Source organism: Amycolatopsis sp. NPDC051758, assembly GCF_044453095.1.
GTDB lineage: Bacteria > Actinomycetota > Actinomycetes > Mycobacteriales > Pseudonocardiaceae > Amycolatopsis.
The window spans coordinates 934,967-990,200 of sequence record NZ_JBITCJ010000002.1 but is presented as its reverse complement, the minus strand read 5'-3'; the positions used below and the strand labels follow the sequence as shown (position 1 = coordinate 990,200).

The following is a 55,234-nucleotide window of genomic DNA, read 5'->3' as shown; positions in this document are numbered from 1 at the left end:
ACGGCGAAGCCGTATCTTGAAAACCCGCGACTAGGTGGTGATGGACGCGACGGCATCCGTCCCATAGTTCCGGGCGTACCCGTTCTCAACCCCGACCAGGATCTCGGCGACCTCGAAGTACCGGTCCCAGAAAGGAGTTTCCCGCAGGGCATCGATCAGGAGCTGGTACGCGTGATGGTCGACAGCCTCCCAAACCCACACATCGGTCACCCGCGCCGAATAGAACTCGGTGTCGTAGAAGCGTGACCGGACGCCCTTCGTCCTTTCCTCGATCGCCGGGACGACTTCGGTGCGAAAGGCTTCGATCCGCTCCTCGACGGTCAGGGCCAGCCACTCGGGCATCGTCTTGACCAGCATGAAGGCCGTCAACGTCGTCTTCACGCGTACGCACCCGCTTCGATGTCCTCGACCAGGCTCGGCCCGGACGGCGTCCAGCCCAGCAGTTCGCGGGTGACGGCGTTCGACGCGGACATGTCCAGGCCGAAGAACCGGCCGATGAACCCGAAGTGCTCAACGGCGTTCTCGGGGGCGACCGAGACCACCGGGACGTCGAGCGTGCGCCCGATGGCCTCGGCGATTTCCCTGGTGGTGACGGCTTCTTCCGCGACGGCGTGCAGCCGCGACCCGGCCGGCGCGCGCTCGAGGCCGATGCGGATGAGCTGTGCCGCGGCGGGGCGGTGGACCGCGGACCACGCCGTGGTGCCGTCGCCGAGGTAGGCCGACACGCCGTGCTTGCGCGCTGCCGCCATGATCGACGCCAGGAACCCGGGGTCGCCGATGCCGTGCACAGACGGTGCGAAGCGGACGCTCGCCACCCGGACGCCCTTGCCGGCGTACTCGAAGGCGAGGTTCTCCCCGCCGCCGCGCATCGAGTCCGGGCCGACGGCGGGGGAGACGTCGGTCTCGACCGCGGGCCGGCCCTGGACCAGGCCGGCCATCGCGGCGGCGAGGAGGAAGGGGTGGTCGGTGCCGGCGAGCGCGCCGGCGAGAGTCTCGATCGCGGCCCGCTCGGTCCGGTTGTTCTCCGCCGGGTTCGCCCAGTCGTGCTTGTTGGCGAGGTGGACCACCCCCTGGGCGTCGAGGGCGCCGTCGCGGAGACCGTCGAGGTCGTCGAGATCTCCGCGCCGGACCCGGGCGCCCTTCTTGCCGAGGGCGAGGGCGGCGGCGTCCGAGCGGGCGAGGCCGGTGACCTCGTGGCCGGCGCCGAGCAGCTCGTCGACGACCGCCGAGCCGATCCAGCCGGTCGCGCCGGTGACGAACACGTGCATGGTGCTGCTCCTTCTTCGGGGAACTCGTTACGAGTACGAAGTTAGGAGCCGCGTTGGTGTCCGTGCCACGCAACATCGGTAATCCATAGTTGCGTCAGGCGCAAGTTGTGGCCGTCCCGGCTCCGGTCCCCGTGCCCTGGAAGCCGAACTCCGTCGACTGGCCGGGGGACAGGGCGCCGTTGAACCCGGCGTTGGTGAACCGGACGGTGCCGGTGTCGCCGCTGCGCCCGGCGTTCCACGTCGACGTGATCGCGGCGCCCGCGGGCAGGGTCGCGGTGACCGTCCAGCCGGAGACCGGCGCGGCGCCCGCCGTGACGCGGACCGTCGTGACGAACCCGCCCGTCCACTGGTTCACCGACACCGACGCCGTGCAGGTTCCTCCCGAAGGAGGCGTGGTGGGTGTGGTGGTGCTGCCCGGCCCGTCGCCGAGGACGGGTGTGGTCCAGTCGCGCCACTCCGCCAGGTTGCCCGCCTTCTTGGCCGAGATCCGGAAGGTCCCGGTCGCGCTACCCGTCTTCAGCAGGAACTTCTGGATGTTCTGCTGCAGCGGCGTCCGCCACTCCGGCCGGGACGCGCAGTGGGTGCCGTCCTGGACGTCGGACCAGTAGGTGATGTTGTCCCCGGCGCCGAGCGCCTTGTAGACCTCCGCGCCGGCCAGTGCGGCGACACTGCCGGACCGCGCGCCCAGCCAGTCGATGTGCGGGTTCTCCATGACGAACAGCCCGCGCGGCGCGACCATGGCGACCAGCTCGTGGGTGTCGACCGGCAGCGCGGCCGGATTGCCGGTGTACGCGCTGAAGGCGTCCCCGAACCACGGCTGCTCCCCGTAGGCGTTGCTCAGCGGCTGGGACCCGCTTTCCCCGGGAATGCCACGGAGGATCGGCACGCCGGCCGTGCCGGACTCGATCGGCATGGTCAGGGCGATGCGCTGGTCGAACGCGCCGATCGCAAAAGCGCCCTTCCCATACCGCGAACACCCGGTGACGCCGAGCGCGTCCGGCTTGAGGATCCGCCCGCCCGCCTGCTCGACGACGTCGATGATCCGGCTCACGCCCCACGCCCAGGCGGCCAGCAGCCCGGTGCTGCTCGACGAGCCGTAAATGCTGTAGAACGCGCCCTGTTTGTTGTTCCGCGGGGTGCCTTCCTTGCCGACGGCGAGCGGGTCGTAGGTGATGACGGCGGCTCCGGCGGCCTTGATGGTCGCGGTGTCCGCGCCGAATCCGCCCACGACCACGACGGCCGGGAACGGCCCGGTGCCGCTCGGCAGTTCGACACCCGCGGAGAAACTCGCGCTCCGGCCGTTTTCCCCGGCGTTCACGGTGATACCGGTGTTCGAAACCGTGCCCGTGACGCTGGCCGGCTTTGCCGGCTTCTCACCGTAGATCGAGCGCTCCGCGAGCTTCTTGATCTCCTGTCGCCGGCACCGCCAGTCGGACCGGCTGGTGATGCGTGCGCCGTCGATCTTCTTGAAGGGGTCGGGAAGTTTGGCGGTGGCGGGCCACGAGCCGGGCACGGTGACGGCACAGTCGGCGCCGTCGTCCTCGACCGCCGCGGCGGCGCCGGAGGCGACCGTGACCACGCCGCCGAGGGTGAGCACGGTCGCCGCCAGCAGTACGAGGGCAGCGCGGATCCGGGTGTGCACACGCACCGGGTTCTCCCTTCCGGGGAAACGGAATACCAAAACGGTAGGTCCGTTTCGCTTTCCCCGTCAAGAAGTGCCCGTCGACCGAAACTTTCGAATTGCGGGTTATTCCGAAAGTTTCGGATTTGTGTGTTCGGCGTCGACCCGGGTGGTGACGCCGGTTTCGACGATCGTGCGGGTCGCCTCCACCGACGCGTACGTCCACAGGATGCGCATCGGCTCGGTGGCCGACGCGTTGCGGAACCGGTGCGGGGTGCCCGCGTCGACGTACGTCGTGTCGAACTGCTCGAGGTGGTGCTCGGCGCCGTCGATCTCCACGATCGCCGAACCCTCGAGGATCACCACGCTCTCCGGGCAGTTGTGCGTGTGGAGCGGGATGCCCGCGCCGCCCTCGAAGTGCGTGGTGCCGTTCAGGAACACCTTCGCGCCGACCGCGCATGTCACCAGGGGGACGGTGCTCGCGCCACCGCCGCGGTTGTGCGCCGGCAGCGACGACGGGCGCAGCACCGCCGGCGGGAACGACGTCGACCCCGGGCCGCGCCACACGGTCTTCGTGTTGGTGAACTCGCGGATCCCCTCGGCCCCGAGCTCGCGGCCGTACCCGGACTTCTTGATGCCGCCGAACGGCAGGCGCGGGTCGGACGCGACCATGCCGTTGACGAACACGGCACCCGCCTCGAGGCGGCGCACGAGCGCGGCGGCGCGGTCGAGGTCGCGGGTCCACAACGCCGCGCCGAGGCCGAACTCCGTGCGGTTGGCCAGCTCGATCGCTTCGTCCGGGCCGGCGACTCGGGTGATCGCGGCGACCGGTCCGAAGGTCTCCTCGTCGAACGCCGCCATGCCCGGGGTCACGTGGTCGAGCACCGTCGGCGGGTAGAAGAACCCGGGCCCGTCGGCGGGCTTCCCGCCCAGCAGCAGGGAAGCGCCCGCGTCGACGCTCCGGCCGACCTGGTCGTGCAGCGTCTCGCGCAGGTTCTCCCGCGCCAGCGGGCCGACCTCCAAGGCGGCGGCCGCGGCGGTGAACTCCCGGACGAACTCGTCGGCGACGGCTTCTTCGACGATGAACCGCTTGGCGTTGACGCAGCTCTGCCCGCCGTTGACGAACCGGGCCTTGACGGCGGTCGCCGCGGCGGCGGGCACGTCGGCGTCGGCCAGCACGACGAACGGGTCCGACCCGCCCAGCTCCAGCACCTGCTTCTTCAGCGCCGCCCCGGCCTGCGCGGCGATGATCGCCCCGACCTCGGTCGAGCCGGTGAAGGTGACCGCCGCGATCCGGTCGTCCGCGATGAGCCCGGCGACTGCGCCGGACTCCACGAGCAGCACCTGGACCAGGCCCTCGGGCGTGCCGGCGGCTCGCATGACGTCCGCGATGGCCAGCGCGCACTGCGGCACGTTGCCCGCGTGCTTGAGGACGATCCCGTTGCCCGCGGCGAGCGCGGGCGCGGCGAAGCGGAAGAACTGCCAGAACGGGTAGTTCCACGGCATCACGGCCAGCACGACGCCGAGCGGGTCGTGCACGACCACGCTGTCGGGCGGGATCGGCCGGTCGGCGAGGTAGGTGCCCGCCTGCCCGGCGTAGTGCTCGCACGTCACCGCGCACTTCTCGATCTCGGCTTCGGCCTCGGTGAGCGGCTTGCCCATCTCCGCGGTGACCAGCCGGGCGTACTCGTCCTTGCCGGCACGCAGAACGCGGGCCAGCTCCCGCAACAGCCCCACCCGCTCGGTGACGTCGAGAGTGCGCCAGCGCGCCTGGGCGCCGGCGGCCGCGTCGAGCGCAGTCTCGACGTCCACAGTGGACTGCGGGGTGAAGCGGGCCAGTTCGGTGCCGCTGGCCGGGTCGACGGAGAGGATCATCGGGCTCCAGTCTTCGTGAGGGCGTGGCTGACGGCTTCGGCGAACTCGGCCGTGCCGAGCGTGCCGCCGAGGTCGCGGGTGCGGGTCCCGGGGTCGTCGAGCACGGTGTCGACGGCCGCGGTGATCAGGGCCGCGGCCTCGGTCAGCCCGGGGTTGTCGTCGCGGCGGCCGCGCCAGTCGAGCAGCATCGCCGCGGAGAGGATGAGCGACGTCGGGTTCGCCACCCCGAGCCCGGCGATGTCGGGCGCGGAACCGTGCTGCGCCTGCCCGACGCACAGGGTGTGCCCGGCGTTGATCGACCCGCCCAGGCCGAGGCCGCCGGAGAGCTCGGACGCTTCGTCGGACAGGATGTCGCCGAACATGTTGGTGGTGACCAGGACGTCGAACCGCTCCGGGGTGCGGATCAGCAGCGCCGCGGTCGCGTCGACGATCAGCTCTTCCAGTTCCACGTCCGGGTACCGCGAAGCGACCTTGCGGACCTCACGCAGGAACAGCCCGTCGGACAGCTTCAGCACGTTGGCCTTGTGCACCGCGGTCACCTTGCGGCGGCGGCCGCGTGCCAGCTCGAACGCGGCGACGGCCACCCGCTCGGCCGCCTTCGCGCTGACCTTGCGGACCGACAGCGCCAGATCGGGGTCGGGCATGAACTCGCCGGTGCCCGCGTGCATGTTGCGGTCGGCGTAGAAGCCTTCGGTGTTCTCCCGCACGATGACCAGGTCCATCGGGGCGCGCAGGAGGCTCAGCTCCGCCCGGGAGCGGCAGGGCCGGATGTTGGCGAACAGCTCGAACACCGTCCGCAGCTCGGCCGACGGGTTGATGCCGCCCTCGGCGCGCGGCGGGTACTCGTAGTGCGACACCGGCCCGAGCAGGACGCCGTCCACCTGCGGGATCCGGGTCATCACCGCGGCGGGCAGGGTGGTCCCGGACTCGGCCAGCGAGGCGAGCCCGATGGCGCGCGTCTCGAACTCCAGGCCCAGGCCGAGCAGGTCGTCGGCGGCGGTGAGCACGTCGAGGGTGGCGGTGGTGATCTCGGGCCCGATGCCGTCGCCGGGCAGGACGAGGATCTTCATGGGTGGTGCCCTTCGGGGTCGGGGAGCAGCGCGGCCAGGTGGGGCCGCATCCGCTCGGCGATCAGGCGGTAGCCCTCGGCGCCGGGGTGCAGGCCGTCGGCCAGCAGCCCGGCGTCGGCCGGGCCGAGGATCGCCGGGCCGGGCACCACGGGCAGGCCGGCCGCGGCGGCCGCGACCTCGGCCCGCACGTCCGCGAGGGTGAGCCCGAGCGCGTTCGGCCGGTTCTCGCGCTCGGGGGCGTGCAGGGGAGTGGTGAGCAGGATCGGGGTGTCCGGGTGGCCGTCCCGGATCGTGCGGACGAACCCCTCCAGCGCGGGCCCGAGCGAGCGTGCGGAGAAGGACGCCGCGCCGTGGATGTTGACCCCGACGCACAGGCTGATCACGTCGGCTTCGGTGTCGCGGATGTGCCGGGCCACCACCGGGTCGAGGTGGCATTCGCCGGCAAAACCCAGGCAGCGCACGGACCAGCCGAGTGTCGTCGCGGCCAGGGCGGGCCAGGTCTCGGACGGGCCGGCGGCCAGCCGGCACTGGGTGATCGAGCTGCCGTAGACGATCCAGCGCGGACCTTCCGGCAGCGGCGTCATTTCTCCGTCGAGGCCGAGTTCGCCGAGACTGACGTGGCTCGACTGCGGCAGCCAGATCCGCACGCGCTTCCGCCCGGCGGGGAGATCCACGCCGACCGTGCGCGAGCGGCTCACCAGCTTGTCGTCGACCACCACGTCGACCTCGCCGGTCCCGGCGATCCAGACGTCCCAGTCCAGGCGGCGGGCGTCGGTCTCGAACTCCAGCCGCACCCCGGCAGGCATCCGCGCGACGTCGTCGAGCCGCGGGTGCAGGCCCGCCGCGGGCAGCCGGCGGGGGACGAGCCGGCCGTCCTCGGTGACGAGTTCCGCTTGCCCGCGCAGGAATTCCCGGTACCTCACGCGCTCAGTTCTTCGGCGAGCTGCTTGACGGCGTGCCGCAGGTCTTCTTCCTCGATCACCAGCGGCGGGGCGAGCCGGATGGTCGAGCCGTGGGCGTCCTTGGCCAGCACACCCCGGTTCAGCAGGCCTTCGCAGACGTCGCGGCCGCTGCGGCCGACCACGTCGATGCCGGCCCAGAGGCCGAGCGTGCGCACCTCCCGGACGTTGGGCAGGCCGGTGAGCAGTCCGGCGAAGATCTCGCCCAGTTCCGTGGCCCGGCGCTGCGGTTCGCCGCTCGCGAGCTTACGGACGACGGCGGTGCCGATCGCGCAGGCGAGCGGGTTGCCGCCGAAGGTGCTGCCGTGCTGGCCCGGCTGCAGGACACCGAGCACCTCGCGCCGCGAGACCACCGCCGACAGCGGGATCAAGCCGCCGCCGAGCGCCTTGCCCAGCAGGTAGACGTCCGGCACCACACCGAAGTGCTCACAGGCGAAGGTGCGCCCGGTCCGGCCGAGCCCCGACTGGATCTCGTCGGCGATCATCAGCACGTTGTTCGTGGTGCAGGTTTCGCGGACCGCGGCGAGGTAACCCCCGGGCGGCAGCAGGACACCCGCTTCCCCCTGCACCGGCTCGATCAGCACCGCGACGGTGTCTTCGGTGACGGCCGCACGCAGCGCCTCGGCGTCGCCGAACGGGACGGTGTCGAAGCCGGGCGTGAACGGGCCGAAGTCGGCCGTGGCGACGGGGTCGTCGGAGAAGCTGACGATGGTCGTGGTGCGGCCGTGGAAGTTGCCGCCCGCCACCACGATCCGGGCGCGACCGGCGGGCACGCCCTTGACCGTGTAGCCCCACTTCCGTGCCACCTTGATCGCCGTCTCGACGGCTTCGGCGCCGGTGTTCATCGGCAGCACCAGGTCCATGCCCGCCAGCTCGGCTAGCTCCGCGCTGAACGTCGAGAGCTTGTCGTGGTGGAACGCGCGGCTGGTGAGCGTCAGGCGGTCGAGCTGCTCGTGCGCCACGGCGAGGAGCTCCTTGTCGCCGTGGCCGAAGTTCAGCGCGCTGTACCCGGCGAGCAGGTCGAGGAGGCGCCGGCCTTCGACGTCGGTGACCCAGGCGCCGTGGCCTTCGGCCAGCACGACCGGCAGCGGGTGGTAGTTGCGGGCCGTGCTGGCCTCGACGCGGCTGATTTCGTCGGTCGTCGTGCTCACGGGCTCTCTTTCCGGGTGGGTTTGCGGGGCCGGCGGGAGGTGCCGGTCTGGCTGAGCTCCGACCGCAGCTCGGTCAGCAGCTCGGCCCGTTCGGTGGCGCGGGCTTCGTCCTGGGCGCGCACGCCGAGCACGAGGGCGTCGGTGAGCACCTGGGACGGCAGGCTTTCGCCGGTGGAGCCGGTCGCGCTGGGCGCCGCGGACAGGGCGACGTGCACACGGTCGGCGTAGACGGGCACGAGGGAGTCGGAGACCAGCACGGCCCGGGCGCCGACGGCGGCGGCGTGGTCGAGCACGATCTCCAGCTCCGCGAGCAGCCGGCTGGGGGAGTACAGCACAACGACGTCCCCCCGCTCGAGCTCCAGGAGGTCGTCGGCCAGCCGGAAGCCGGTGGCGCCGCTGACCCGGGCGCGCCGGCCGATCCGGCGCAGCCGCAGGGCCAGGTAGGCGGCGACGGTCTCGGACGGCCCGATGCCGAACGCGAGCACCTCGCGGGCGCCGGCCAGCGTGGCGACCGCCGTGTCGAAGGCCGGTTCGGTGGTGAGCCGCCAGGTGCCGGCGAGCCGTTCGGCCGCCTCGGTGAACACCTGGGCGAGCAGGGCGGCGGTGGCCGAGCCCTCGACGCCCGGGAGGCCGGTCGGCGGCGCCGGGCGGGTGGCCCGCACCACCTCCCGGGTGAGGCTGTGCCGCAGTTCGAGCAGGCCGGCGTAACCCAGCGACTTGGCTGTCCGGACGACGGTCGCGTCGCTGGTCCCGGCGGCCGCCGCGATCTGCTCGGCGGTGGCGAAGACCGCGTCGGAGGTGTGGGTGCGCAGGTACTCCGCGACCTTCCGCTCCGCCTTGGTCATCATCGCCAGCCGGCCGGCGATCCGGTCCTGCAGGGACGGCTCGCCGTGCTCTGTAGTTTCCATGTCAGTCGTTGACTTCCTTGTAGGAATGACTACATAGTAGCGCAAGAATCATTTGCTGCAAGGTCTGTAGTCGCCACTACATCGCGGAGGCTTGCTCTTGACCACCATCCCGCTGCTGGAGCTCAGCGGCTCTCCCACCGAACGCGGCCGCGCGCACGGCGAAGCGGCGCGCGCGGAGATCGCCCGCTCGATCGACCACTACCGCCGGTCGTTCGCCGTCAAGCCCGGCCTGGCCTGGGCCGACGTGCTCGCCCGGGTGGGGCCGTGGCGGAAGCTCGTCGGCACGCACGCCCCGCACCTGCTGGACGAGATGGACGGCATCGCCGCCGGCGCCGGGGTGCACCCGGACGAGGTGCTCGCGCTCAACGCGCGTGGCGAAATCGCCCGCAACCACGCCAGCCGCTTCACCGAAATGGAGCCCGACGGCTGTTCGTCGTTCGCGCTGCTGCCCGAAGCCACCGGCGACGGCCACGTCTACTGCGGGCAGAACTGGGACTGGCGGGCCGAAACCGAAACCACGACGGTGCTGATCCGGATCGTGCAGCCGCCGAAGCCCACCGTGATCATGCAGGTCGAGGCGGGCCAGGTCGGCCGGCACGGGGTCAACTCGGCGGGGATCGCGCTCAACGCCAACGGCCTCGACGGCGCGTTCGGCGCCCCCGCCGGCCTGCCGCAACCCGTGCTGCGCCGCCTGATCCTGGACAGCCCGACCCTGCGTGACGCGCTGCGCGTGCCGTACACACTCCCGCAGCACATCGCCACGAACCTGCTGTTCACCCACCGCGACGGGTTTGCCGTCGACCTCGAGACCACCCCGCTCGACCACCGCTGGGGATACCCGGCGGACGGCGTGCTGGTGCACGGGAACCACTACCGGTACGGCATTCCGCCCGCGCTGGCCGGGACGTACCGGCCGGCCGCGGTGGACTCCCTGTACCGCGTCCCGATCATCGAACGCGGTCTCGCCGGCGCGAAGGACGCTTCGGATTCCGAGAGTGTGCGCAAGGTCGTGCAGTCCACCATGAGTGACCATTTCGGACATCCGCACGGGGTCTGCGCCCACGTCCGGGAGAACGATTCCGCCGTGACCCGGTACAAGACCACGATGTCCAGCCTGGTCGACCTCACCGCGGGGGAGTACCGCGTGCTGCGCGGCAATCCGTGTGAAGGCGGCTACGAGCTCCTGCCGTGGCACATCGCCGACGGGCCCGGCGGGGTGTGAGCCGTATCTTGGTGCGGTGAGCGAGGACACCTGGGCCGCTCTGGCCGACCAGTTCGCCGACGGCGCCTACGCGACGGTGAAGGGACGCGTGCGCACTTACGTGCTGCACCGGCAGCTGCTGGAGCACTTGCCGCCGCCGCCCGCAACGGTGCTCGACGTCGGTGGCGGCGCGGGCCACCAGTCGTTCCCCCTGGCCCGCGCCGGCTACGACGTGACGCTGCTCGACCCGTCGGAGGCAATGCTGGACAAGGCCCGGCAGCGGTTGTCGGACGACATCCGGCCGCGGGTGACGTTTGTGCACGCCTCGGGTGAGCACGCCGAGGAAGCGGTGCAGGGCCGTCGTTTCGACGCCGTGTTGTGCCACGGGGTGCTCGGCTACCTCGACCGGCCGGAGCCGCTGGTCGACCAGCTGTGCCGGTGCGCCGCTCCCGGTGGGGTGGTCTCGATCATGACGGGCAACGCGCACACGATGGCGGTGCGCCCGGCGCTGGAGCAGCGGTGGGACGACGCGCTGGCGGCGTTCGAGGCCACGACCGAGGTCGGGGTGCTGGGTGTGCCGACCCGCGCCGACACGGTGGAGGATCTCAGTGATCTCCTGTCGGACCGGGGCGTGGAACCCCTGGACTGGTACGGGGTCTGGTTGTTCGTGGACTGGCTCGAGTTCGGCGGTGCCTCCCTGGACGTGTCCGATGCGGAGCGGGTGGCGGCGGTCGAACTGGAAGCCGGCCGCCGCGATCCCTACCGCCGGCTCAGCCGCGTTTTCCACCTCCTGGGGCGCAAGGGTCAGCGGCCGATCTCGGCGCTTTCCAGCACCGCCAGCGCATCCGGCACCAGCACCGCGGCCGAGTAGTAGGCGGACACCAAGTACGAGATGATGGCCTGCTCGGACACCCCCATGAACCGCACGTTCAGCCCCGGCTGGTACTCGTCCGGCAGTCCGGTCTGGTGCAACCCGACCACGCCCTGGGCCTGCTCGCCGGTGCGCATCAGCAGGATCGAGCTGGTGCGGGTCTCGGTGACGGGGATCTTGTTGCACGGCAGGATCGGCACCCCGCGCCACGCCGGAACGTGGTGCCCGCCCAGGTCGACGGCGTCGGGGTAGACCCCGGCCTTGGTGCATTCGCGCCCGAACGCGGCGATCGTCTTCGGGTGGGCGAGGAAGAACCCGGGGTCCTTCCAGACCAGGGCGAGGAGTTCGTCGAGGTCGTCCGGGGTCGGGGGACCGGTGCGGGTGGGGATGCGCTGGGCGAAGTCGGCGTTGTGCAGCAGCCCGAAGTCGGTGTTGTTGATCAGCTCGTGTTCCTGGCGCTCCCGCAACGCCTCGACCGTCAGCCGTAGCTGCTGCTCGATCTGGTTCATCGGCTGGTTGTAGAGATCCGCGACTCGCGAGTGGACCCGCAGCACCGTCTGGGCGACCGACAGTTCGTACTCACGCGGCGAGGCTTCGTAGTCGACGAACGTGCCCGGCAGGGCCGGTTCCCCGTCATGCCCCGACGCGAGCGAAATCTCCGCTTCGCCGTGGTCGTTGCGCGCGCTCGACCCGCCGGCGACAAAGGCGTCCAGATGCGCCTGGAGGCTCTCCGAGCGTGACAGCACATCCTCGAAGACCTGCCTCGGCAGGGAAAGAACGGTGCAGGACGTGACGGCCTTGGCGGTGAACTCCCAGATCCCGTCGTCACGGACGAGGGTGTTTTCCCCGAAGTAGCCACCGTCGGCGAGCGTGCCCAGGACCGTCTGGTCGCCGTAGGCGCCGACACCGACCTTGGTGATCTTGCCGTGGGCGATGAGGAACACCTGGTCGGCCTGGCTGCCGAACTCGACCAGGGTGTCGCCGGGCTCGTACTCGTGCTGGCCGAACCGGGACGCCAGTTCGGCGAGAACTTCTTCGTCGTCGAACCCGCGCAGCGGCGCCAGCTCGCCCAGCTCCGGCGGGATCACCCGCACTTCGGAGCCGCTGGTGGTGAACGTGACCCGGCCGTCGCCGACCGAGTAGGCCAGGCGCCGGTTGACGCGGTAGGCGCCACCGGAGACCTCCACCCACGACAGCAGTTTGAGCAGCCATCGGGAGGAGATGCCCTGCATCTGCGGGACGGACTTGGTTGTGGTCGCCAGCGTCCGGGCCGCGGCGCGCCCCAGGCTGAGGGGTGCCTGTTCGGATTCCACCGGGTCGGTGACAGTCACAGCGAGAACCACCCAATCATGCGTTTCGGTCGGAACGGGTCACTGGTAACGGGGATTGGTGGCGTGCCAGGTGAAGCCGCCGCCCATCCAGGAACGGACACCCACGAGGAACCGCTGCAGCTCCGGGGAGGGCACGGCCAGCAGCTCCCGGTGGCCGTCCTCGAACTCGTGGACGATCTTGTTGTGCAGCTCGACGGTGGCCTCGACCGCCTCTTCGACCGGGCAGCCCCGGTCCGCGGCGATCTGCAGGACCATGTTGCACACCGGCTTCTCGTCGGCCGCGTCCTTGGCCACCGAATGGAGGTCGTTGACCAGCACCGACGCCGTCCCGGCGCGCATCATCGCTTCCCGCACGCGCGGGTCGTAGTAGAACGGCGCGGCCAGCTCGTACCCGCCGACGGCGTCGATGAGGGTCATCGACGTGTAGAAGCTGTCGTGCTGGCGGGCCGCCAGGTACTCCCACGCGGGTGGGTAGCGGCCGGTGTGGCGCCACGCCGCGTAGGCGTCCCAGCTGACGAACATCGCGAACGTCGAGTAGCAGACGCGCTGCACGAGCACGGGGGAGCCGTGCCGGCCCAGGTGGTCGATCGCCGAGCCGAATCCGACGAGGATCGGGTCGGCGCGCAATGCCTCCGTGAGCGGCGCCGAGAACTCGCCGGCCGGCGCGACCGGGTCCATGGCCGCCATGACGAGCGCCAGGCGCGGCGGGAGCTCGGTGGGCGCCGCGCCGAGTGTGCTGTCGTCGGCGTAGTAGTCGTCCGCCGCCCACCAGGTCGCGTTCAGCTGGGCCGCGACGAGCAGCCGGTCGGGGTCGTCGCAGTCCGGGTGGGCGAGCATCACCAGCCGGCCGAACCCGGCGTGCGTGATCTGGTCCAGGCCTTCGCCGGTGAACCCGCAGTCGGTGGCCCACGCGACCAGCCGCCGGTCCACCTCCGCGGCGAGACCGTCGTCGATGCGGCCCACCACCGGGCAGTACAACGGCGACGCGCTGCCGTCACCCCACGGCAGGTACGCGTACGCCGGATCCTGCCCGGGTGAGGGCATGAACTGGGTCGCGATCCGCGCCGCCGACGTCCCGAGGCCGAACGGTCCCGCCAGCAACCCCGCGGCCCCGCCGGTGGTCCACTGTGGACACGCGGTTCCGGTCATCGTGGATCTCCCTCGTGACCGGCCGCCTCAGACGCGGTCGGCGGCGATGAGCAGGTAGTGGAAACTGCCTTCGCGGTAGGCGGTCAGGAAGGGCTCCTCGATGCCGGTGGCGACCGACGACTTCGCCCGCAGCTCCCAGTAGGGGATCGTCGCCGCCGTCAGGTCGACCACGTTGATCGGGACAAAACCGTTGGCGGACAACGCCTTGAAGTAGTCACCGCGGGCGTGGATGTTGCAGATGTAGTGCTGGTCGATCTGGCTCACCGCGCGCGACCGGCCGCCCGTGACGTCGTTGTAGCACCCGGTGATCGTCACGTACCGCCCCCCGGGCCGCAGCTGCCGCGCGTGCTCGGCGAACAGGTCGTGGAGGTCGACGTACATCGTGCTCTCGTTGTTCCAGATGCCCTGGAAGACGCCGGTTTCGAAGCCGGTGTCGAGCATGTTGCGCAGGTGGTAGCGCACCGAGCCGTCGATCCCGCGCTGCCGGACGTGCTCGTTCGCGAACCGGACCTGCTGCTCGGAGATGGAGATCCCGTCGACCTGGCAGCCGAAGCGCTGGTGGGCCATCACACTCGTGCCGCCGCGCCCGCAGCCGGCGTCGAGCAGCCGGTCCGTCGGCGCGATCCGGCCGAGGTGATCGAGGAGGACGTCCGCCTGCGCCGTCTCGAGCCGGTGCATCTCCGCGATGATCGCCTGGTCGCGGGTGGCTTCCGGCGCCTCGAGGACGGCCGGGTCGTAGTCGCCGAGCCCGTAGTGGTGGTGGTAGAGACCGTCCACATCGCCCAGCTTGAGGTTCACCGGATCCTTTTCCGCGTTCCAGTAGTCGGCGACCGACTGCTGGTACGCGGTGCGGGTCACGGGCTGGTCGGTAGCGGTCATCAGCGAGCTCCTCGTCGTTTTCCTTGGCAGGCAAGGGGATCGCCGGGCACCCCGGTGTCGTCCCCTCCTCCGTCGACGCTAGCGAGGATCGTTTCGCGGGGACAAGGAGCTTCACTCGCGCTGCGCGGGCGTTGCCCGTCTGGCCCAGCGGCGCCCCTGCGCGGGGTGGTCCGTCACCCGCATCCGGACCCACGATCGAGACCGGCCGCCCCCCGTCAGGGGGACGCCGCGCAACAGCGGGTGTCAGGTGACTTCCAGGTTGGCCATCATGCCCATGTCTTCGTGTTCGGCGTTGTGGCAGTGGAAGAGGAACCGGCCGCGGTAGCCGTCGAACCGGGTGATGATCTCCGCCGATTCCCCCGGCCGCAGGGAGACCGTGTCCTTGAGCCCCGCGTCGTGCGGCAGCGGCGCGCGGCCGCCGCGCGACAGGATCCGGAAGCCGGCCAGGTGCAGGTGGACCGGGTGGTGGACGTCCGCGACCAGCGGCCACACTTCGACGTCACCCGAGCGGACGGTGACGTCGGAACGAGCCGGGTCGAACGGCCGCCCGCCGATCACCCAGCCGTGGCCGCCGCCGGCGAGCTGACCCGCGCGGAAGGAGAACTCCCGGGTGCGCACCGCACGGTCCCAGGACGGCAGATCCGTCGACAGGACCGGCGGGACACGGCTGTCGTCGCGGGCCGTGCGGGCGACCCGGAAGGCCATCACTTCGGCGGTGCGCCCGGAGCCCAGCCGGTTGACGAGCCGGACGCGGCCGCCGATCGGGACGCCCGCGAAGTCGACCACCACGTCGTAGCGCTCGGCCGGCGCGATCGGCAGCGACGTGTGGGTGACGGGCGCGGCGAGCAGTCCCTGATCGGCGCCGACCTGGACGAGGTCGAGCCGGCGGCCGTCGTCGGTGACCGCCTCGAGCTCGTAGTGCCGGGCGTTCGACGCGTTGAGGAGCCGCAGCCGGTACCGGACCGCGTCGACCTCGTGCACCGGCCACGGCGCGCCGTTGACCAGGACGACGTCGCCGAGGACCCCGCCCAGGAAGGTCTCCCGCACACCCGGCCGCGCCCGCAGCGTGGCGTCCACCGACGGGTAGTCGAGCGTGCCGTCGGCGGCGAACGCCCGGTCGGCGATCATCAGCGGCAGCTCCCGCGGCCCGGCGGGCAGGCCGAGCGATTCTTCGGCGTCGTCGCGGACGATGTGCAGGCCGGCCAGGCCGCGCCAGATCGCCGGGCCGGTGAAGTCCATGCGGTGGTCGTGGTACCAGAGCAGCGCCGGGCGCTGGTCGAGCGGGAAGGTGTAGTCGCGCGTCAGCCTCGTCGTGACCGCCCGCGGGTCGTGCATGGTGTGGTGGTCCGCCCAGCCCGCGGGCAGGACGAGGTCGGTCGGGTAACCGTCGGACTCCGCCGGCGTCCGCCCGCCGTGCAGGTGCACCACGGTCGGCACGGGCAGGGTGTTGTGGTGGGTCACCGTGACCGGCCGCCCGCGGCGCGACTCGATCGTCGGCCCCGGGAAAGTGCCGCCGTAGGTCCACATCGGCGTCCGGATCCCGGGCAGCACCTCCAGCTCCGCGACCCGCTGGGTGATCTCGTAGTGGTCGGCGCGCGTCGGTTTCAGCACCGCGGGAATCGGCAGTGGCACGGTGAACGGCGGCGGCAGCGGCACCGCGCTGCGAAGCTCGGCGCCGGTGACGGCCGGCCGTCTCGCCAGCGCGGCGGCGGTGGACAGCCCGGTGGCGGCCAGCAGGCCGAACGCCCCGCCGAGGCCCAAGGCCTGGCGCCTGGTCAGTCCGTCACGCATCAACGGCCGCCCGCCCGAGCGGCCGCCGCCACACGGCGACGACGAAGACGACGAGGGCCACGATGGTGACCACTCCGAGCGGGAGGTGCAGCCACAGCGCGCCGCCCAGCCCGGCGAAGTACTGCGCCGTCTCGGCCGCCACCAGCGCCGCGGTGGCGAGGAACGGCCAGGCCCGCCGGAGCCGCACCCAGACCACGATGGTCACCACGAACTGCAGGTAGGCGACGAACGACACGACGTCCGCGCCGAGCGCGTGCAGGCGCAGGCTGTCGTAGTCACCACTCAGGTAGACCCCGGCGAACACCGGCTGGCCGGCGATCACCACGACGTGCGCCCCGGCCACGGCCCGCAGCACCCATCCGGCGGGGCTCGTCCTCGCTGTCACACGTCCTCCTCGGTCCGGCTTCTTTTCGAAGCTATGACCGGGAAGTTGCCGTGTCCAAGATCAAAAGTGTTATGCCGTCATGCCCCGGAAGGCATGGTGGCGCGGCTTTCGTTCAGCCCGGCCAGCAGATCACCGAGTTCGCCGACGCGGTCGAGGACCTCGTCCGCGGTGAACGTCAGGTGCAGCACGTGGCGGCAGGCGCGGACCTCGTCCCACGTGATCGGCGTCGACACCGTCGGGTGGTCGCGCCCGCGCAGTGAGTACGGCGCGACGGTCGTCTTGGCCGGGTTGTTCTGGCTCCAGTCGATGAACACCCGGCCACTGCGCTGCGCCTTGGCCATCACCGCCGTCACCGACTCCGGCGTCTCCCGCGCCAGCCGCTGGGCGAGCTTCTTGGCGTAGGCGGACGGCGCCGCGGGGTCGTCCGTGCGGATGCCGCAGTAGAGCTGCATTCCCTTGGACCCCGAGGTCTTGGCGAACGGCGTGAGCCCGTCCGCGACGAGGAGGTCGTGCAGCCGTTCGGCGACGCGGGCGCAGTCGACGATCGTGGTGCCCGGGCCGGGGTCGAGGTCGAACACCAGGCGGTCCGGCGGCTGCTTTTCGGTGCCGACGACCGTCCACTGTGGAACGTGGAGTTCGAGTGCGGCCATGTTCGCCGCCCACACCAGCGCCGGCAGTTCGTCGAGCAGCGCGTAGTCGATGGTGCCGCCGCTGCCGCGTGAGCCGGTGCTCGGCAGCCGCACGGTGCGCAGCCACGCCGGGGCGCCGTTCGGGACGTTCTTCTCGAACCACTTCTCGCCGCCGACACCGTGGGGGTACCGGATGAACGTCACCGGCCGGCCGGCGAGGTGTGGCAGCAGGACGGGGGCGATCCGGGAGTAGTAGTTGATCACCTCGCCCTTGGTGTACCCGTCCGCCGGGTACAGCACCTTGTCCAAATTGGACAGCGTCAGCTGCCGGTTCCCGGCCTGCACGGTGATCCGCTGCCCGACCGGCTCGGGCCGTGGGGGCGGCGGGTCGGCGACCGGGACCGCGCGCGGCGCGATGACCTCGTCGGGCTTCTTGTCCTGGCGCAGGCCGCGCCAGGCGGTGTGGCGGACGCGGCCGGCGCGGGTGAACTGCCGGAAGACGATCTCGCCGACCAGCCGCGGCTCGACCCAGCGGGCGCGAACGGTGTCTTCGCGGGGCGGCGTCGTGACGAACGGGTGCGTGCGGCGTTCGAGCGGCTGCAGCTGCGCGACGAGGTCGGCGCGGGCGGCCTGCGAGAAGCCGGTGCCGACGTCGCCGATGTAGACCAGGTCACCGGAGTCCGGGTCGTGGGCGCCGAGCAGCAGGCCGCCGAGGGTGCCGGTGAAGCTGCGCTGGCCGGGCCGCCAGCCGCAGATGATGACCTCCTGCGTCCGGATCAGCGGGTGCTTGAGCCAGGAGTCCGGCCGCTGCCCGGGCACGTAGGCGGAACTGCGCAGCTTCGCGACGACGCCTTCGTAGCCGGCGGACGCGGCGTGGGCCAGGAAGTCCGCCGGGGTGCGGCGGTCGGCGGCGAGCTCGTCGAAGGTGACCGCGCGGACGACCGAGACGCGGTACGGGTCGGGCATCGGCAGGCTCTCCAGCAGCCGCCGGCGCTCGTCGTACGGGGTCTTCAGCAGTTCGCGGTCGCCGAGCCGGAGCAGGTCGAAGGCGAGGAACCGGACGGGGAGGTCGTCGAACGGCTTCGCCACGGCCGCGCTCTGGTGCCGGACGTAACGGCCGCGGCGTTCCTGCATGAGCTCGAAGTCGATCCGGCCGTCTTCGCCGTAAACGACAACTTCGCCGTCGAGGTAGGCGGCCTGGCCGTCGAGAGCGGGGGCGAGCACGCCGGCGAGGTCGGCGAACTCGGCGGTGAAGTCGATGTTGTTGCGGCTGGTGAGCACGGTGGTGCCGGCCGGGCCGATCCGCATGGCCGCGCGGTAGCCGTCCAGCTTGTACTCGTAGGCCCACTCCGGGCCGCTGCGCAGCCGGCCGCCGTCGGCCTTGGCCAGCATCGGCTCGACCCAGGCCGGGACCTGGGACGCGTCGTGAACAGCCATGCCGAACCTCCGTCACCTCTCGCGCCCAAGGTAACCCGTTCGGCCTAGCTTCGCTCGGTTTCCGCAGGTCGGAAGGCCTGTTTCCACGTGTCGTCGAGCTTCGCACCGGGCGCGGCCGCCCAGCAGGCCGCGAGCAGGTCGTAACCGCGGTGGATCAGCGCGGCGTGCGGCGGCCAGTGCTGCCGCGTCCAGCCGAGGTTGTTGTGCGCGGAGTCGATCGCCGCGCGGGTGGCGCCCTCGAGCTCGAACTGCAGGTCACGCCGCAGCGGCAGCGCCTCGTCCGGGCGCGCGGCGAGCAGCGTGAGCGCGGCGGCGCGGACGCGGGAGCCGGCCCAGCGGAACGTCGTCCGGTGGGCGTTCGGCGCGACCAGGTACTGCGACAGGACCGCGAGCGCGACGCCGATGAGCGTCTCCACCAGCCGGTCGCGGATCACCGGGCCGACCGGGCCGCTCGCCGCGGCGCCGCCGGCGAGCAGCGCCACCGGCGTGATGAAGACGACGGCCACCGCGTAGTTGCGCGGGACGAACAGCTCGATGCAGAACTGGAGCACCGCGATCGTGGTGATGAGCGCGAGGCCGGTGGGCCCGAGCCGGACGAGCACGGCGAACAGTCCCAAGCCGACGGCCGTCCCGGCGAAGCGCTGCAGGCCGCGCACGTTCGCCCGGACCCGGTCGGTGCCCTGCTGCAGGACCACGAGCGCGCTGAGGATCGCCCAGTGCGGACGGCCCAGGCCGAGGCTCGCGCTCAGGGTGCCGGCGACCGCGCAGGTGCCGCCGACGCGCAACGCCGTCACCATGGCGTGCGAGCGGAGGGTCGCGGACCTTCTCAGCCGGTAACCCACGCCGGGCCGGGGCAACGGCAGGGTGCCGCCCGGCGGCGTCTCGTCGGGGCCGGTCTCGGCGCTGGTCGCGGCGGCGAAGCGCCGGTGCGCGGCGAAGAGCGTGGTCGCCAGTTCCGACCCGGGCCCGCGGCCGGCGTCGTGCACCGCGCCCCAGGCTGCCGAGATGGCCGAGCCCGCCGAGTGCCGGGCCTCCGCACCGGGGCTGCCCTGGAGGAACGCTTCGATCGCCCGAACCGCCCGCTCGACGGCCACGCGTTCCGGCTTGCCCCGATTGGCCACGATGCCGGCCATCGACACCAGCGCCGAGGACGCGCCACCCAGCGCCGTGCAGACGAGCAGGGTGAGCGGGTCGGCGCCGGCCTCGGTGGCGACCAGCGCGCCGCCGGTGACGAGGGCGAAGAACAGGGCGCCCGGCGGCCCGAGGCGAAGCGCGTCCACTGTGTACACGGCGAGGATCGCAACAACGGTGACCACGGCCACGATCGCCGGCGTGCCCCCGGCCGCGGCGACGGTGCCCAGGCCGGCGGCGAGCAGCAGCACAGCACCCGCGGTGAGGACGACCCGCGCACGGACGCGGTAGGGGCGGCCTTCGCCGTAGAGGACGGCGAAGGCGCCGAAGGTGACGAAGAGCGCGACGTCCGCACGGCCGGCGAGGACCACGACGGCGCCGGGGAGTGCGACGGCAGCTGCGGCCCGCAGTCCGGCACTCCACCGCCGTCCGGCGGCCGGTAGCGCGAACAGCAACGCCCGCGACCGGGCGATGCGGGGGAGCGGGTCTTCGGACGGCACGAGCCCATTCCAGCACGTGGCTTGGGGGCGGCTCGGGCGGGGAAGTCCTCGGGGCGGTGGGATCCGGTTGGCTGGCTGCGACCCTTGGGGTTCGGGCGAAGTCGGTTCCGCGGGCGAGCTGTGGCTGCAGCGGGTGGGCCACTTCGTGGGCCCGGGGTGGCGCGGTGAGGTTTCGCGGTCCGGTGGCTCAGGCGGGGAAGAGGTCCTCGGTCGGCGTGGATCCGGACGGCTGGCCGCGATCCCTGAGGGCTCGGGCAAAGTCGGTTCCGCGGGCGAGCGTCTGCAGCGGGCGGGCGCGCCACTTCCCGGGCCCAACGGCGGCGCGGTGAGGCGTCGCCGCCCCGCGGCTCAAGCGGGGAAGAGCTCCTCCACCGCCCGGCGCAGGGTCGCGCGCACCGCCTCCGCGTTGTCGAGTTCGCCGCCGTGCAGGGCGCCGTCGCGCAGGAGGACCAGCACTCGTGCCGCGTGGTCCGGGTCCGGGTGGCCGGTGGCCGCCGCCTCTTCGCGGAGCACTTCGAAGAACCACGAACGGTGGTCGTTGATGACCTTGCGCACCGGGTGATCGGGGTCGGGGAACTCCGCGGCGGCGTTGAGGAACTGGCAGCCGCGGAAGTCGTCGGCGCAGGTCGCGTCGCCGACGACGCCGAGTGTGCCGGCCAGCGCCTCACGCGGTGGCTTGCCCGCGCGGACCTCGTCGACCGCCGCGCGGATCTGGTGGCTCGTTGTGCTCAGGTAGGCCGCGACCAGGTCGTCCTTGGTGGGGTAATGCCGGTAGAACGTCGCCCGCGTCACCGCCGCCTCCGAGACCAGGCGTTCCACCCCGACCGCGTGGATGCCCTCGGCGTAGAAGAGCCGGGACGCGGTTGCGAGCAACCGGTCCTTGGGGTGCACCTCGCCGGACTTCATCCGGCCAGCATAGAGAAAGACTGGTCGTTCTGCCAGATCGCCTTCATCACATTGCGCCGCCGGCTTGCGCGCGCCAAAGTAGCTGACAGAAAGACCGGTCATTCTCTCTAAGGAGCCAGTCATGAGTAAGCCCACCATCGTCCTGGTCCACGGCGCGTTCGCCGACTCGTCCAGCTGGACCGGCGTTGTGTCGAAGCTGCAGGAGCAGGGCTATCCGGTGGTCGCGGTCGCCAACCCGCTGCGCGGCGTGGAGTCCGACGCGGCGTACGTCGCGGACGTGGTCAAGAGCGTCGAAGGCCCCGTCGTACTGGCCGGGCACTCCTACGGCGGCGCGCTGATCACCCGCGCCGCGACCGAGACGCCGAACGTCCGCGCACTCGTCTACATCGCGGCCTTCCAGCCCGACGCGGGCGAGAGCGTCTTCGAGCTGTCCGGCCGCTACCCGGGCGCCAAGCTCGGCCCGGAGACCACGAACGTCCTGGTGCACAACGGCGAGCCCGAGCTGGCCATCAAGCCGGCGGACTTCGCCGAGGTCTTCGCGGGCGACGTCCCGGCGGCCACGGCCGCGATCCTGGCGGTCACCCAGCGCCCGGTCGCGCAGCAGGCCCTCGCCGCGCCGTTCGAGGGCACCCCGGCGTGGTCGAAGCTGCCGTCGTGGACGCTCGTCGCCAACCAGGACAACGCGATCCCGGCGAAGGCCCAGGAGTTCATGGCCGAGCGCGCGTCGTCGACGGTCCGCCACATCGACGCCTCGCACGCGGTCGCGGTGTCGCAGCCCGAGGTCGTCGCGGAGGTCATCGTCGCGGCGGCGACCGCCACGGAGTGAGCCCGAGCTGTGCGGACCGAGCCCGGCCTCGGTCCGCACAGCGCTAGGCCGCTTCGATGCCGTGCGACGCCAGTTCGTCCTGAAGCGGGCCCAGGAACTCCGAGTTGACGATCCGGCGCAGTGAGGTCCGCCGGCGAGGTGATGTCGAACAGCTCGTCCTCGCCGTCCAACGTTGCGCAACTTGGCGCAGTCAGCGCACCGCGACGAACCAGTCGGCCACCATCCCGGCCGCGTAGACCACCACGCCGGCCGGGATGGCGGGCCAGCGAGGTTTCCGGTGCCGGATCAGCTGGGCGCCGACCAGCCAGCCGAACAGGATCGCCAGGATCCACCCCGAAATGGGCAGCCAGAAGATGACCTGCCGCCCGGTTTCGGTGCACGGGAAGAGGGTTTCGTCCGGCAGGCACGAGTCGGTGCTTTCCGCCGCGGCGGAACCGAACAGGTACGCGAGGACCCCGCCGGTCACCGCCAGGAACCAGGAGGTGACGGCGAACCCGATCCGCTGGGGAGGGTGCTCGAGCATCATCGGGCGTCAGGGTAACGCCGCGACGTGAACCTCAGGTGATCGGCGGGAGACCGGCGCGTGCCGCCCGGTACTCCCGCACGATCTTGGCCACGATCTCGGCCGCGGGCAGCACCTCGTCGACGAGCCCGGCGGACTGTCCCGCCTCCAGCTTGCCCTCCACGACGTCGCCGTGGAGGGCGGCGTCACGAAGCGTCGATGCCTGGAACGTCTTCCGCCGCAGTGCTTCCTCGGCGCCGGCCGCTTCCAAGCCGAGCATCCGTGCGGTGAAGTTGTTGTCCAGGACGCGGATGACGCCGAGGCCGTGCCCCACCGTGCGGGTGGCGTCGACACCCGCGTCGACCACCGCCTGCTTGTACGCGTTGTGCACGGACGACTCGGCGCTGGCCAGGAACCGGGTGCCGAACTGGGCCGCACCCGCGCCGAGGGCGAGCATCGCCGCCAGGCCCGCGCCGTCGGCGATGCCGCCCGACGCGATCAGCGGCACCGAAGGCACCGCGCGCGCCACCGCTCGCACCAGCACCGACGTCGTGACCATCGCGGGTGGCGGGTGCCCGCCCGCCTCGGCGCCGACGACGACCAGGGCGTCGACACCCGCGTCGGCCGCCTTCCGCGCGTGCTCCACCCCGGCCACGACGTGCAGGCAGCGCGTCCCGGCGTCGTGGAAGCGGGCCAGGTACCGCCGCGGCCCGCCTTGGGAAGCGATCAGCACCGGCGGCCGGTGCCGCAGCACCAGGTCGATCACTTCGTCGGCGCCCGCGCGGTACAGCGGGAGGTTCACCGCCCACGGCTGGTCCGTGCCCGCCGCCATTTCCGCCAGCACGCGGGAAAGATCGGGCAGCCGCATCGGGCCGGCCGCCACCACCCCGAGCCCGCCCGCGTTCGAAACGGCCAGCGGCAGCGCCGAGCACGACGACGCCCACGACATCCCCGCCTGCACGATCGGCAGGTCGGTCCCCAGCAGCCGGGTCACCGGCGTCTCGATGCGCGTCACGCCTGCTCCAGCAGGGTCCGGGCGTGCGCGGCCAACCGGTTCTTCTGCACCTTCGAGCTCGCGGTCATGCCGATGCCCTCGAAGCCGTCGACGATCCGCAGGTGCCGCGGCACCTTGAACCCCGCCATCCGTGAACTCGCCCACGCCAGCAGTTCGGCCTCGGTGACGTCCGGCGAAGTCAGCACGACAAACGCGAACGGCACCTCCAGCAGCCGCGCGTCCGGGACGCCGACCACGGCCGCCTGCCGCACCAGCGGGTGCCGGTGCAGGGTGTCCTCGATGTCCGCGGGCGCGACGTTCTCGCCGCCGACGCGGATGATGTCCTTGGTGCGGCCGGTGAAGTGGAACCGCCCGGACTCGTCGAGCAGGCCGACGTCGCCGGTGGACAGCCAGCCGTCGGCGTCGATCGTCTCGGCCGTCTTCACCGGGTCGTCGAGGTACCCCACCATCACGTTCCAGCCGCGCACCAGCACCGAGCCGGGCTCGCCGGGGCCGCAGTCGCGGTCACCGTCGAACGCGCGGATCCGCACCTCGACCCCCGGCTGGACGGCCATCGCGCCGGACGCGCGGATTTCCGCAGGTTCCCACCACGCCGACTGCGCGACGTTCGGCGAAGCCTCGGAAAGTCCGTATCCGGCAACACATTCGTGCGCGCCGAGCTCGGTGATGACCCGCTGGATGACGGTCGGCGACGCCGCCACCCAGCCGCCGCGCAGCGACAACCGGCGCTGTGCGCGAGAGGGGTGGTTGAGCAGCAGCAACGCGATGGTGTCGTTGCCCGAGAAGTGCGTGCAGCGCTCGGTTTCCAGCAGCCGCAACGCTTCTTCGGGCTCGAACTTCGGCATCGTCACCAGCGTTGTCGCGTGCTGGGCCGACGCGAGCACCGAGAGTGTGCTGCCGGCGACGTGGAAGAACGGCCGGGCCGAGTGGAACCGGTCGCCCGCCCGCAGGCCCAAACGCAGGCCGGAGAAGAACGCGTCCGCGCACACGCTGCGGTGGGTGAGCAGGACGCCCTTCGGCCGCGACGTCGTGCCGGAGGTGTACTGCACGAGCAGGATGTCGTCCGGAGCGCCGACCGGTGGGGGAGCTTCCGAAGAACCGGAAAGGAACTCGTCCCACGAGGAAGCGAAGGAAGGAACGTCGTCGCCGAGCACAACGACCTTCTCGAGCGCGGGAAGCGACTCGACGTCGATCTCCCGAAGCAGCTGAGCGAAGTCCACATTGAGCACCCGGGAGGCGACGAACAGCGTCCGCACCTGCGCGTGCTCGAGCGTGTACCGCACCTCGTCGGCGGTGAACCGGGTGTTGACCGGCACGGCGACCGCCCCGGCCGCGCCGATCGCGTGGAACAGCGCCACCCAGTCCGGGCCGTTGCCGAGGCAGATGCCGACGCGGTCACCGCGGCCGATCCCGGCCGCTGCCAGGCCGGCGCGGATCCGCGAAACCCGCTCGGCCAGCTCGCCGTAGGTGATCCGCTCCGACGCCGTGACGACGGCTTCGACGTCCGGCGCGAGCAGGGCCGCGCGGTCGAGGACCTCGTGCGTGGTGAGCGGGCAGGCGGTGCGCAGTGCGGTCATCGGGGGTCTTCCTTCCCGGCGGTGAAGCGCTCGACGCCGTCGCGCCAGCCGCCGTCGGCGAGGCACTGTTCGATGGCGGCCAGCTCGATGCGGATCCCGCGGTCGAGGTCGGTTTCCGCGCCGAGGTCGACCGCGCGCTTGGTGAGCGAGATGGCCAGCGGCGGGGCCTTGGTGATGCTCGCGGCCGTCTCGTCCCCGGCGGCGAGCAACTCCTCAGCCGGGACGACGCGGGTGACGACGCCCAGGTCGGCGGCCTCTTCGGAGGCGAGCGCGCGGTTGGTGAACAGCAGCTCCTTGGCCCGGCGCTTGCCGATCACGCGCTGCAGGCGCTGGGTCGCGCCGACGGTGCCCCAGTGCGGCTCGGGGAATCGGAAGACGGTCCCCGAAGCGGCCAGCGCAAAATCGGCGGCGAGGGTGATCTCCCCGCCCGAGCCGACAACCGCGCCCTGCACCAGCGCGACCACCGGCACCCGGCACTGCTCGATGGCCGAGTACGCGGCGAAGGCGGCGACACGCCGGCGTCGCACCCAGGCGGCGTCCTTGCCGGTGCGCTCCTTGAGGTCGGCGCCCGCGCAGAAGACCGGCCCGCGCCCGCTCAGCAGCACCACCCGGACGTCGTCGTCCAGCGACTCGAAGGCTTCCCGCAGCTGGTGACACATCGGCAGGTCGAGGGCATTGCGGGCCTCGGGACGCGCGAGTTCGACCCGCGCGATCCCGTCGGTGACGTCGAGGCTCACTCGCTCGGTCATCGGATCACCCCGTCGGTCCGCAGGTCCTCGATTTCGGCAGCGGCGAGCCCCAGCTCCGCCAGGACGTCGTCGGTGTCGGCGCCCAGCAGCGGTGGTACGCCGGGCACCGGGGCCTCTCCGGCAGTCTCGCGCAACGGCGTCCGCAGTGCCGGGAACGGTCCCTCGGCGGGGTGAGTGAACTCGCCGACCACTCCGCGGGCGACGGCGTGCGGGTCGGCGAGGGCTTCGCGCACCGACCGGACCGCTCCGGCCGGGACGTCGGCCGCGCGCAGCTCCTTCACGAGCGCGTCCCGGTCGTGCTGGGCGATCGCGCCACGCAGCGCCTTCATCACGCGGGCACGCTGTTCGACGCGGCCGGAGTTGTTGTGCAGCACCGGATCCGCGGCCAGTTCGGCGAGCCCGAGGACCTCGCACAGGGGTGTCCAGTGCTGGTCGCTGCCGCTGATGTGCAGCCACTCGCCGTCCCCGGCCTGGAACGCCGCCGACGGCACCCGGCCGGGATGCTCGGTCCCGGTCCGCACCGGATCCTCGCCCAGCGCGAAGAGCCGGGCGGCGTTGAGCGCGTGGAGACTCAGCTGGACGTCCATCATGGACACGTCGAGGTGGCGGCCGCGGCCGGCCGCCGCGCGCCCGGCCAGCCCGGTCAGCACCGCGATCACCACCCAGAGCCCGGAGGTCAGGTCCGCCACCGGGATCCCGGTCTTCGACGGCGGCCCGGCCGGCTCGCCGGTCATCGCCATCACGCCGGACAGCGCCTGGAACACCGTGTCGTAGCCCTTGCGGTCGCGGTCCGGGCCGGTCTGCCCGAACCCGGTCGCCGACACGTAGACCAGCCCGGGGTTCCCGGCGGAGAGGTCCGCGTAGCCGAGGCCGAGGCGGTCCATCGCGCCGGGCAGGAAGTTCTCGACGACGACGTCCGCGCGGGCAGCGAGCTTTCGTGCCACCTCCTGGCCGCGCGGGTCCTTGAGGTCGAGCGTCACGGACTTCTTGCCCCGGTTGAAGGCGAAGAAGTAGGCGCTTTCGCCGTGCGGCAGGCGGGGCTCGAAGCTGCGGGTCTCGTCGCCGGAGCTGGGCCGCTCGACCTTGATCACGGTCGCGCCGAGCTCGGCGAGCACCTGGGTGGCCAGGGGAGCGGCGAGGACACGGGAGAAGTCCAGCACGGTGACACCGGAGAGCGGGCCGGTCATCCGCGGAACCCCCGCATCAGCGCGTTGACGTCCTGGCCGGCGCGCATCGCGGCGTCCGTCGGCAGGTCCGCAACGCGGTAGAACAGGTCCTTGGCCGCGGCGATCGCCCGCGGCTCCACCTCGGCCCAGTGCTCGGCGATCTCCAGCGCGGCGGGGAGCACCTCGTCCGGTTCGACGACGCGGTTGACCAGACCGTGCTCGAAGGCTTCGGCGGCGGTGAGCAGCCGCCCGGTGCTGACCAGCTCGAAGGCGAGCTTGCGGCCCAGGTGCTCGACGAGCCCGGTCATCACCAGCGCCGGGACGATCGAGTGCTTCAGCTCCGGGTAGCCGAACTTCAGGTCGGTCGCGGCGACGACCATGTCGGCGCCGATCGCCAGGCCGGCGCCGCCACCGACCGCAGCGCCGCGGACGGCCGAAACCACGGGGACACGCAGCTGCCGGGCCTGCACCTGCAGTTTGGCGGTGAGCGCGGCGCGTTCCAGAACCGCGTCCGGCTGGTCGGGTGTCAGGGACGAGAACTCGCCGAGGTCCGCGCCCGCGCAGAAGCCGCGGCCGGCGCCGGTGAGCACCACCGCGCGGACGTCCTGATCGGCGTCGGCCTCGGTGAACGCTTCGCTGAGCGCGCGGGTCAGTGCCGTGTTCAGGGCGTTGAGCTTCTCGGGCCGGTTCAGCGTCAGGACGCGGACGGGGCCGTGGTCCTCGGCAACGAGGGGGACGGTCACGGGGTCTCCTGGTTCGGGGTCGGGGCGAAGCCGGCGCGGGCCACCATGCTGTGCAGGGGCCGGCCGAGGGCGTCTTCGCAGGCGGCCGAAGCCTTCGCGAGCAGGTCGAGGTCGAGACCGGTGTGGACGCCCATCGTGTCGAACAGGCTGACCAGGTCCTCGGTGCAGACGTTGCCGGTCAGCCCGGCGCCGTACCGGATTGCGCTGGGGTGGCCGCCGACGCCGCCCATCGCGGTGTCGAAGTTCCGGCAGCCGGCATCGAGGGCCGCAACGGCGTTGGCGATGCCGGTGCCGCGGGTGTTGTGGAAGTGCGCGACCACCGGCACTGCGGGGTCCAGCCGGGCGAAGAGCGCCCGGACCGACGGCGGGGTCGCGACACCGGTGGTGTCGCCCAAGGTGACGAGGTCGGCGCCCAGCTCGGCGAAGCGGGCGACGTCGTCGGCGACGCGGCCGGGGTCGACCGCGCCTTCGAACGGGCAGCCGAACGCCACCGACACGACCCCGATCAGCTTGAACCGGCCGCCGGCCAGCGCGACCATCTCCTCGACGCGCTGCCACTGTCCGGCTCTCGACGTGCGGAGGTTGCGCTCGGTGTGGCTCTCGCTGGCCGAGACCAGCAGGCTCAGCTCGTCGGCGCCGTGCCCGGCGTCGAGATCGGCCAGAGCCCGGTGCACCGCGCGCGGGTTCGGGCAGGTCGCCTTGAAGCCGACCCCGGGACGGCGCCGGATCTTCGCGAGGACGTCGGAGGCGTCCGAGAAGCCCGGGACACGCGAAGGGTGGCTGTAGCTGGTCGCCTCGATGCGCCGGAACCCCGCGTCCGCGAAGGCGTCCAGCAGCGCGACCTTCGTCGCGGTCGGCACGAACTCCGGCTCGTGCTGCAGCCCGTCGCGGGCGAAGCACTCGCAGATCGTGACGGCGTCGGGCATCGGGCCACCTCCTGTTCGGTGGCTCCAGAACTACGCGGCTCTGTTGATAAAGTCAACAGTCAGGGTCGCCCGGATGGGCGCGCTCACGTTCCTCGACGGCCAGGGCCAGGTCGGCCAGCTTGTCCAGCGCGCCGCTCAGGGTCGCCGCCTCTTCGGGGGTCAGCGCGGCCAGGAACTCCGCGTCACGCTCGTTCGCCGCGGTGATCAGGCCGCGGTAGACGCGGGTGCCCTCGCCGGTGAGGGCGAGCTGCGAGGTGCGGCCCGAGCCGGCCGTCCGGTCCACCAGGCCACGCTCGGTCAGCCGGCTGACCACCCGGCTCATCTGCGCCTTGTCCAGCCCGGCCCGGCGTGCGAGCCGGTTGAGTGTCAGGGTGGGATCGGCGGCGATGAGCGAGATCGCCCGCCATTCGCCGAGGCTGACGTCGAACTCCCGCCGGTAGCGCAGCGCGGCGCTGCGCGACATCGCCGACGACGTGCGGGAGAGCCGGTAGGAGAGGAGTCCGGAGATGGGCACCAGGTCTCGGCCGTCCGCGCGTTCCGCCATGCCGGTCATCGTAGCCGCTGCCGCCCGGGTGTTGACAAACTCAACACGTGTTGCCGACACTGCAGCCGCACGCCCAGCCTGACGAAGGAGTCGAGCAGCATGGCCGAACCACCCGCCGTCACCGGACGGCCCGACACCCCGGTGGCCGGGGTCGACCGCGCGTCGACCTACCGGACCATCGCGCTGCGGGTCATGCCGCTGCTCGTGATCTGCTACGTCGTCAGCTTCATCGACCGCACCAACATCGGCATCGCGCAGCAGGGCCTCAAGCGCGACCTCGGGTTCGGCTCGGCCGTCTACGGGCTCGGCGTCACGCTGTTCTTCGTCGGGTTCATCCTCTTCGAGGTCCCCAGCAACGCCCTGCTCGCGAAGATCGGCGCCCGCAAGACCCTGGTCCGGATCATGGCCACCTGGGGCGTGGTCACGATCGTGACGTTGTTCGTGCAGGACGAAACCACGTTCTACATCGCCCGGTTCCTGCTCGGCGTGGCCGAAGCGGGCTTCTTCCCCGGCGCGCTCTACCTGCTGTCACGCTGGTTCCCGTCCGCGCGCCGGACACGGATGACCGCGGTGTTCTTCATCGGCGTCCCGGTTTCCGGTGTGCTCGGCTCGGTCGTCTCCGGCTGGATCATGCACTCGCTCGGCGGTGTCGGCGGGCTGGCCGACTGGCAATGGCTGTTCCTCATCGAAGGGATCCCGCCGATCCTGCTCGCGGTGCTGGTGGCGTTCTTCCTCGCCGACGAGCCCGAGCAGGCGAAGTGGCTGACGCCGGCGCAGAAGGCCGCCGTCCGGGCCGACCTCGAAGCCGACCGGCGCTCGAAGGGCGAGTCCCCGGAGCGGCACGGCGGCATGCTCTCGGCCTTGCGTGACCCGAAGGTCTGGATCCTCGGCCTGTGCGCCTGCGGCGCCTACACGCTGGCCAACGCCGTGTCGTACTGGACACCGCGGATCATCGCCGAGGCCGGTGTCGGCGACGTGCTGAACCTGGGCTTCTTCTCGGCGATCCCGCCGCTGCTCGGCATCGTCGTGATGCTGGTGGTCGGCCGCCACTCCGACCGCACCTTGGAGCGGCGGTGGCACGCGGCGGTCAGCTGGCTGGTGGCCGCGGTGGCGATGCTGGCGCTGGCGTTCGCGGGCAGCAACGTCCTGGTGGTGGTCCTCCTGCTCGCGGTGATGGCAGCGGCCCACTACTCGGGCCTGACGGTGTTCTACTCGATCCCGTCGATCTACCTGAGCGACCGCGCGGCGGCGACCGGCATCGCGGTGGTGACGTCGATGGGCTCGTTCGCGGCCGCGGCATCCCCGTCCCTGCTGGGCTTCATCCAGGCGGCGACCGGCAGCCTTTCGCTCGGCCTGGTGATCAGCTCGGGCATCGTGCTGCTCGCGGTCGTCGTGCTCCTGGTCGGCGTGAAAGCGAAGGACCTGAAGGAGAAACACCACTAAGTTGGCCGGGTGACTCTCGAAACGATCGCGCGGGTGCCGGCCGGGTTCCCGGTCGAACGTGTGCTGGCCCACCCCCGGTTGCCCCTGCTCGCCTGTTTCGACGCCGGTCGCCCCGCGGTCCACGTGCTGGACCACGCGGGTGGCCGGCTCGCCGCGATCGGCACCGAGACCGCTGCCTACAACCCGGCCGCGCCGTGGGAGCGGTTCACCCGGACGCCCGCGGCGGCGTGGCACCCGCACGAGCCCCTGCTCGTCGTGTCGGGCGAGAGCGGGATGACGCGGTGGACTCCCGGCGGGATGTCCACAAGGGACTCCGCGCGCTACCACGGCGTGGCGTTCAGCCCGGACGGCGCGGCGCTGTGGGCCTCGCCGTCGTCGAGCGACGAGCCGGCTGCTTGGAACTGCTCCGACGTCGTCGACCTCGCTTCGGGCGCTGTCGGTTCGGGCCCGCAGTGGGACACCGGGGTTGCCGAACACCCCGCCGGTGGGCTGGTGGCCACGCTCCGCAGCAACCAGGGACTCACCCTCGTGGTCTTCGCCGAGCCGGGCGCGGGGATCCGCAGCCGGGCGCTGGTCCTGGACGCCGACGGTTACGGGCCGCCGATATTCAGCCCGGACGGGCAGTACCTCGCGATCGCGGGCAACGCCTACGAGAACCTCCTTCAGGTGTTCGAATTCCCCTCGCTGCGACGGGTTCTGGCGACGGGCCTCGGCTCACGGCAGGCTGTCGCGTTCGCCGCCGGCGCGTTGTGGTTCGGGGTGCCGGACGGGCCGCTCGTCGGGATCGACCTCGACGGCGGGACGACCGTCGAGCACAGCCTGTCCGGCTCCCCGGCGACCGCGCTGGCCGCCACGGCGACGGGTGAGCTGGTCGCCGCCGCCGGAAGTGAACTCGTGCTTCTCGGGCGGGCAACCGCCGATCCCGTGCTCGATCCGTCGCGGGTGGCCGAGTTCCTGGCCACGACCACCGAGGTGTCCGATGAGGACGACCTCGACGAGGTGCCCGCGACTCTCGACCCGGAACCGGCCTGGCTGCGGCTGCGGGCGGCGCTCGACGCGCGGTCAGCGCCGTAGCGTTGTCTCTTCCTCCAGCCGCGACAGCTTCTCGGGGTTGCGCACCGCGTACAGCCCGGTGATGAGCCCTTCGTCGAGGCGCACCGCCACCACGGTGTCGACCTCGCCGCCGAGGCGGAGGATCAGCGCCGGGTAGCCGTTGACGTGGGCGGCCCGCAGGGAGCCGGCGGCGAAGTTGCCGACACCCGCCGTCAGCACGCTGGCGACTTCGCTCGCGCCGACGATCGGCTGCAGGACCGCCTGCACGATGCCGCCGCCGTCGCCGAGGAACACGACGTCCGGGGCGAGGAGATCGAGCAGCTGCCGCAGATCGCCCGTTTCGACGGCGTGCTGGAACGCCGCGAGCGCGTCCCGGGCCGCGGCGGGGGAGACGGCGCCGCGCGGCCGGCGTGCCGCGACGTGCGAGCGGGCCCGGTGGGCGATCTGGCGGACCGCGGCCGGGCTCTTGCCGACGGCTTCGGCGATCTCGTCGTAGGCCAGGTCGAACACCTCGCGCAGCACGAACACCGCCCGCTCGGCCGGGGTGAGCGTCTCGAGCACCAGCAGCATCGCCATCGACACGCTGTCGGCCAGCTCGACGTCTTCGGCGACGTCGGGCGCGGTCAGCAGTGGCTCGGGCAGCCACGGGCCGACGTAGGACTCCTTGCGGCGGCCCAGTGTCCGCAGCCGCATCAGCGCCTGGCGGGTGGTGATCCGGACCAGGTACGCGCGCCGGTCGCGCACGTCGGCGAGGTCGACGCCGGTCCAGCGCAGCCACGTCTCCTGCAGGACGTCCTCGGCGTCGGCCGCGGAGCCGAGCATCTGGTAGGCGACGGTGAACAGCAGGTTGCGGTGCGCGAGGAACGCCTCGGTGGCGGGATCCGGGCCGGCCATGGGTGGCTCCTCTTCGTCGTTCGGCGGAGTTTCCCACCAGATGCCGGCCGCGGCCGCGGTGTGACCGTGATGGTCGTCACTGTCACGGCGCGGGGGTGGTCCGGCATCTCCTGGACGTCCGGTTCCCATCGAGTGAGGACGAAGTCATGGAACCCCGATTCACCCTGACGGAGAACGAGATCGGCGCCAGGTTCGCCAAGCGGTTCGGCAACGCGAGCCTGGCGATCATCCAGTCGCCGCTGCCGAAGGTCACCCAGGAGCTGGTGTCGCTGCGCGTCAGCCAGATCAACGGCTGCGGCTGGTGCGTCGACATCCACACCAAGGAGCTCGCCGCGGCCGGCGAACCGGCGGTCCGGATCAACCTGGTCGCCGCCTGGCGCGAGGCCACGGTGTTCTCCGAGGCCGAGCAGGCGGCGCTGGCGCTCGCCGAGGAGGGCACCCGGCTCGCCGACGCCTGCCCCGGCGTCTCCGACGACACCTGGGCGCGGGTCCGCAAGCACTACGACGACGACCGGACCGCGGCGCTGGTCGCGCTGGTCGCCCAGATGAACTCGGCCAACCGGCTCGCGGTGATCCTGCACCAGCAGGGTGGCTCGTACGAGCCCGGGATGTTCGGCTGACGGCTTCCCGGCGTGGTTGGCTGGAGGGCATGACGAAGGCTGACCGGTGGCGGCGGTACTGGGACCGCAAATCCGCGAGTTACGACGCGGAGATGGGGATCTGGGACCGCCGCCTCTTCGGCGACTCGCGGGAGTGGGCCTGCGCGCAGGCGACCGGCGAGGTCCTCGAAGTCGCCGTCGGCACGGGGTTGAACCTGCCGTTCTACCCCGCCGAGGTGACCCTCACCGGCCTCGACCTGAGTTCCGGGATGCTCTCGCTCGCCCGCGACCGGGCGCGTGCGATCGACCGTCCGGTGACTCTGCGGGAGGGCAGCGCCCACGCGCTCCCGTTCGCCGACGCGTCGTTCGACACGGTCGTGTGCACGTTCGGGCTGTGCGCGATCCCGGACCCCGCGACGGCGGTGGCGGAGATGACCCGGGTCCTGCGCCCGGGCGGCCGCCTGATCCTGGTCGACCACGTCGCGTCGTCGTCGTGGGTGGTGCGGGTGATGCAGTGGCTGGTGGAGCTGGCGAGCGTGCCGCTGGCCGGCGAGCACTTCCGGCGGCGGCCGCTGAAGCTGGTCGAGGCGCTGGGGTTGCCGGTGGAGCGGCGGGAGCGGTTCAAGCTGGGCCTGGTGGAGCGGCTGGTGGCCCGTCAGGTCAGCTGACCGGCTTCGCTTTTCGCGCTCGGTAGGACGCCTGCCGGCACGCGTCGGAGCAGTAGCGGCGGGGCCGGCCGAGGTCCGAGGCGACGGACCGGGCCGGGGTGACCGGGCAGGGGCACTCCGAACAGAGCGCTGACCCGGCGGCCAGTTCGAAGTACCCGTGACGCTCGCACCGGTCCACGGCCGGGCCGTCGGCGCCGCCCATGATCCGGGCGCGCACCTGGTCCGGGACGGTCGCCTGGTCCGAATCGAGGTAGTCACGCAGGACGGAGGAGCGAAGCGGACGGCGTATCCGTCTGAACGCGTCAGCCTCCCGGCGCAGGACCTCGGCTCCGGAGAAGCCGAGGATCTTCGCCGTTTCGGCACGGGAGTGGGGAACGCCGTCACGCAGGCCGTATCGCAAGATGACGATCTCGGCCTCATCCGGCGAAATGGTCTCGAGCACGGACTTGAGCTGATCCAGGGCGAGGATCGCGGCGGCGTAACGGCTCCCGTCAAGCACGGTCACCCGCCGACGCGTCACGGCCGGACCTCCTCTTCGCCGCCCTCAGTATCGCGGCTCGACAGCGCCTTGCGTGCCCGGCCGCTGAGCTTGCGGAACACATTCGTGGCTTCGGTGAAGACCTGCGGCACGTCTTCGGGTCTCGCTTGGCACAGCGCAACGACGGCCACGACGCCGAAGACGACCATGAGCAGCAGCATCGGTGACAGGTAGACGAGCAGCGTCAGCAAGGCGACCTCCGGGCACGACGAATTCGCCGGGTGAGGCCCGGCGAAGACAAGGGGCAACAAAAAGGCCCCGGCCAGAGTGGCGGGGCCTGAGGGCACAGTCGTGCCCGATCCGAGGTCAGGTTAGCACAGCGAAAAATGGCCACGCCAAGACACGGCTACGCCGTTTTTCCCAGAAACCTCGCAGGTCGCGAAGCGTCGTGCCAGTACGTCACTCACGACACGCACTTTCGTAACGCGTCAGCTGAAGAGCTTCGCCAACGGGCTCTCGTCCAACCCCGCAAGAAGCGCCGCAGCATCGTCATAAGTCGCGATCGCCCCGGCCTCCGTCAGCTCCGCCGCACCAACCCCACCGGACAGCACCGACACCGTCCGCACTCCAGCCTTCGTCGCCGCGTGCACGTCCCACACCGCGTCGCCGATGAAGATCGTGTCCTCCGGCGCTGTTCCCGCGCTCTCCAGCGCCGCGAACACCGGCTCCGGATCCGGCTTCGTCGCGTCGACGTCCGCGCCCGAAACGATGCCGGACACCACGTCGTCGACGTCGAGGACCCGGCGCTGTTCCTTCAGCTCGTCCGCCCCGGCCGATGTTGCGAGAACCACCCGCACCCCGTGGCCGGCCAGCGCCCGGATCAGCTCGGGCGCCCGGTCGAACGGGCGCAGGAGCGAAGCCGTCTCCAGGTAGAAGCGGCTGTGCAGCTCCTTGACCTCGTCGCCGATGCGGTCGGCGTCCTCGTCGCCCAGAAGTGTGGCCAGCAGCTTGCCGGACCCCTTGCCGATCGCCCGGTGGACGCGCCACGAGTCGACGTCGCGGCCGAGCCGGTGGAACGCCCGGTGCCAGGCGTGGACGTGCAGGTAGTTGGAGTCGACGAGGGTGCCGTCGACGTCGAACAGGACCGCGGTGGTGATGGTCGCCTCCTTAAGCCGGGAGTGCGCGGATACCCCGGGGCCGAACTGGTGAAACGACCGGTGCGCGCCGTGTTTGAGTGGTCGCGGACGGGATATCCGACCGGATGGCCGGGTTTCCGGTCATGAGGGGAGGTTGGTCACCGATGCCGACGCGGCAGAACTCGGTGCGGGTGGTTCCCCATCCCGGCGCGATCACGATCGCCTCGGTGCGGGGAGTGCTCGACCAGGACACTTATCCGCAGATCCGCGACGGCCTGCTGAAGATCGCCGCGGAGTCCTCCGACGGCCTGCTGGCCGACGTCGAACAGCTCGAGATCCCCGACGCGGAGCTGGCCGGGGTGTTCCGGCTCGTCGCGCTCCGGGTGCGCGACTGGCCGGCGATCCCGTTCGCGCTGGTGACCGCGCGGCCGGAGCAGCGGGCGATGCTGGGCCGGCGCGTGCCGGTCCACCCGGACGTTCCCTCGGCGGAAGCGGCGCTGACCCGGCCCGCACGGCGACGCGTCGGGCGGCTGTTCGCGCGGTCGCCGCGCACCTCGGCCCGGGCCCGCGGGTTCGTCCGCGGGACCTGCGCGGAGTGGATGGTGCCCGAGCTGGCCGAGGACGCCGAGCTGGTCGCGACCGAGCTGGTCGAAAACGCGCTGCGGCACACGGATTCGGTGCCCCGGCTGCGGCTCGACCTGCGCCGCGGGCGGCTGACCGTCGAGGTCGCCGACGAAAGCGCGCGTCCCGCCGTGCTGCGTGAGGGGCTCGACCTGCTCGAGACGGGGCTCGGCCTGCGGATGGTCACCAAGGTCGCGAAGCGGTGGGGGAGCAGCCGGTCGTGGTCCGGCGGCAAGACCGTGTGGGCCGTGCTGGGCCGCGCGTGAGGGACGTGCGTCACGTCGGGGAACACCGGCGCTTTTCCTTCGTTGTAACGGATGTAGGCACCACCCCAGCTCCCGCTTCCGCTCGCAGGTAACCCCCAGCCTTCGCCGAGCGGGAGCGGGTCTTTCGTCCATTGTGGACTTCGGTGGGGAAACCGTGAGGCCGAGGGTTGCCGGCGCCGCCACCGGGTACCCGGCCTGACCCGCCGGAGGAGAGCCCGATGTCCCACCCGCTCCCGTGCCGAACGCAGTTCGAACTGCTGACCTACGACGGCCGCCTCATGCACCCGGTGCTCTTCCTGCAGCCGGACGACCCGTTCGACCACCTCGGCCTGTTCCGGCTGCTCGCCGCGGCCGGGCTGGCGCTGCCGGCGGCGTGGGAGTGGCGGGGCGGCCTCTGGCCGTTCAGCGTCACCTGCCGGCTGGAGCTCATGGGTGACCCGGCGACGGTGCTGGTCCTCGCCCACGAGCGGCCGGTGACCGCCGGGCTGCCGCCGGCCGAGTGGGCCGCCGCCGTGCTCGCCGGGGAACGCGCGCTGCTGGTCCTCCTGCCGCCCGACCACGAGGCAGGCGACATCGAGAACCTCGCTGTCCAGGAGCGCCGGCGGGCCTGCCTGGCCGGGAGCGTCGAGGCGGGTCAGCGCGAGGAACGGCGGCGGGGCCGGTAGTCGCGCTCGGTCTCGACGTCCCCCTCGGGTGTGTGGACCACGTGCCCGACACCCCGCTTCTTCGCGATCAGCCGGCCGGAGAGCACGGCGTCGGTGCGGCGCGGCGAAGTGTTGGACGCGCGGGCACCACCCTCGACGCGGTTCTTCCACAGTCCGTTTTCGAAGTAGGTGTGCACGTCACCCTCGGCCACGCCCGCCACCTCCGCTCGTGTCCGCGAAGGATGCGGATGCCCGGGCACGGAGCGGACAAACGTTCAGCTCAGCCCGAGCACCCGGACGGCGTTCTCCTTGAGGATCAGCGGCCGCACCTCGTCCTTGAGGTCGAGCGCGGCGAAGTCGGCGAGCCAGCGGTCCGGGGTGATCACCGGGAAGTCCGAGCCGAACAGGACCTTCCGCTTGAGCAGCGAGTTCGCCGCGCGGACCAGCTGCGGCGGGAAGTACTTCGGCGACCAGCCGGACAGGTCGATGTACACGTTCGCCTTGTGCGTCGCGACCGAGATCGCCTCGTCCTGCCACGGCACCGACGGGTGCGCCAGGATGATCGTCAGCTCCGGGAAGTCGGCGGCGACGTCGTCGAGCAGCATCGGGTTCGAGTAGCGCAGCTTGATGCCGTGCCCGCCGGGCAGGCCCGCGCCGATCCCGGTCTGCCCGGTGTGGAACAGCGCGGGCACACCCAGCTCGGCGATCGCTTCGTAGAGCGGGTAGTACCGGACGTCGTTGGGCTCGAACGCCTGCAGGCTCGGGTGGAACTTGAAGCCGCGGACGCCGTGGTCGGCCACCAGCGTCCGCGCGCGGCGCACGGCGGCCTTGCCGGCGTGCGGGTCGACCGAACCGAACGGGATGAGCACGTCCGGGTGCTCGGCGGCGGCGTCGGCGATCTCCTCGCTCGACAGCGCGGGGTGCCCGGTCGCGGCCGGCGCCTCGACGGTGAAGACGACCGCGGCCATCTTCCGCGCCCGGTAGTGCTCGGCGATCGCGGTCACCGTCGGGGTGCGGTCCTGGTCGGCGCGGAAGTACTTCGCGGACGCGTCCAGCAGTTCCTGGTCGAGCGCGAAGCAGCCGTGCCCGTCTTGCTCGACGTGGGTGTGGACGTCGATGGCGGTCAGTGCGGAAAGATCCACGGACGAACTCCAGTCAGGGCAGGTCGGGCTGCGCGGCCTTGGCGGCCAGCAGGCGGTTCAGGACGGCGTCGCGGGCGGCCACGAGGGCACGGTCGTCGGTGCCGGCCCGTTCGGCGTCGACCCCGGCGACGAGCGTCTCGGCCAGCTCCGGGGTCAGGTGGACGCGGCCGAGGTCGCGCCACCACTCTTCGGTGGGCGGGCCGAGGTGCGCCAGGACGTGCGCCAGCCCGCCCGCGCCGCCGGACAGGTGCTGGTTGAGGAACGGGCCGAGCACGGCCCAGCGCAGGCCGGGCCCGTACGCGATCGCCGTGTCGATGTCGGCGACCGTCGCGACCCCGCGTTCGACCAGCGAATACGCCTCCTGCCACAGCGCGGCCTGGAGCCGGTTCGCGATGTGGCCCGGCACTTCCCGCGACAACCGGATCGGCCGCTTCCCGACCGAGGTGTAGAACGCCACGGCCCGGTCGACGACCTCGGGCGCGGTGTCGCGGCCGGGCACGACCTCGACGAGCGGGATCAGGTGCGGCGGGTTGAACGGGTGCCCGATGACAACCCGCTCGGGATGGTGCGGGCAGCCGCGGGCGATGACGCTGGGCAGCAGCCCGGACGAGCTGCTGGCCAGGATCACGTCCGGCCGCGCGGCCTCGTCGAGGACGGCGAACAGCGCGTGCTTGACGTCCTCACGCTCAGGACCGTTCTCCTGCACAAAATCCGCCGCGGCGGCCGCTTCTCCGGCGTCGGCGACGAACCGCAGCCGATCCGTCGGCGTGCCTTCGAGAGCAGTGCGCAGCCGTTCTTCGGCGCCGGGTGCCGGATCGGTGGCGACGACGTCGAGGCCGTGGGCGAGGAACAGCCCCGCCCAGCTCGCGCCGATCACACCGGTGCCGACGACCGCGACGGTGCTCATGCGCGTGCCCGGAAGTGGTCGAGGGCGGTGGGATCGGCCAGGACGTCCTTGCCGACGACGTCGTCGGCCCGGGCGCCGAGCAGGAGTTTCTTCACGGGCAGCTCCAGTTTTTTCCCGGTGCGGTTGCGGGGGATCACCGGGACGGCGGTGATCGAGTCCGGCACGTGCCGTGGGGACAGCGCGCTCTTCAACGCCGTCGCGATCTTCTCGCGCAGCGGCGCGTCCAAGGCGCCGTCCCGGAGAACGACGTAGAGGCGCAGGTCGCCGTTCCCGCCCGCGGGGTCCTCGAGGTGCACCACGAGGGAGTCGTCGATCTCCGGGAGCTCCTCGACGACGCTGTAGAACTCCGCGGTGCCGAGCCGGACGCCGCCGCGGTTGAGGGTGGCGTCCGAGCGCCCGGCGATGACGCAGCCGCCGCCGGGGGAGAACCGGATCCAGTCGCCGTGCCGCCAGATGCCGGGGTAGGTCGCGAAGTAGGTCTCCCGGTAGCGCGAACCCGTGTCATCACCCCAGAACCCGACCGGCATGGACGGCATCGGCGCGGTGATGACCAGCTCACCCAGCTCGCCGACCACCGTGTTGCCGTCGAGGTCGAACGCCTTCGCGTCGACCCCCAGGCACGGTCCGGAGATCTCGCCGGCGACCACGGGCTGCAGCGGGCCGCCCTGGACGATCCCGCTGCAGACGTCGGTGCCGCCGCTGCCGACGTTGAGCAGGACGTCCGGCCCGAAGACGTCCCGCACCCAGTGGTAGCCCTCCGCCGGCAGCGGGCTCCCGGCCGCGCCGAGCTGCCGGAGCGCGGACAGGTCGAACGACGCGGCCGGGTCGAGGCCCGCCTTCCGGCACGCCATCAGGAATCCCGGGCTGGCGCCCATCAGCGTCGCGCGGGTCTCGGCGGCGAGCCGCCACTGCCAGGCGAGGTCCGGGTGCAGCGGGTTGCCGTCGACCAGCACGATCGACGCGCCGGTGAGCAGCCCCGACACCAGCGCGTTCCACATCATCCAGGCGGTGGTGGAGAACCACAGGATCCGGTCGCCCGGGCGCAGGTCCCAGCTGAGGCCGTGGTTCTTCAGGTGCTCCAGCAGGATCCCGCCGTGGCCGTGCACGATCGCCTTCGGCTTCCCGGTGGTGCCGGAGGAGAACAGCACGCACAGCGGGTGCGCAAAGCCGACCGGCTCGAACCCGGGTGCACTCTCGGTGAGCAGCTCGCTCCAAGTGAGCGTGCCCGGGAGGTCGTGGTTGCCGTAGGGGACGTGGACGACGTGCTCCACGGTGGTCAGCCCGGCGCGGATCTCGGCGACCTCGGCGCGGCGGTCGACTTCTTTGGCGCCGTAGCGGTATCCGGACACCGTCAGCAGCACCCGCGGCTCGACCTGGCCGAACCGGTCGACCACCGAGCGGGCGCCGAACTCGGGCGCGCAGGAGGCCCAGATCGCGCCCAGGCTCGCGACCGCGAGGTAGGCGACGACGGTTTCGGGGATGTTGGGCAGGTACGCGACAACGCGGTCGCCGCGGCCGACGCCGAGCCGGGCCAGGCCGGCCCGCGCCCGGGCGACCCGGTCGCGCAGCTCGCCCCACGTCAGCTCGGTGCGCTCGCGGGTCTGCGAGTAGCCGATGACGGCGACCTCGTCGTCAGGCTGGTGGCCGAGGGCGTGCTCGGCGTAGTTGAGGGTCGCGCCGGGGAACCACTCGGTGCCGGGCATCCGCGGGTCCGGCACGACACTCGAAGCGGGGGAGTGGAAGCGGACGCCGAAGAAGTCCTTGATCGAGGACCAGAAGCCGTCGAGGTCGGTCACCGACCAGCGGTGCAGCGCGGCGTAGTCGTCGAAGGTGTGACCGCGGGCGGCCAGCCACCCGAGGTACCGGCCGATCTCGGTGGTCTCACGGACGTCGGGCGCGACCGGGCGCAGGATCATCGGCCGACCTTCCCGGCGCGCTTGTCCAGGAACGCCTGCATCCGCTCCTTCGCCTCACCGCTGCCACTGGCGACCGCGGCCATCAGCGACTCCATCAGGTACCCCTCGGCCGGGTTGGCCTCGGCGATCCGGGGGAGGGCCTGCAGCACGGCGAAGTTCGTGATGGGGGAGTTCGCGGCGATCTTGCGGGCCAGGCCGAGCGCGTGCTCGAAGCCGTCTTCGACGCGGTAGTGCGACAACCCGGCCGCATGGCCCTCGTCGGCGTCGAGGACGCGGCCGGTGAGCATCATGTCGGCCATCCGGTGCGCGCCGATCAGCCGCGGCACCCGCACCGATGCGCCGCCGCCGACGAACAGCCCGCGCTGGCCCTCCGGCAGCGCGTAGAACGCCGACGGCTCGGCGACGCGGATGTGCGCGGCCGCCGCCAGTTCCAGCCCGCCGCCGACCACCGCGCCCTTGAGCACGGCGACCACCGGGACGCGGCCGCGTTCGAGCCGCTCGAAGGCGCGGTGCCACATCATCGAGTGCTCCAGGCCCTCGAACACGTCGCGTTCGGTGAGCTCGGACAGGTCGAGCCCGGCCGAGAAGTGCTCACCGTCCGCGGCGAGCACCACGGCCTTGACGCCCGGCGGCGGCGCGCCGAAGAACGCTTCGAGGCCGAGGACGGTGGCGTCGTCCAGGGCGTTGCGCTTCGCCGGGCGCGACAGCCACAGCACGGCGATGTCGTCCTTCAGCTCGAGGCGCAGTGAGTCGGGCAGGAGAGCGATGGTCATGCGGATCCGATCGGGAAGGTTTCGGCGGCGAGGGCGCGCAGTTCGACACGCCGGATCTTGCCGGTGGCGTTGCGCGGCAGGGCATCGGTGAACCGCACGTGTTTCGGGAGCTTGTAGCGGGCGAGGTGCTGCTCGAGATGCGCCCGGAAAGTCGTTTCGTCCAGCTGCGCGCCGGGCCGGACGACGACGTAGGCGGCGCCGGCCTCACCCCAGCGCTCGTCGGCGACACCCACCACGGCGCAGTCGTCGACCTCGTCGAGCCGGACGGCGACCGCCTCGATCTCGGCGGGGTAGACGTTCTCACCACCGGAGATGATCAGGTCCTTGACCCGGTCGACGACGTGCGCCCAGCCGTCCTCGTCGACGCGGACGACGTCGCCGCTGCGGAACCACTCGCCGTCGACGAAGCTCGCGGCCGACTCCTCGGGCCGGTTCCAGTAACCGCCGAAGACGTGCGGTCCGCGCACCAGCAGCTCGACCGGTGTCGCGCCGAGCGGTTCCGGCGTCAGGTCCGGGCCGAGGGCGGCCACGTCGGTGAAGAAGTGCGGCACACCGGCGGCGACGGGGTGGTCGAGCGTGCCTTCGTGGGTGGCCATCGAGACCCCCGGTGAGGCTTCGGTCATGCCGTAGCCCTGGAGGAGTTTCACGCCGCGGTCGAGCCACGCGCGGGCGACGCGCTCAGCGACCGGCGAGCCGCCGTAGAGCACGCACGTCAGCGAGCTCAGGTCGGTGTGGTCCCAGTCCTCGTGCCGGCACAGCATTTCCAGCATGGTGGGGACGGCGGAGAAGCTCGTGATCCCGGCGGTGCCGATCCGGCCGAGGATCGCGCCGGGCTCGAACTTCGCGACCGGCTCCACACTGCCGCCCTTGAACAGCGTCGGCAGTGTGATCTGGCCCAGCCCGACGCAGTGGAACAACGGCGCGATGCACAGCGCCTTGTCGGTGCTCAGGACGTCGAGGTGGGCGAGCTGGTTGACGGTGTTCCAGGTGAGGTTCCCGTGGGTGAGCACCGCGGCCTTCGGCCGGCCGGTGGTGCCGGAGGTGTAGAGCAGCAGGCAGGGATCCTCGAGCCGGACGCCGGTCGACGGCGCGGGCCCGGCGGTGGCGAGCTCCGCCTCGAAGTCCAGCCCGCCCGCCGGGCACGACGCCGGATCCGTCGCCAGGACGTGCCGCACGGTCTCCGGCAGCGGGCCGGCCGCGGCCACGAGGTGGTCGGTGTCCGGGCTGTGCACGAGCACGGAAGTGCCGCTGTCGTCGAGCATGTACCGGATTTCCGGGCCGGAAAGCCGGTAGTTGAGCGGGACGAAGAGCGCGCCGCAGCGGGCGGTGGCGAAGAGCGTCTCGAACACGGTGACGTCGTTGACGCCGAGGTAGGCCACGCGGTCACCCGCGCGCACCCCGAGCCGGGTGAGCGCCCCGGCGAGCCGCTCGACGCGCTCGGCGAGCCCGGCGTACGTCAACGTGCGGCCTGGTTGCACGAGCGCGGTGCGGCCCGGCGAGATCCGCGCGCGGCGTTCGGCCCAGCTGCCCAGGCCGAAGTCGGCCGGGCCGGGAGATCGGGTCACGGCAGTCGTCTCCTTCGCGCCGGTGGCAGGTTTCCTGTGATCGCGGCTCGGCCGAATGGATCAACCGTGGACCACAGCTGGGCTGCCGTTCCGGACCGCAACATTGGATGTAAGGAAACCTGATATCCATCAGGATGCGCAAGGTCTGTGTTGCTGTCAAGGAAGAGCAGGGGTTCACCCGGGGAGGTGGTTTGCGGAACGGGCGTGCGGGCCGCGTGCGGACGTGCCGGGTTCGGCCGTTGGCGGGGTTGCGCCGTTTGGATCAAAGGCTAGGCTGCGAAGTGCGGTTCAGCAGCAAAGCCGCTCCCCCTCCGCTTGCCAGCGTTCGAGCGGGCCGGGTGAGGCCCGTTCGTCACGTCATCTGGGAATGAAGGCGTGTATTGATGTTAGTCGTCCAGCCCCCCGCGACGGCGATCCCCGTGGTGCCGTCGGCGCGTGTGCCCCGAACCGCGTCCGAGATCCAGGTGATCCGCCCGTACTTCGGCGCGGTCATGGTCCGGATCCGCGGCGCCCTCGACGAGGACAGCGCTCCCCAGCTCCGGTCCGAACTGAGCACGTGGGCGCACCGCCGGTTCCCGGTCCTCGTCCTCGACCTGTCGGAGGTCGACTTCCTCGACACCGACGGGCTCGCCGTGCTCGGCGACATCCAGGCCCGGACCGTCCGCGAGAACGCCACCCTGCGGATCGTCACCGGCGACAACCGCATGGTGCGCCGGGCGCTCTCGGTCAGCGGGCTCGACCACGCGCTGAACGTCAGCCGGCTGCCGTCCGGCTGGGAACGCGCGACGGAGATCCCCAGCCAGAGCTGACCGCGGTCAGGCTTCGGGCGCCGGGCCCGACCGGCGACGGCAGGTCCTGGGCGGCGGGCTCAGCGCACGCTCAGCGCGTCGTGCCGGCCCTCGATCGTTTCGCGGAGTGCGTCGTCGGTCGGTGCCGGCTCGATGCCGAAGGCGGTGGTCGCGGCCGACGAGTCGAGGACGAACGGCCCTCGCAGCTGGTACTGCATCTCGACCATCTCGCGGGCAGCCGGGTTGAAGAGCCCGGCGAGGCGCAGGGCGATGCCGGGCATCGTGGTGAGGCGGGCCGCCGGCGCGTCCGCGATTTCGGCGGCACGCTCGGCGAGCCGGCGGATCGAGACCGCCGGTGCGGTCGGCACGTGCCACGGCCGTCCCCACGCCTGCTCGTCGGCGGCCACTGCGACGAGCGTGCGGGCGACGTCGCCGACGTAGGTCCAGCTGTGCGGGGCGTCGAGGTCGGCCGGCGCCGACGCGCGCTTGCCGGCGAGAACCTTGGGCAGCACCAAGGCGGTGAACGCCGACAGGGTGCCCGCGCCCAGGTAGTCGGAGCCGCGCACCTCGGCCGTGCGGATCCGGCCGGCTTCGTGCGCGGCCAGCGCGTCGGCCCACAGCTGGGCGCGCACCTCGCCCTTCGCCGAGTTGGGCCGCATCGGCAGCTGCTCGGTCATCGGGGCGTCGACGGCGCCGTAGCCGTAGAGGTTGCCGGTGGTGACGAGCACGGCGCCCGTCCGCTCGGCGGCCTGGAGGAGAGCCGCGCCGAGGGGCGGCCAGTCGGTGAGCCAACGGTGATAAGCGGGCCCCGCGCAGCTGTACAGCGCGACGGCGCCTTCGGTGTGGCTCGCGAGAGCGGCGGCGTCGGCAGCGTCCGCGGCGACCCGCTCGACGCCGTCGAGCACCGGGCCGCCACCGCTACGGCTGAGCAGGCGGACCTCGTCTCCCCGGGCGGCGAGCAGGCGGGCGGCGGCCGCGCCGACGGGACCGGCGCCGACAACTACGTGCAGGGACATGGGGGACCACCTTTTTCACAGAGTCGAGAGAACAGTGTTCTCGGATATGAACACCGTACTGTCGTGGTCGCCACATCGTCAAGAACACTGTTCTCGTCGTGATCGGGTGTTCTCGGACTGTGCGACACTGGGATCATGTCCGCCTCGTCGCTGCGCGCCCGGGTCCGCTCGGAGATGCACCAGGAGATCAAGGAAGTCGCCCGCCGGCGCCTCGCCGCGGAGGGCGCGAACCTCTCACTGCGCGCGGTCGCGCGGGACATGGGGATCGTCGCTTCCGCGCTGTACCGGTACTTCCCGAGCCGGGACGCCCTGCTGACGGCGTTGATCATCGACGCGTACGAAGGCCTGGGGACGGCCGCGGCCGACGCCGAAGCGGCGATCCCGCGTGCGGATCTGCGCGGCCGGTGGCTCGCGGTGTGCGGCGCGGTCCGCTCTTGGGCGCTGGCGCACCCGGCGGAATACGGCCTGCTGTACGGAAACCCCGTGCCCGGTTACGCGGCCCCGCAGGAAACGGTGGCCCCCGCGGCGACGGTCGTCCTGCTGCTCGCCGCGATCGCGGGCGAGGCGCCGGGCGAGGTCCCGGCGGGATCACCGCTCCCCGAGCCGGTTCGCGCCGACCTGCGGCGGCTGATCGAGGACCAGCCGGGGGAGCTGTCGGAAGAGCGGCTGGACCGCGTGTGCGTCGCCTGGACGCAGCTGTTCGGGCAGGTCAACTTCGAGGTCTTCGGCCGGCTCGACGACCTGGTCCAGGCGCGGGCCGAGTACTTCGAGCACCACATGGCCTTGCTGGCCGATCTCGCCGGCCTGCCCTGACCGGGCTCAAGCGCCGAAGTACACCCGGAACGTCGTGCCGTGCTCGCCGGTGTGCAGGCGGACGAGGTCGGCGAGGTGGTTCACCAGCAGCAGCCCCCGGCCCCGGGGCTGCGCGGGTGTCGCCGGACGGCGGCCGGCCAGGGGGTCGGTGAGCGTCCCGCCGTCGTGAACCTCGCAGACGAACGAGCCGTGCTCGGTCCAGAGCCGGACGGTGCCGGTGCCGCTGCCGTGCTCGATGCTGTTGGCCAGCAGCTCCGTGACCACGACCTCGGCGTCGGCGGCCTGGTCGGCGGTCAGCCCGGCGGCGACCGCGTGGGCGCGGGCCAGTGCCCGGGCCGCGGCGAGGTCCGTGGTGTCCGGCAGTTCGGCCACGTCGTCCGGCACCGGCAGCGGCCGGTTGTAGCGGGCGACGATCTCGCCGGGGGCGTACGCGGTGCTGGCGCGGCGGCCCGCGCCGTCGATCACGACCGGGTGGGTGGCTTCGGCGTCGGCAAGGACGTCCGGGGTGAGCTCCCCGACGTCGTACGGGCAGAGGATCGTCACGTCCCGGCCGGTGAAGGCCAGGTTGATGAGGGCTTCGTGCTGGGCGCACGCCGGGTACTCGACGGCCGACCGCTGCGCCCAGATCGGTTCGCCGATGATCCGCACCGGCCGGCCCGCGTGGGTGTCGGCGAATTCCCGCAGCACGCCGGGGATGATCCGGCCGGGGTTGCGCCCGGCTTCGGTCATGTCCAGCAGGCGGACCCGGTCCGCGTCCGCGCCGAGCTCCCGCCGCAGCAGCCGGAGGTTGCCCCCGGGTACCGCGATCGCCACCGGCTCACCCGCGGCGAGGCCGCTCCACACGAACGGCACGGTCTCGGCGAGGTACTCGGCGGCGCCGCGGTAGAACAGCGCCGGGTGCGCGAAGGGCTCGGCAGCGGTCGTGCTCACGTCGCCTCCTCGGCACCCGGAAGGCCCTCAGTATGCGCGGCGGGGCCTGCGGCCGGTTCGGCGGCAGGGTTTCGCGGCTGGTGATGCAGTGAACGACCCTTTCACCTCGTCCGACGAGGTGAAAGGGTCGTTCATGACGGCGGCGGGGTCAGCGGCCGTCGGGGATGTTCTGCAGGAACGCCAGCGGGTCCTCGCCGAAACTGGCGAGCGCCCGGCGCCGGATCACCGACGAGGCCGCGGCGGCGGCGACACCCCAGCCGGCGATCACCACGACCACCGCGGGCGCCGGGAGCAGCCGGTCCAGGAGGGCGAGGCACACGGTGGCGGCGAGCGCTGCGACCCGGGCCAGGCCGAAGTACCAGCGCCGGGGACCGGCCGTGAAGACCCGGGTGCCGGCCAGGTACATCGTCAGCCCGGCCGTGATGAACCACGCCGCCGCGTGCGGCGGGGACTCGTGCAGCGACAGGTTCACCCCGGCCGCGACGAGCACCAGCGCGAAGGCCGGGAAGAGGTGCCCGGTGGCGTACAGCGAATACGCGAGCGCGGGGTTGCCGCCGGAGACGTCGAGCATGCGCTCGTAGAGCTCCGCGGCGGAGGTGAAGTACACCCACCACAATGCGCCGGCCAGCACCAGGCCGCCGGCCATCGCCAGCCAGTAGCCGGCGTCGTCGGCCGGGCGCTCGAGCGCCGCGGTGCCGACCGTGAACACCAGTTCGCCGAGCAGCAGGATCATGAAGAGCCCGAAGCGCTCGGCGAGGTGGGCCGAGTCGACCGCCAGGTTCGGGTCACGCGGCGGGGCGAGCAGCTCGCGCCACCGCGCCGCCGGCGTCGGCCGCTGCTGGCGCTCGCCGCGCCGGTGTCCGGGACGGTCGCCGAGCAGCAGGAACCCCGCCTCCTGCAGCAGGGTCACCGCCCACAGGACGTAGACCCACGGCTGCGGCACGACCACCGACACGCCGAACACGACGGCCGACGCCGTGTAGCCCCAGCTGATCCGGCGCTGGTCGAGCCCGGCGCGGGCGGGCCACCGGTGCGCGGCGGCCAGGATCACCCGGACCCCGGCCATGGCCGCGGCGAAGATCGCCGGGTGCCCGTCGAAGACGTGGTGGGCCTGGGTGGCGGCGATCGCGCAGGGGATGGTGCCGGCGAGCACGAACAGCCGGGCGGCGGCGCTGCTGTCGTCACCGCGGCGGTTGTAGAGCACGGCGAAGCCGATCCACGTCCACCACAGCGTCGCGAACAGGCCCAGCGCGACGCCGACACGGACCCAGTGCGGCTCCGCCACGATGCCGTGCGCCACCTGGCCCACGGCGAACACGAACACGAGGTCGAAGTACAGCTCGACCCACCCGACCCGCTTGCCGTGCCCGGTCTCGCCGCCGCTGGTGTCGTCCACATCGGTCACGGCGGCGATTCTGCCGCCTCGCGCGCCGCGGGGGCTCGGCGGGGCGGCGCGCGGGAATTAATAACGAACCATTCGAATAATGGCCGATTTCGCCACGAATTCGCTCGACGGCCCAGCCTGGCGACTCCTGTGGGTAATTCTGCCGCCAGTGCGGCGAGGCCGGTCGTTTACCGCCCAGTAGGGCCTGGAGCTGCGTGAACACGCTTGTACGATGTACAAGCAGCGACCGTCGGAACACGATAAGTGAGCCATCGGAGCGAATCGGAAAGAATTCGTTACCGGCCTTCTGAAACGCCGATGCTTAGGGTTGACAAGCGTGGCGGAGGTGATGTTCTCTGCTGGTCGGCCCGATCAACGCCACGTCTTCCGCGGCACGGGAGTGAGGCAATTCCACCGGTTCGGGAGCCGGTGCCCGGTCCGCTCGGGACGTCCTTGATCGGCCTTGGGGTTCTCCTCGTCCTGTCCGAGTTCGAAGTCAGCCGCGGCTGGGAATCGAGCGGTTCCGCCATGCACGAAAGCAGGTCCACGCCCCGCCGGCCGGCGGACGCCGCGTGGTGGCCGGCCAACTGGAGCGTCCGCACCAAGATCAGCGTGGTCCTCCTGTTGCCCGTCCTCGTCGCCGTGGCGCTCGCGGAGGTCCGGATCCAGGGTGAGCTCGACCGCGCCACCGAGCTCAGCGCGGCGCGCGACCGGTTGCCGGTGCTGCGCGACACGATGGACCTGACCGCGTCACTGGGCCAGGAGATGGTCGCCGCGGTGGCCGTGCCGGGCGGCGCGCCGAGCACGCTGACCGCCGCCGTGGACACGAAGGTGGCCGCGATCCAGCGCGACACGAGCTTCTCGCCGCTGCCCGGCGACTCCGGCCGGACGCTGAACACCGTGCTGGGCAAGCTCGCCGGGATCCGGGCGGCCGGGTCCGGCGGCGGGGACGTGCGCACCAAGGCCGCCGGCTACAACGACGTCATCTCCACCCTCGGCGACCTCGTGCCGACACTCGTCCCGGCCGATGTGGGCAGTGAAACCGCCGCCGGCGCGGAAACCGCCCGGCTGCTGGTGCACCTGCGGGGCGAATTGGCCACCGAAGAGACCTACGTGCGGGCGGCGGAGGCCAGCCCGGACGACGCTTCGCTGCGCCCGGCCACCGTGCTGACCGCGGCCGAGCAGGAGGTGCTCCGCGAACAGGCCGAGCACCAGCTGAAGGGTGACGTGCTGGCCCGGTTCACCGCGGCGACGCGCACCGCCGACGGCCGGCTCGACGCCCTGCAGGACTCCGGGAACGGCGGTGCGCTCGCGTCCTTCCTGCCCTCGATCACCGCCGAAACGACCGGTGTCACCGGCGTGCTGAACGACGTCGCGGGAACGCTGTCCTCGAACGTGTCCCTGGCGGCGGACGAGGCCCGGTCGGACTCCCTGCGTGACACGGCCCTGGTCCTCGGCGCACTGCTCGGCGCGCTCGCCATCGCCCTGCTGGTGGTGCGGTCGCTCGTGACGCCGGTGCGCCGGCTGCGTGCGGCGGCCCTGCACGCGGCGCACGAGCAGCTGCCCGAAACCGTCCGCCAGGTCCGCGACGGCACCGAGGTCGACTGGCGCGCGGTGCCCGCGGTCGGCATCCGCACCGAAGAGGAGATCGGCCAGCTGGCCCGCGCCTTCGACGACATGCACCGCCAGGCCGTCCGGCTCGCGGTCGAGCAGGCCGACCTCCGCAAGCAGGTCAGCGAGATGTTCATGACGCTGTCGCGGCGGAGCCAGTCGCCGGTGGACCTGCAGCTGACGATCATCGAGGACCTCGAGGCCGGGGAGCAGGACCCGCTCCGGCTGGACGAGCTGTTCCGGATCGACCACATCGCCACCCGGCTGCGCCGCAACGGCGAGAACCTGCACGTGCTGGCCGGTGGCCGCCCGGTCCGGCACGGCCGGGAACCGGTGCCCACGCGCGACCTGCTGCGCGCGGCGACGTCGGAGGTCAAGGACTACCGGCGGGTGGCGCTCGGCAACGCGCCGCGCAGCTCGGTGCAGCCGGAAGCGGCCGCGGACGTGGTGCACATCCTCGCCGAGCTGCTGGAGAACGCGACGCGGTTTTCCCCGCCGGAGCACAAGGTGGCGCTCACCGCCGACCGCGGCGCCGACGGCGGGCTGCTGATCGAGGTCGTCGACCAGGGCCTCGGCATGACGGCCGCCGAGCTCACGACGGTCAACGACCGGCTCGCCGCGGCGGGGACGGTCGGCCCGGAGACGACCCGGCGGATGGGCCTGTTCGTGGTCGGCCGGCTCGCCGCGCTGCACGGCGTCACGGTGCGGCTGCGCGCGACCGGCCCGGGCACCCGGCACGGCGGTGTCACCGCGAGCGTGCACGTGCCCGGCGCGCTGGTCATCGCCGACCTCGCCCGCCCGATCGGCGCGGGCCGCCGGTCCGCCGAACCCGCGGCCGCGCACCGCAACGGTCACCCCCGGCCGGTGGTGCCGACGCAGGGGGCGACGCCGATCTTCGAGCAGGTGGTGACGAGCTGGTTCACCGAGCCGGGCGCCAAGCCGCTGGTCCGGCGGACCCCGATCGAGCCCGCGGCGCCGGTGGATCCGGCGAGCGCGGCCTGGCCGGGCGGCGCTCCGGTGGGCGACGAGCCGGTGCCTCCGGCCGGCCGGGAGCGCTCCACCGGAATGTCGTCCGGGAACTGGCCTGTTCCGGGTGAGTCCGGCGCGGCGGCGCGGACCGGCTCGACGGGAACGCCGTTGCCGAAGCGGGCTGGTTCCGGCTTGGCGGGGATGTCGTCGGGGGGCTTGCGTGGCCCGGCCGACTCCGCGGCGGATCCGGGAGCGGATCGGGCCGGGTCGGCTGGAACGCCTTCGGCCGACCGGCGAGCTCCGGCCGAGTCCGGCGAGGAGCTGGCTGCGGCGAACGGAACGTCGTCGGCGGACCGATCCGGCACGGCTGATGCGGGCGAGGTCCCGGTGACGAACCGGCCTGGCTCGGCCGATTCCGGTGGTTCGCCGGTCGCGGATCGTTCTGGCGCGGCTGATTCGGGCGGCTTCCCGGTGGGGAACCGGTCCGGCGGGGCCGACTCTGGCAGCTTCCCGGTGGGGAACCGAGCCGGTGCAGACGATTCCGGTGGTTTCCCGGTGGCGCATCGCTCCGGTGCGGGCGACTCCGGCGGCTTCCCGGTGGGGAACCGAGCCGGTGCGGGCGATTCCGGTGGTTTTCCGGTGGGGAACCGGGCCGGTGCGGGCGATTCCGGTGGTTTTCCGGTGGGGAACCGGGCCGGTGCGGGCGACTCCGGCGGGTTCCCGGTGCCGAACCGGTCCGGCGTGGCCGACTCCGGCGCGATTCCGGCGGCGGACTGGCCGACCTCGATCGAAAAGCCGGTGGCTCCCTCGAACCGGTCCACCCCGGCCGATTCCGACCCGGCGTCCGCAGGCCGTGCCTCGACCGCGAAGCACTCATCGGACCGCGGTGCGGAACCCGCCACCCGGGTGGGGGAGTGGGCCGGCCCGGCCGACCAGGCGCGCAAGGCCGCCGAAAGCGCTCTCAAGCCGGCCGTGCAGCAGCTGACCGAGGCCGGGCTGCCGACCCGGCGGCCCGGTGCGCAGCTCGCGCCCGGTGCGGCGCTGCCCCGCACACGTCAGCAGGACAGCGGCGTGTTCCGGGACCCGAGCGCCGTCCGGAACAGCTTGTCCCGGCACTACCAGGGCATGCGCGCGGCCCGGCAGCAGACCGCGGCCCGCGTCGAAGAAACCGGAGAGGACGGAGTGGAACCCCGATGACGGAACTTCCCGACGTGCAGCCGCGACGTGAAGCGTCGGCGCGGAGCCGCAGCGGAACGCTGGCCTTCCCCGGCCAAGCGCCGCCGCCCGAGCGGACGGCGACGCTGAACTGGCTGGTCAACGGGTTCGTCCAGGACGTCTCGGGGGTCGCGCACGCGGTTCTGGTGTCGGCGGACGGGCTGCTCGTGGCGGCCGATGACACCCTGCCCCGCGAGCGCGCCGACCAGCTGGCGGCCATCGCGGCCGGGCTGTCGAGCCTCTCGCTGGGCACCGCGGAGCTGTTCACCGCCGGCCGGGTGGTGCAGTCGGTGATCGAGATGGAGCAGGGTTTCCTGCTGCTGATGAGCGTCGGCGACGGCTCGAACCTCGTCGTCCTCGCCTCGACCGGCTGCGACATCGGGCTGGTCGGCTACGAGATGACCATGCTGGTCGAGCGGGTCGGGCAGAAGGTCGACGTGCCCGCGCGCGAGATGCCGGTGGCCCAGGACCGGCGGTGACCGGCTACGCGCCGCCCGGCCCGGACGAAGGGGAGCCGCGCCGCAGCCCGGCGCTCGCCCGCCCCTACGCCTGGACCGAAGGCCGGACGGCGCCGTCGGTGGACATCGCGGTCGAAGCGCTCGTCGAGACCACGGCGGCGGGCCGGGCCGAGCTCGCCTACCAGTCGTCGAGCGCGCTCGCGCAGGTCACCGAGCTGTGCATCCGGCCGCGGTCGCTGATGGAGGTCGCCGCGCTGCTGGGGCTGCCGCTGGGGGTGGTCCGCGTGCTCGTCTCGGACCTGATGCAGGAGCGGCTGGTGATCGTCCGCGACACGCTGTCGGACAACTCCAGCTGGGACGACCGCCACGACCTGATGGAGCGCGTGCTGCACGGCCTGCGCGACCTCTGAAAGGACGCACCATGGAACACTTCGCGCTCGGGCACTGGCTGCTCGTGCTCGCCTACCTGACGTCGGTGGTCGGCTGCGCGCTCGGCCTCGCGTGCGCGGTGCAGGCGCGCCACGCGGCGACCGAGCGGCAGCGCATCCGGTGGCTGGTGCTGGCGGCCGTCTCGATCGGCGGTGTCGGCATCTGGCTCATGCACTTCGTGGCGATGCTCGGGTTCAGCACCCCGGGCATGCCGGTGCGCTACGACGTCTTCCGCACGGTGCTGTCCGCGCTGCTGTCGGTGTCGGCGGTGTTCGCCGGCCTCCTGGTGGTGGGCGGCCGCGCCCGGTTCGGCTGGTGGCGGCTCGCCCTCGGCGGCGTGATCACCGGGCTGGCCGTGAACGTCATGCACTACACCGGAATGTCGGCCCTGCGCGTGAAGGGCGACTTCGGCTACGACGGTCTGCTGGTGGCGCTGTCGGTGGTGATCGCGGTGGTCGCGGCGACGGCGGCCCTCTGGTTCGCGGTCTTCCTCGACCGGCTCTCGCTGCGGCTGCTGGCCGGCTTCGTGATGGGCGCGGCGGTCACCGGCATGCACTACACGGGCATGGCCGCGGTCCGGATGAACATGGACATGAGCGCCCCGGACCCGGCGGGCGTGGAGGTGTTCTCGTTCCTGTTCCCGGTGTTCGTCCTGGCGGCGATCGCGATGGCCGTCCCGCTGTGCGCGGTCCTGATGGCGCCGGCGATCGAGGCGAAGGCAGCGGCTCCGGCGGTGGAAGAGGAACCCGTCACGGTGTGAGCTGTGCGCGGACGGCGTCCGATCGGTGAGTTGGCTGTTCCGGTCGGCCACGTGCCGACTTTGCCGGGGCCTTGGCGTCCATGGCCTGCCCGCCGAGTCGTGCGGTCCACAGTGGACGGCCCGCGGGGAACTTCCCCGCGGGCCGCTCACCTCAACCCCCTACAGGATGCACAACAGCGAACAGGCCGTCGCCGAGGACCAGTCCGTGTGGGACGGCGGTGTTCCCGGTGGGACGTTCGCCGGCACGTAGCTCGCCTTCGCCTTGTTCGTGATGGGGAACAGGCTCAGCAATGCGTACGTCGAGCAGTAGACCTGCTTCGACTGCCCGGCCGCCAACGTGAACGGACCCGTCTGGCAGGACGGCTCCACGCTGTCCACCACCTGCGCGGCGGAAATCCCGACCGGGCCCTGGTTGGTCACCGTGATCCGCCAGTACGCCGTCGCGTTCAGCAGGCCCAGGAGGCCGACCGGGGCCTGCTTCACCCAGGGCCCGACGCCGCCGGGGCCGCACTTCGCGGCCGTCGCCGGCTTGCAGATCTCCTTCTCCACCTTGACCACCGGCGTGCACGCCGTCCCCGGCGCCACCGGCAGCGTCACCGTGTTGGACGTGAACGAGCCCGACGAATCCGTGCCCGTCGCCGTGTTCGCGACGCTCGCCACCGCGCAGTCCGTCGCGATCGTGGTGCGGAAACACACCTGAGGCGCATCGCCCGCGTAGTCGACCACCAGCTTCGGCTGGTTGCCGCCGCCGAAGTCGGCCGGGCTGGTGAGCACCAGGGTGGTCGTCACCGTGATCGACGGGTGCGCCACCGGCGACACGCCGGTGAGGTCGACCGAGCCGTCCGGGGCGAAGCCCGGGGTCGGCACGACCACGCCGTCCTGGTCGACGACCGTGACTCGCGACGCCGCGAAGTCGACGTTCGCCGGCGTGATGCCGGTCAGCCGCGCCGCCGTGTAACCCTGGACGTGCGAACCGCCGTCGCAATAGAAGTCGCCTGGGCGCAGCGTCACCTGCCCGCCGGACCGGACGCACGGGGTGGCGCCCGTCGCCGGGTCCATCGAGAACAGCACACCCGCGTCGCCGAGGCCGATCAGGCAGCCCGACGGCGGGTCGTAGGTGTACCCGTAGTCCCGGGTGTTGCCGCCGTTGGCCGACGGGTGCGTGATCGGGCCGGGCAGACCCGCGCACGCCGCCCCCGTCGCCCAGTCGTGGCACAGCGTCGCGCCGACGTAGCCGCCGTTCCAGATCGGCAGGTAACTGCGCACGTGGCCGTTCGGATCGGTGACGACCTCCGGGTTGAAGACGTAGACCCCGGCCGTCAGCGAAGCCGCGATCGGTGGCGCCGTCAGCGTCGATCCGTCGAGCGCGTAGCACGTCGTGACGTTCGTGCCGCCGGTCGTCGACGCGCACGCGCCCACCGGGGCGCCGGTCGTGCCGAACGCCGTGTAGCCGTTGTAGTTGTAGTTCCCGGCCGGTCCCGTCGGCCGCGGGGACGCCCAGCCTGCGCACGCCGTGGCCGTGGCCGGATCGAAGCAGCCCAGCGACGGCTGCTGCGCGGTGTTCGGGTTCGACGTCGACGCGAACACCTTGCCCGCCACCAGGGTCGTCGCGCCGTAGACGTACGGCTGGTTCGCCGCCGGCACGA

Annotated in this window: 53 protein-coding genes (1 of these 53 only partly in view); 15 read left to right on the top strand and 38 right to left on the bottom strand. The window is 72.1% G+C overall.

The window, feature by feature from the left end; translation table 11 throughout:
• Positions 1–30: 30 nt before the first annotated feature.
• From ACIA5G_RS13595 to ACIA5G_RS13560, 8 genes are all read right to left on the bottom strand, one after another.
• Entirely contained in the window at positions 31–381 is a 351-nt protein-coding gene (locus ACIA5G_RS13595; protein WP_395923120.1) for a darcynin family protein, read from the bottom strand.
• Positions 378–1,268, bottom strand: coding sequence for an SDR family oxidoreductase (locus ACIA5G_RS13590; protein ID WP_395923118.1), 891 nt, complete (start codon positions 1,266–1,268; stop codon positions 378–380). The genes ACIA5G_RS13595 and ACIA5G_RS13590 overlap by 4 nt, the downstream gene beginning before the upstream one ends.
• A gap of 94 nt (positions 1,269–1,362) precedes the next feature.
• The gene (locus ACIA5G_RS13585; protein WP_395923116.1) at positions 1,363–2,916 is read right to left on the bottom strand and encodes a cellulose binding domain-containing protein; all 1,554 of its coding nucleotides are present in this window, start codon (positions 2,914–2,916) and stop codon (positions 1,363–1,365) included.
• A gap of 99 nt (positions 2,917–3,015) precedes the next feature.
• On the bottom strand, positions 3,016–4,764 hold the full coding sequence (locus ACIA5G_RS13580; RefSeq protein ID WP_395923114.1) for an aldehyde dehydrogenase family protein: 1,749 nt from the start codon (positions 4,762–4,764) through the stop codon (positions 3,016–3,018).
• Positions 4,761–5,834, bottom strand: coding sequence for an isocitrate/isopropylmalate dehydrogenase family protein (locus tag ACIA5G_RS13575; protein ID WP_395923112.1), 1,074 nt, complete (start codon positions 5,832–5,834; stop codon positions 4,761–4,763). Before ACIA5G_RS13575 ends, ACIA5G_RS13580 begins: the two co-directional genes overlap by 4 nt.
• Entirely contained in the window at positions 5,831–6,757 is a 927-nt protein-coding gene (locus tag ACIA5G_RS13570; protein WP_395923110.1) for a GDSL-type esterase/lipase family protein, read from the bottom strand. The genes ACIA5G_RS13575 and ACIA5G_RS13570 overlap by 4 nt, the downstream gene beginning before the upstream one ends.
• A complete protein-coding gene (rocD, locus tag ACIA5G_RS13565; protein ID WP_395923108.1) occupies positions 6,754–7,944 on the bottom strand; it encodes an ornithine--oxo-acid transaminase in 1,191 nt (396 codons plus the stop codon). The genes ACIA5G_RS13570 and rocD overlap by 4 nt, the downstream gene beginning before the upstream one ends.
• Entirely contained in the window at positions 7,941–8,852 is a 912-nt protein-coding gene (locus ACIA5G_RS13560; protein WP_395923106.1) for a MurR/RpiR family transcriptional regulator, read from the bottom strand. The genes rocD and ACIA5G_RS13560 overlap by 4 nt, the downstream gene beginning before the upstream one ends.
• Positions 8,853–8,949: 97 nt before the next feature.
• Between ACIA5G_RS13560 and ACIA5G_RS13555 the strand changes: the two genes are divergently transcribed.
• Entirely contained in the window at positions 8,950–10,074 is a 1,125-nt protein-coding gene (locus ACIA5G_RS13555; RefSeq protein ID WP_395923104.1) for a C45 family autoproteolytic acyltransferase/hydolase, read from the top strand.
• A gap of 16 nt (positions 10,075–10,090) precedes the next feature.
• Positions 10,091–10,924, top strand: a complete 834-nt coding sequence (locus ACIA5G_RS13550) for a methyltransferase (RefSeq protein WP_395923102.1) — start codon at positions 10,091–10,093, stop codon at positions 10,922–10,924.
• Here ACIA5G_RS13550 and ACIA5G_RS13545 read toward each other — a convergent pair.
• From ACIA5G_RS13545 to ACIA5G_RS13510, 8 genes are all read right to left on the bottom strand, one after another.
• Positions 10,858–12,255 (bottom strand): family 2B encapsulin nanocompartment shell protein, encoded by a 1,398-nt coding sequence (locus ACIA5G_RS13545; RefSeq protein ID WP_395923101.1) that lies wholly within the window; start codon positions 12,253–12,255, stop codon positions 10,858–10,860. The genes ACIA5G_RS13550 and ACIA5G_RS13545 overlap by 67 nt on opposite strands.
• A gap of 39 nt (positions 12,256–12,294) precedes the next feature.
• A complete protein-coding gene (locus tag ACIA5G_RS13540; RefSeq protein WP_395923100.1) occupies positions 12,295–13,404 on the bottom strand; it encodes a family 2 encapsulin nanocompartment cargo protein terpene cyclase in 1,110 nt (369 codons plus the stop codon).
• A 27-nt stretch (positions 13,405–13,431) separates the two neighbouring features.
• A complete protein-coding gene (locus ACIA5G_RS13535; protein ID WP_395923099.1) occupies positions 13,432–14,283 on the bottom strand; it encodes a geranyl diphosphate 2-C-methyltransferase in 852 nt (283 codons plus the stop codon).
• Positions 14,284–14,526: 243 nt separating this feature from the next.
• Complete coding sequence (locus tag ACIA5G_RS13530; protein ID WP_395923097.1) at positions 14,527–16,074, bottom strand: multicopper oxidase family protein; 1,548 nt, start codon at positions 16,072–16,074, stop codon at positions 14,527–14,529.
• Positions 16,067–16,459 (bottom strand): hypothetical protein, encoded by a 393-nt coding sequence (locus tag ACIA5G_RS13525; RefSeq protein ID WP_395923096.1) that lies wholly within the window; start codon positions 16,457–16,459, stop codon positions 16,067–16,069. The genes ACIA5G_RS13530 and ACIA5G_RS13525 overlap by 8 nt, the downstream gene beginning before the upstream one ends.
• Positions 16,460–16,536: 77 nt before the next feature.
• Positions 16,537–18,525, bottom strand: a complete 1,989-nt coding sequence (ligD, locus tag ACIA5G_RS13520) for a DNA ligase D (protein ID WP_395923095.1) — start codon at positions 18,523–18,525, stop codon at positions 16,537–16,539.
• 44 nt (positions 18,526–18,569) lie between these two features.
• Entirely contained in the window at positions 18,570–20,156 is a 1,587-nt protein-coding gene (locus ACIA5G_RS13515; protein WP_395923093.1) for an FUSC family protein, read from the bottom strand.
• A gap of 348 nt (positions 20,157–20,504) precedes the next feature.
• Positions 20,505–21,062, bottom strand: coding sequence for a TetR/AcrR family transcriptional regulator (locus ACIA5G_RS13510; RefSeq protein ID WP_395923091.1), 558 nt, complete (start codon positions 21,060–21,062; stop codon positions 20,505–20,507).
• 121 nt (positions 21,063–21,183) lie between these two features.
• Between ACIA5G_RS13510 and ACIA5G_RS13505 the strand changes: the two genes are divergently transcribed.
• Positions 21,184–21,888 (top strand): alpha/beta fold hydrolase, encoded by a 705-nt coding sequence (locus tag ACIA5G_RS13505; RefSeq protein WP_395923089.1) that lies wholly within the window; start codon positions 21,184–21,186, stop codon positions 21,886–21,888.
• A 190-nt stretch (positions 21,889–22,078) separates the two neighbouring features.
• On the opposite strand, the gene ACIA5G_RS13500 is transcribed toward ACIA5G_RS13505, so the two are convergent.
• From ACIA5G_RS13500 to ACIA5G_RS13465, 8 genes are read right to left on the bottom strand one after another with little or no spacing between them, the layout of a single operon-like run.
• Positions 22,079–22,414 carry a hypothetical protein gene (locus ACIA5G_RS13500; protein ID WP_395923087.1) on the bottom strand — a complete coding sequence of 112 codons (336 nt, stop codon included), beginning with the start codon at positions 22,412–22,414 and terminating at the stop codon, positions 22,079–22,081.
• 31 nt (positions 22,415–22,445) lie between these two features.
• Positions 22,446–23,405: an NAD(P)H-dependent flavin oxidoreductase gene (locus ACIA5G_RS13495; protein ID WP_395923086.1), complete on the bottom strand. Its 960-nt coding sequence runs from the start codon at positions 23,403–23,405 to the stop codon at positions 22,446–22,448.
• On the bottom strand, positions 23,402–24,982 hold the full coding sequence (locus ACIA5G_RS13490) for an AMP-binding protein (RefSeq protein WP_395923084.1): 1,581 nt from the start codon (positions 24,980–24,982) through the stop codon (positions 23,402–23,404). The genes ACIA5G_RS13495 and ACIA5G_RS13490 overlap by 4 nt, the downstream gene beginning before the upstream one ends.
• A complete protein-coding gene (locus ACIA5G_RS13485; protein ID WP_395923082.1) occupies positions 24,979–25,731 on the bottom strand; it encodes an enoyl-CoA hydratase/isomerase family protein in 753 nt (250 codons plus the stop codon). The genes ACIA5G_RS13490 and ACIA5G_RS13485 overlap by 4 nt, the downstream gene beginning before the upstream one ends.
• Positions 25,728–26,918, bottom strand: a complete 1,191-nt coding sequence (locus ACIA5G_RS13480; RefSeq protein ID WP_395923080.1) for a CaiB/BaiF CoA transferase family protein — start codon at positions 26,916–26,918, stop codon at positions 25,728–25,730. Before ACIA5G_RS13480 ends, ACIA5G_RS13485 begins: the two co-directional genes overlap by 4 nt.
• Positions 26,915–27,640 carry an enoyl-CoA hydratase/isomerase family protein gene (locus ACIA5G_RS13475; protein ID WP_395923079.1) on the bottom strand — a complete coding sequence of 242 codons (726 nt, stop codon included), beginning with the start codon at positions 27,638–27,640 and terminating at the stop codon, positions 26,915–26,917. Before ACIA5G_RS13475 ends, ACIA5G_RS13480 begins: the two co-directional genes overlap by 4 nt.
• The gene (locus ACIA5G_RS13470; RefSeq protein WP_395923078.1) at positions 27,637–28,566 is read right to left on the bottom strand and encodes a hydroxymethylglutaryl-CoA lyase; all 930 of its coding nucleotides are present in this window, start codon (positions 28,564–28,566) and stop codon (positions 27,637–27,639) included. The genes ACIA5G_RS13475 and ACIA5G_RS13470 overlap by 4 nt, the downstream gene beginning before the upstream one ends.
• A gap of 52 nt (positions 28,567–28,618) precedes the next feature.
• Positions 28,619–29,110 carry a MarR family winged helix-turn-helix transcriptional regulator gene (locus ACIA5G_RS13465; protein WP_395923076.1) on the bottom strand — a complete coding sequence of 164 codons (492 nt, stop codon included), beginning with the start codon at positions 29,108–29,110 and terminating at the stop codon, positions 28,619–28,621.
• A gap of 99 nt (positions 29,111–29,209) precedes the next feature.
• Between ACIA5G_RS13465 and ACIA5G_RS13460 the strand changes: the two genes are divergently transcribed.
• On the top strand, positions 29,210–30,553 hold the full coding sequence (locus tag ACIA5G_RS13460) for an MFS transporter (RefSeq protein ID WP_395923075.1): 1,344 nt from the start codon (positions 29,210–29,212) through the stop codon (positions 30,551–30,553).
• A gap of 9 nt (positions 30,554–30,562) precedes the next feature.
• Entirely contained in the window at positions 30,563–31,627 is a 1,065-nt protein-coding gene (locus ACIA5G_RS13455) for a hypothetical protein (protein WP_395923074.1), read from the top strand.
• On the opposite strand, the gene ACIA5G_RS13450 is transcribed toward ACIA5G_RS13455, so the two are convergent.
• Positions 31,616–32,500, bottom strand: coding sequence for an RNA polymerase sigma-70 factor (locus tag ACIA5G_RS13450; RefSeq protein ID WP_395923073.1), 885 nt, complete (start codon positions 32,498–32,500; stop codon positions 31,616–31,618). The genes ACIA5G_RS13455 and ACIA5G_RS13450 overlap by 12 nt on opposite strands.
• A 146-nt stretch (positions 32,501–32,646) precedes the next feature.
• Here ACIA5G_RS13450 and ACIA5G_RS13445 point away from each other — a divergent pair, with 146 nt between their 5' ends.
• Together ACIA5G_RS13445 and ACIA5G_RS13440 are read left to right on the top strand one after the other, a co-directional pair.
• Positions 32,647–33,120, top strand: a complete 474-nt coding sequence (locus ACIA5G_RS13445) for a carboxymuconolactone decarboxylase family protein (protein WP_395923072.1) — start codon at positions 32,647–32,649, stop codon at positions 33,118–33,120.
• A gap of 29 nt (positions 33,121–33,149) precedes the next feature.
• The gene (locus ACIA5G_RS13440; protein WP_395923071.1) at positions 33,150–33,767 is read left to right on the top strand and encodes a class I SAM-dependent methyltransferase; all 618 of its coding nucleotides are present in this window, start codon (positions 33,150–33,152) and stop codon (positions 33,765–33,767) included.
• Here ACIA5G_RS13440 and ACIA5G_RS13435 read toward each other — a convergent pair.
• From ACIA5G_RS13435 to ACIA5G_RS13425, 3 genes are all read right to left on the bottom strand, one after another.
• On the bottom strand, positions 33,760–34,287 hold the full coding sequence (locus tag ACIA5G_RS13435; protein ID WP_395923070.1) for a sigma factor-like helix-turn-helix DNA-binding protein: 528 nt from the start codon (positions 34,285–34,287) through the stop codon (positions 33,760–33,762). The two genes, ACIA5G_RS13440 and ACIA5G_RS13435, sit on opposite strands and share 8 nt — an antisense overlap.
• Positions 34,284–34,496, bottom strand: a complete 213-nt coding sequence (locus ACIA5G_RS13430; protein ID WP_395923068.1) for a hypothetical protein — start codon at positions 34,494–34,496, stop codon at positions 34,284–34,286. The genes ACIA5G_RS13435 and ACIA5G_RS13430 overlap by 4 nt, the downstream gene beginning before the upstream one ends.
• Positions 34,497–34,733: 237 nt before the next feature.
• The gene (locus tag ACIA5G_RS13425) at positions 34,734–35,348 is read right to left on the bottom strand and encodes an HAD family hydrolase (protein WP_395923517.1); all 615 of its coding nucleotides are present in this window, start codon (positions 35,346–35,348) and stop codon (positions 34,734–34,736) included.
• Between the two features lie 197 nt (positions 35,349–35,545).
• Here ACIA5G_RS13425 and ACIA5G_RS13420 point away from each other — a divergent pair, with 197 nt between their 5' ends.
• Together ACIA5G_RS13420 and ACIA5G_RS13415 are read left to right on the top strand one after the other, a co-directional pair.
• Positions 35,546–36,268 carry an ATP-binding protein gene (locus ACIA5G_RS13420; protein ID WP_395923066.1) on the top strand — a complete coding sequence of 241 codons (723 nt, stop codon included), beginning with the start codon at positions 35,546–35,548 and terminating at the stop codon, positions 36,266–36,268.
• A 218-nt stretch (positions 36,269–36,486) separates the two neighbouring features.
• Complete coding sequence (locus tag ACIA5G_RS13415; RefSeq protein ID WP_395923064.1) at positions 36,487–36,933, top strand: hypothetical protein; 447 nt, start codon at positions 36,487–36,489, stop codon at positions 36,931–36,933.
• Here the strand turns inward: ACIA5G_RS13415 and ACIA5G_RS13410 are convergent.
• From ACIA5G_RS13410 to ACIA5G_RS13385, 6 genes are all read right to left on the bottom strand, one after another.
• Complete coding sequence (locus ACIA5G_RS13410) at positions 36,903–37,124, bottom strand: DUF2188 domain-containing protein (RefSeq protein ID WP_395923063.1); 222 nt, start codon at positions 37,122–37,124, stop codon at positions 36,903–36,905. The genes ACIA5G_RS13415 and ACIA5G_RS13410 overlap by 31 nt on opposite strands.
• A gap of 63 nt (positions 37,125–37,187) precedes the next feature.
• A complete protein-coding gene (couO, locus tag ACIA5G_RS13405; RefSeq protein ID WP_395923062.1) occupies positions 37,188–38,054 on the bottom strand; it encodes a 4-hydroxyphenyl-beta-ketoacyl-CoA hydrolase in 867 nt (288 codons plus the stop codon).
• Positions 38,055–38,067: 13 nt separating this feature from the next.
• Entirely contained in the window at positions 38,068–38,961 is an 894-nt protein-coding gene (locus ACIA5G_RS13400) for a 3-hydroxyacyl-CoA dehydrogenase NAD-binding domain-containing protein (RefSeq protein WP_395923060.1), read from the bottom strand.
• Positions 38,958–40,877, bottom strand: a complete 1,920-nt coding sequence (locus tag ACIA5G_RS13395; protein WP_395923059.1) for an acetoacetate--CoA ligase — start codon at positions 40,875–40,877, stop codon at positions 38,958–38,960. Before ACIA5G_RS13395 ends, ACIA5G_RS13400 begins: the two co-directional genes overlap by 4 nt.
• The gene (locus ACIA5G_RS13390; protein ID WP_395923058.1) at positions 40,874–41,650 is read right to left on the bottom strand and encodes a crotonase/enoyl-CoA hydratase family protein; all 777 of its coding nucleotides are present in this window, start codon (positions 41,648–41,650) and stop codon (positions 40,874–40,876) included. Before ACIA5G_RS13390 ends, ACIA5G_RS13395 begins: the two co-directional genes overlap by 4 nt.
• On the bottom strand, positions 41,647–43,215 hold the full coding sequence (locus tag ACIA5G_RS13385) for a long-chain fatty acid--CoA ligase (RefSeq protein ID WP_395923056.1): 1,569 nt from the start codon (positions 43,213–43,215) through the stop codon (positions 41,647–41,649). The genes ACIA5G_RS13390 and ACIA5G_RS13385 overlap by 4 nt, the downstream gene beginning before the upstream one ends.
• 383 nt (positions 43,216–43,598) lie before the next feature.
• Between ACIA5G_RS13385 and ACIA5G_RS13380 the strand changes: the two genes are divergently transcribed.
• Positions 43,599–44,024: an STAS domain-containing protein gene (locus tag ACIA5G_RS13380; RefSeq protein WP_395923055.1), complete on the top strand. Its 426-nt coding sequence runs from the start codon at positions 43,599–43,601 to the stop codon at positions 44,022–44,024.
• 59 nt (positions 44,025–44,083) lie between these two features.
• On the opposite strand, the gene ACIA5G_RS13375 is transcribed toward ACIA5G_RS13380, so the two are convergent.
• Positions 44,084–45,019, bottom strand: a complete 936-nt coding sequence (locus tag ACIA5G_RS13375) for an NAD-dependent epimerase/dehydratase family protein (RefSeq protein ID WP_395923053.1) — start codon at positions 45,017–45,019, stop codon at positions 44,084–44,086.
• 135 nt (positions 45,020–45,154) lie between these two features.
• On the opposite strand from ACIA5G_RS13375, the gene ACIA5G_RS13370 reads away from it, so the two are divergent.
• On the top strand, positions 45,155–45,832 hold the full coding sequence (locus ACIA5G_RS13370) for a TetR/AcrR family transcriptional regulator (protein ID WP_395923051.1): 678 nt from the start codon (positions 45,155–45,157) through the stop codon (positions 45,830–45,832).
• Between the two features lie 6 nt (positions 45,833–45,838).
• Here ACIA5G_RS13370 and ACIA5G_RS13365 read toward each other — a convergent pair whose 3' ends face one another.
• On the bottom strand, positions 45,839–46,762 hold the full coding sequence (locus ACIA5G_RS13365; protein ID WP_395923049.1) for an anti-sigma factor RsbA family regulatory protein: 924 nt from the start codon (positions 46,760–46,762) through the stop codon (positions 45,839–45,841).
• Positions 46,763–46,910: 148 nt separating this feature from the next.
• Positions 46,911–48,167: a low temperature requirement protein A gene (locus ACIA5G_RS13360; RefSeq protein WP_395923047.1), complete on the bottom strand. Its 1,257-nt coding sequence runs from the start codon at positions 48,165–48,167 to the stop codon at positions 46,911–46,913.
• 507 nt (positions 48,168–48,674) lie between these two features.
• Here ACIA5G_RS13360 and ACIA5G_RS13355 point away from each other — a divergent pair.
• Genes ACIA5G_RS13355 through ACIA5G_RS13340 form a run of 4 tightly spaced genes read left to right on the top strand, consistent with a single transcriptional unit; the run spans position 48,675 to position 53,588 of the window.
• Positions 48,675–51,923: an ATP-binding protein gene (locus ACIA5G_RS13355; protein ID WP_395923045.1), complete on the top strand. Its 3,249-nt coding sequence runs from the start codon at positions 48,675–48,677 to the stop codon at positions 51,921–51,923.
• Positions 51,920–52,420: a roadblock/LC7 domain-containing protein gene (locus tag ACIA5G_RS13350; protein WP_395923043.1), complete on the top strand. Its 501-nt coding sequence runs from the start codon at positions 51,920–51,922 to the stop codon at positions 52,418–52,420. The genes ACIA5G_RS13355 and ACIA5G_RS13350 overlap by 4 nt, the downstream gene beginning before the upstream one ends.
• Positions 52,417–52,809, top strand: coding sequence for a DUF742 domain-containing protein (locus ACIA5G_RS13345; protein ID WP_395923041.1), 393 nt, complete (start codon positions 52,417–52,419; stop codon positions 52,807–52,809). Before ACIA5G_RS13350 ends, ACIA5G_RS13345 begins: the two co-directional genes overlap by 4 nt.
• Positions 52,810–52,820: 11 nt before the next feature.
• Entirely contained in the window at positions 52,821–53,588 is a 768-nt protein-coding gene (locus tag ACIA5G_RS13340) for an MHYT domain-containing protein (RefSeq protein WP_395923039.1), read from the top strand.
• Between the two features lie 159 nt (positions 53,589–53,747).
• Here ACIA5G_RS13340 and ACIA5G_RS13335 read toward each other — a convergent pair whose 3' ends face one another.
• A protein-coding gene (locus ACIA5G_RS13335) for a hypothetical protein (protein ID WP_395923037.1) crosses the window boundary here: on the bottom strand, positions 53,748–55,234 show its 3' portion. 922 nt of this gene lie beyond the right edge of the window; 1,487 of the gene's 2,409 nt are visible here — the last part of the coding sequence; the start codon falls outside the window, past its right edge — the gene reads right to left on this strand; its stop codon occupies positions 53,748–53,750.

What these genes read in the sequence shown, in the direction of transcription:
- ACIA5G_RS13560 (WP_395923106.1), bottom strand. Translation starts at nt 8,852, where the DNA reads ATGGAAACTACAGAGCACGGCGAGCCGTCCCTGCAGGACCGGATCGCC.
- ACIA5G_RS13460 (WP_395923075.1), top strand. Translation starts at nt 29,210, where the DNA reads ATGGCCGAACCACCCGCCGTCACCGGACGGCCCGACACCCCGGTGGCC.
- ACIA5G_RS13575 (WP_395923112.1), bottom strand. Translation starts at nt 5,834, where the DNA reads ATGAAGATCCTCGTCCTGCCCGGCGACGGCATCGGGCCCGAGATCACC.
- ACIA5G_RS13510 (WP_395923091.1), bottom strand. Translation starts at nt 21,062, where the DNA reads ATGAAGTCCGGCGAGGTGCACCCCAAGGACCGGTTGCTCGCAACCGCG.
- ACIA5G_RS13400 (WP_395923060.1), bottom strand. Translation starts at nt 38,961, where the DNA reads ATGAGCACCGTCGCGGTCGTCGGCACCGGTGTGATCGGCGCGAGCTGG.
- ligD (WP_395923095.1), bottom strand. Translation starts at nt 18,525, where the DNA reads ATGGCTGTTCACGACGCGTCCCAGGTCCCGGCCTGGGTCGAGCCGATG.
- ACIA5G_RS13390 (WP_395923058.1), bottom strand. Translation starts at nt 41,650, where the DNA reads ATGACCATCGCTCTCCTGCCCGACTCACTGCGCCTCGAGCTGAAGGAC.
- ACIA5G_RS13480 (WP_395923080.1), bottom strand. Translation starts at nt 26,918, where the DNA reads ATGACCGGCCCGCTCTCCGGTGTCACCGTGCTGGACTTCTCCCGTGTC.
- ACIA5G_RS13530 (WP_395923097.1), bottom strand. Translation starts at nt 16,074, where the DNA reads ATGCGTGACGGACTGACCAGGCGCCAGGCCTTGGGCCTCGGCGGGGCG.
- ACIA5G_RS13500 (WP_395923087.1), bottom strand. Translation starts at nt 22,414, where the DNA reads ATGATGCTCGAGCACCCTCCCCAGCGGATCGGGTTCGCCGTCACCTCC.
- ACIA5G_RS13580 (WP_395923114.1), bottom strand. Translation starts at nt 4,764, where the DNA reads ATGATCCTCTCCGTCGACCCGGCCAGCGGCACCGAACTGGCCCGCTTC.
- ACIA5G_RS13375 (WP_395923053.1), bottom strand. Translation starts at nt 45,019, where the DNA reads ATGTCCCTGCACGTAGTTGTCGGCGCCGGTCCCGTCGGCGCGGCCGCC.
- ACIA5G_RS13370 (WP_395923051.1), top strand. Translation starts at nt 45,155, where the DNA reads ATGTCCGCCTCGTCGCTGCGCGCCCGGGTCCGCTCGGAGATGCACCAG.
- ACIA5G_RS13420 (WP_395923066.1), top strand. Translation starts at nt 35,546, where the DNA reads ATGCCGACGCGGCAGAACTCGGTGCGGGTGGTTCCCCATCCCGGCGCG.
- ACIA5G_RS13590 (WP_395923118.1), bottom strand. Translation starts at nt 1,268, where the DNA reads ATGCACGTGTTCGTCACCGGCGCGACCGGCTGGATCGGCTCGGCGGTC.
- ACIA5G_RS13465 (WP_395923076.1), bottom strand. Translation starts at nt 29,110, where the DNA reads ATGGCGGAACGCGCGGACGGCCGAGACCTGGTGCCCATCTCCGGACTC.
- ACIA5G_RS13450 (WP_395923073.1), bottom strand. Translation starts at nt 32,500, where the DNA reads ATGGCCGGCCCGGATCCCGCCACCGAGGCGTTCCTCGCGCACCGCAAC.
- ACIA5G_RS13355 (WP_395923045.1), top strand. Translation starts at nt 48,675, where the DNA reads ATGCACGAAAGCAGGTCCACGCCCCGCCGGCCGGCGGACGCCGCGTGG.
- ACIA5G_RS13470 (WP_395923078.1), bottom strand. Translation starts at nt 28,566, where the DNA reads ATGCCCGACGCCGTCACGATCTGCGAGTGCTTCGCCCGCGACGGGCTG.
- ACIA5G_RS13535 (WP_395923099.1), bottom strand. Translation starts at nt 14,283, where the DNA reads ATGACCGCTACCGACCAGCCCGTGACCCGCACCGCGTACCAGCAGTCG.
- ACIA5G_RS13505 (WP_395923089.1), top strand. Translation starts at nt 21,184, where the DNA reads ATGAGTAAGCCCACCATCGTCCTGGTCCACGGCGCGTTCGCCGACTCG.
- ACIA5G_RS13540 (WP_395923100.1), bottom strand. Translation starts at nt 13,404, where the DNA reads ATGACCGGAACCGCGTGTCCACAGTGGACCACCGGCGGGGCCGCGGGG.
- ACIA5G_RS13445 (WP_395923072.1), top strand. Translation starts at nt 32,647, where the DNA reads ATGGAACCCCGATTCACCCTGACGGAGAACGAGATCGGCGCCAGGTTC.
- ACIA5G_RS13490 (WP_395923084.1), bottom strand. Translation starts at nt 24,982, where the DNA reads ATGACCGCACTGCGCACCGCCTGCCCGCTCACCACGCACGAGGTCCTC.
- ACIA5G_RS13350 (WP_395923043.1), top strand. Translation starts at nt 51,920, where the DNA reads ATGACGGAACTTCCCGACGTGCAGCCGCGACGTGAAGCGTCGGCGCGG.
- ACIA5G_RS13395 (WP_395923059.1), bottom strand. Translation starts at nt 40,877, where the DNA reads ATGATCCTGCGCCCGGTCGCGCCCGACGTCCGTGAGACCACCGAGATC.
- ACIA5G_RS13380 (WP_395923055.1), top strand. Translation starts at nt 43,599, where the DNA reads ATGTTAGTCGTCCAGCCCCCCGCGACGGCGATCCCCGTGGTGCCGTCG.
- ACIA5G_RS13485 (WP_395923082.1), bottom strand. Translation starts at nt 25,731, where the DNA reads ATGACCGAGCGAGTGAGCCTCGACGTCACCGACGGGATCGCGCGGGTC.
- ACIA5G_RS13415 (WP_395923064.1), top strand. Translation starts at nt 36,487, where the DNA reads ATGTCCCACCCGCTCCCGTGCCGAACGCAGTTCGAACTGCTGACCTAC.
- ACIA5G_RS13340 (WP_395923039.1), top strand. Translation starts at nt 52,821, where the DNA reads ATGGAACACTTCGCGCTCGGGCACTGGCTGCTCGTGCTCGCCTACCTG.
- ACIA5G_RS13440 (WP_395923071.1), top strand. Translation starts at nt 33,150, where the DNA reads ATGACGAAGGCTGACCGGTGGCGGCGGTACTGGGACCGCAAATCCGCG.